This is a genomic window from Rhodobacter lacus (assembly GCF_042683065.1).
Classification (GTDB): domain Bacteria; phylum Pseudomonadota; class Alphaproteobacteria; order Rhodobacterales; family Rhodobacteraceae; genus Rhodobacter; species Rhodobacter lacus.
Genome location: NZ_JBHUIX010000001.1, coordinates 1 through 55,385 on the forward strand (window position 1 = coordinate 1; position 55,385 = coordinate 55,385).

The 55,385-nt window shown below is 65.2% G+C and carries 54 protein-coding genes and 1 pseudogene (1 of these 55 running past the window's edge); 10 read left to right on the top strand and 45 right to left on the bottom strand.

Features of this window, described 5'->3' with window-relative positions; genetic code table 11:
- Positions 1-530 precede the first annotated feature (530 nt).
- Together pssA and ACFSM0_RS00010 are read right to left on the bottom strand one after the other, a co-directional pair.
- Positions 531-1,268 (bottom strand): CDP-diacylglycerol--serine O-phosphatidyltransferase, encoded by a 738-nt coding sequence (gene pssA, locus ACFSM0_RS00005; protein WP_377385303.1) that lies wholly within the window; start codon positions 1,266-1,268, stop codon positions 531-533.
- Between the two features lie 37 nt (positions 1,269-1,305).
- Positions 1,306-2,187, bottom strand: coding sequence for a phosphatidylserine decarboxylase (locus ACFSM0_RS00010; protein ID WP_377385691.1), 882 nt, complete (start codon positions 2,185-2,187; stop codon positions 1,306-1,308).
- Between ACFSM0_RS00010 and ACFSM0_RS00015 the strand changes: the two genes are divergently transcribed.
- Together ACFSM0_RS00015 and bfr are read left to right on the top strand one after the other, a co-directional pair.
- The gene (locus ACFSM0_RS00015) at positions 2,183-2,428 is read left to right on the top strand and encodes a (2Fe-2S)-binding protein (RefSeq protein WP_377385306.1); all 246 of its coding nucleotides are present in this window, start codon (positions 2,183-2,185) and stop codon (positions 2,426-2,428) included. The genes ACFSM0_RS00010 and ACFSM0_RS00015 overlap by 5 nt on opposite strands.
- Positions 2,429-2,445: 17 nt before the next feature.
- On the top strand, positions 2,446-2,931 hold the full coding sequence (bfr, locus tag ACFSM0_RS00020) for a bacterioferritin (protein ID WP_377385309.1): 486 nt from the start codon (positions 2,446-2,448) through the stop codon (positions 2,929-2,931).
- 297 nt (positions 2,932-3,228) lie between these two features.
- Here bfr and ACFSM0_RS00025 read toward each other — a convergent pair whose 3' ends face one another.
- Entirely contained in the window at positions 3,229-3,438 is a 210-nt protein-coding gene (locus tag ACFSM0_RS00025) for a YgaP family membrane protein (protein ID WP_377385311.1), read from the bottom strand.
- Between the two features lie 139 nt (positions 3,439-3,577).
- Between ACFSM0_RS00025 and ACFSM0_RS00030 the strand changes: the two genes are divergently transcribed.
- Positions 3,578-6,010, top strand: coding sequence for a heavy metal translocating P-type ATPase (locus ACFSM0_RS00030; protein WP_377385314.1), 2,433 nt, complete (start codon positions 3,578-3,580; stop codon positions 6,008-6,010).
- A 126-nt stretch (positions 6,011-6,136) separates the two neighbouring features.
- On the top strand, positions 6,137-6,610 hold the full coding sequence (locus ACFSM0_RS00035; protein ID WP_377385316.1) for a transglycosylase SLT domain-containing protein: 474 nt from the start codon (positions 6,137-6,139) through the stop codon (positions 6,608-6,610).
- Positions 6,611-6,671: 61 nt separating this feature from the next.
- On the opposite strand, the gene ACFSM0_RS00040 is transcribed toward ACFSM0_RS00035, so the two are convergent.
- Together ACFSM0_RS00040 and ACFSM0_RS00045 are read right to left on the bottom strand one after the other, a co-directional pair.
- Positions 6,672-9,179, bottom strand: a complete 2,508-nt coding sequence (locus ACFSM0_RS00040; protein ID WP_377385319.1) for an ABC transporter permease — start codon at positions 9,177-9,179, stop codon at positions 6,672-6,674.
- Positions 9,176-9,859: an ABC transporter ATP-binding protein gene (locus ACFSM0_RS00045; RefSeq protein WP_377385322.1), complete on the bottom strand. Its 684-nt coding sequence runs from the start codon at positions 9,857-9,859 to the stop codon at positions 9,176-9,178. The genes ACFSM0_RS00040 and ACFSM0_RS00045 overlap by 4 nt, the downstream gene beginning before the upstream one ends.
- Before the next feature lie 73 nt (positions 9,860-9,932).
- On the opposite strand from ACFSM0_RS00045, the gene ACFSM0_RS00050 reads away from it, so the two are divergent.
- Positions 9,933-10,559, top strand: coding sequence for an arylesterase (locus ACFSM0_RS00050; RefSeq protein ID WP_377385693.1), 627 nt, complete (start codon positions 9,933-9,935; stop codon positions 10,557-10,559).
- Here the strand turns inward: ACFSM0_RS00050 and ACFSM0_RS00055 are convergent, their stop codons facing one another.
- The 3 genes from ACFSM0_RS00055 to hemC form a co-directional block, all read right to left on the bottom strand.
- Complete coding sequence (locus ACFSM0_RS00055) at positions 10,560-11,762, bottom strand: MFS transporter (RefSeq protein WP_377385325.1); 1,203 nt, start codon at positions 11,760-11,762, stop codon at positions 10,560-10,562. It lies immediately after the preceding gene.
- A gap of 43 nt (positions 11,763-11,805) precedes the next feature.
- Entirely contained in the window at positions 11,806-13,197 is a 1,392-nt protein-coding gene (locus tag ACFSM0_RS00060; protein WP_377385327.1) for an FAD-binding oxidoreductase, read from the bottom strand.
- Between the two features lie 79 nt (positions 13,198-13,276).
- On the bottom strand, positions 13,277-14,224 hold the full coding sequence (gene hemC / locus ACFSM0_RS00065) for a hydroxymethylbilane synthase (RefSeq protein ID WP_377385329.1): 948 nt from the start codon (positions 14,222-14,224) through the stop codon (positions 13,277-13,279).
- Positions 14,225-14,341: 117 nt separating this feature from the next.
- Between hemC and hemE the strand changes: the two genes are divergently transcribed.
- Positions 14,342-15,373, top strand: a complete 1,032-nt coding sequence (hemE, locus tag ACFSM0_RS00070; protein WP_377385332.1) for a uroporphyrinogen decarboxylase — start codon at positions 14,342-14,344, stop codon at positions 15,371-15,373.
- A gap of 72 nt (positions 15,374-15,445) precedes the next feature.
- Here the strand turns inward: hemE and ACFSM0_RS00075 are convergent, their stop codons facing one another.
- Positions 15,446-17,416, bottom strand: a complete 1,971-nt coding sequence (locus ACFSM0_RS00075) for a DEAD/DEAH box helicase (protein ID WP_377385335.1) — start codon at positions 17,414-17,416, stop codon at positions 15,446-15,448.
- A 218-nt stretch (positions 17,417-17,634) separates the two neighbouring features.
- Here ACFSM0_RS00075 and ACFSM0_RS00080 point away from each other — a divergent pair, with 218 nt between their 5' ends.
- On the top strand, positions 17,635-18,042 hold the full coding sequence (locus ACFSM0_RS00080; protein WP_377385338.1) for a hypothetical protein: 408 nt from the start codon (positions 17,635-17,637) through the stop codon (positions 18,040-18,042).
- Here the strand turns inward: ACFSM0_RS00080 and ACFSM0_RS00085 are convergent, their stop codons facing one another.
- Genes ACFSM0_RS00085 through clpS form a run of 3 tightly spaced genes read right to left on the bottom strand, consistent with a single transcriptional unit; the run spans position 18,043 to position 20,311 of the window.
- Positions 18,043-18,858 carry an SDR family NAD(P)-dependent oxidoreductase gene (locus tag ACFSM0_RS00085; RefSeq protein ID WP_377385341.1) on the bottom strand — a complete coding sequence of 272 codons (816 nt, stop codon included), beginning with the start codon at positions 18,856-18,858 and terminating at the stop codon, positions 18,043-18,045.
- A gap of 34 nt (positions 18,859-18,892) precedes the next feature.
- The gene (locus tag ACFSM0_RS00090; protein ID WP_377385344.1) at positions 18,893-19,960 is read right to left on the bottom strand and encodes a class I SAM-dependent methyltransferase; all 1,068 of its coding nucleotides are present in this window, start codon (positions 19,958-19,960) and stop codon (positions 18,893-18,895) included.
- Between the two features lie 24 nt (positions 19,961-19,984).
- Entirely contained in the window at positions 19,985-20,311 is a 327-nt protein-coding gene (gene clpS, locus ACFSM0_RS00095) for an ATP-dependent Clp protease adapter ClpS (protein ID WP_377385696.1), read from the bottom strand.
- 169 nt (positions 20,312-20,480) lie between these two features.
- Here clpS and ACFSM0_RS00100 point away from each other — a divergent pair, with 169 nt between their 5' ends.
- Together ACFSM0_RS00100 and ACFSM0_RS00105 are read left to right on the top strand one after the other, a co-directional pair.
- On the top strand, positions 20,481-21,176 hold the full coding sequence (locus ACFSM0_RS00100) for an HAD family hydrolase (RefSeq protein ID WP_377385347.1): 696 nt from the start codon (positions 20,481-20,483) through the stop codon (positions 21,174-21,176).
- A gap of 239 nt (positions 21,177-21,415) precedes the next feature.
- Positions 21,416-23,149 carry a D-alanyl-D-alanine carboxypeptidase family protein gene (locus ACFSM0_RS00105; RefSeq protein ID WP_377385350.1) on the top strand — a complete coding sequence of 578 codons (1,734 nt, stop codon included), beginning with the start codon at positions 21,416-21,418 and terminating at the stop codon, positions 23,147-23,149.
- A 69-nt stretch (positions 23,150-23,218) separates the two neighbouring features.
- On the opposite strand, the gene ccoS is transcribed toward ACFSM0_RS00105, so the two are convergent.
- From ccoS to ccoN, 8 genes are all read right to left on the bottom strand, one after another.
- Complete coding sequence (gene ccoS / locus ACFSM0_RS00110; RefSeq protein ID WP_377385353.1) at positions 23,219-23,377, bottom strand: cbb3-type cytochrome oxidase assembly protein CcoS; 159 nt, start codon at positions 23,375-23,377, stop codon at positions 23,219-23,221.
- A gap of 11 nt (positions 23,378-23,388) precedes the next feature.
- A complete protein-coding gene (locus ACFSM0_RS00115) occupies positions 23,389-25,635 on the bottom strand; it encodes a heavy metal translocating P-type ATPase (protein WP_377385356.1) in 2,247 nt (748 codons plus the stop codon).
- Between the two features lie 6 nt (positions 25,636-25,641).
- The gene (locus ACFSM0_RS00120) at positions 25,642-26,097 is read right to left on the bottom strand and encodes a FixH family protein (protein WP_377385359.1); all 456 of its coding nucleotides are present in this window, start codon (positions 26,095-26,097) and stop codon (positions 25,642-25,644) included.
- A 1-nt stretch (position 26,098) separates the two neighbouring features.
- Positions 26,099-27,598 carry a cytochrome c oxidase accessory protein CcoG gene (ccoG, locus tag ACFSM0_RS00125; RefSeq protein WP_377385362.1) on the bottom strand — a complete coding sequence of 500 codons (1,500 nt, stop codon included), beginning with the start codon at positions 27,596-27,598 and terminating at the stop codon, positions 26,099-26,101.
- 242 nt (positions 27,599-27,840) lie between these two features.
- Positions 27,841-28,734: a cytochrome-c oxidase, cbb3-type subunit III gene (gene ccoP, locus ACFSM0_RS00130; protein ID WP_377385365.1), complete on the bottom strand. Its 894-nt coding sequence runs from the start codon at positions 28,732-28,734 to the stop codon at positions 27,841-27,843.
- A 12-nt stretch (positions 28,735-28,746) separates the two neighbouring features.
- Complete coding sequence (locus ACFSM0_RS00135) at positions 28,747-28,962, bottom strand: cbb3-type cytochrome oxidase subunit 3 (RefSeq protein WP_377385368.1); 216 nt, start codon at positions 28,960-28,962, stop codon at positions 28,747-28,749.
- A gap of 11 nt (positions 28,963-28,973) precedes the next feature.
- Positions 28,974-29,702: a cytochrome-c oxidase, cbb3-type subunit II gene (gene ccoO, locus ACFSM0_RS00140; RefSeq protein WP_097070337.1), complete on the bottom strand. Its 729-nt coding sequence runs from the start codon at positions 29,700-29,702 to the stop codon at positions 28,974-28,976.
- A 12-nt stretch (positions 29,703-29,714) separates the two neighbouring features.
- On the bottom strand, positions 29,715-31,313 hold the full coding sequence (gene ccoN, locus ACFSM0_RS00145; protein WP_377385372.1) for a cytochrome-c oxidase, cbb3-type subunit I: 1,599 nt from the start codon (positions 31,311-31,313) through the stop codon (positions 29,715-29,717).
- Between the two features lie 259 nt (positions 31,314-31,572).
- On the opposite strand from ccoN, the gene ACFSM0_RS00150 reads away from it, so the two are divergent.
- On the top strand, positions 31,573-32,412 hold the full coding sequence (locus ACFSM0_RS00150) for a universal stress protein (RefSeq protein ID WP_377385375.1): 840 nt from the start codon (positions 31,573-31,575) through the stop codon (positions 32,410-32,412).
- Positions 32,413-32,540: 128 nt separating this feature from the next.
- Here ACFSM0_RS00150 and ACFSM0_RS00155 read toward each other — a convergent pair whose 3' ends face one another.
- The 25 genes and pseudogenes from ACFSM0_RS00155 to ACFSM0_RS00275 all read right to left on the bottom strand — a co-directional run.
- Positions 32,541-34,166: a ribonuclease J gene (locus ACFSM0_RS00155; RefSeq protein ID WP_377385699.1), complete on the bottom strand. Its 1,626-nt coding sequence runs from the start codon at positions 34,164-34,166 to the stop codon at positions 32,541-32,543.
- Positions 34,167-34,213: 47 nt separating this feature from the next.
- Entirely contained in the window at positions 34,214-34,996 is a 783-nt protein-coding gene (locus ACFSM0_RS00160) for a type III pantothenate kinase (protein WP_377385378.1), read from the bottom strand.
- A 9-nt stretch (positions 34,997-35,005) separates the two neighbouring features.
- Positions 35,006-35,764 carry a biotin--[acetyl-CoA-carboxylase] ligase gene (locus ACFSM0_RS00165; RefSeq protein WP_377385381.1) on the bottom strand — a complete coding sequence of 253 codons (759 nt, stop codon included), beginning with the start codon at positions 35,762-35,764 and terminating at the stop codon, positions 35,006-35,008.
- A 4-nt stretch (positions 35,765-35,768) separates the two neighbouring features.
- The gene (gene nuoN / locus ACFSM0_RS00170; RefSeq protein WP_377385384.1) at positions 35,769-37,208 is read right to left on the bottom strand and encodes an NADH-quinone oxidoreductase subunit NuoN; all 1,440 of its coding nucleotides are present in this window, start codon (positions 37,206-37,208) and stop codon (positions 35,769-35,771) included.
- Between the two features lie 12 nt (positions 37,209-37,220).
- Complete coding sequence (locus tag ACFSM0_RS00175) at positions 37,221-38,753, bottom strand: NADH-quinone oxidoreductase subunit M (protein WP_377385387.1); 1,533 nt, start codon at positions 38,751-38,753, stop codon at positions 37,221-37,223.
- The gene (nuoL, locus tag ACFSM0_RS00180) at positions 38,753-40,954 is read right to left on the bottom strand and encodes an NADH-quinone oxidoreductase subunit L (protein WP_377385390.1); all 2,202 of its coding nucleotides are present in this window, start codon (positions 40,952-40,954) and stop codon (positions 38,753-38,755) included. The genes ACFSM0_RS00175 and nuoL overlap by 1 nt, the downstream gene beginning before the upstream one ends.
- Before the next feature lie 6 nt (positions 40,955-40,960).
- Positions 40,961-41,269 (bottom strand): NADH-quinone oxidoreductase subunit NuoK, encoded by a 309-nt coding sequence (gene nuoK, locus ACFSM0_RS00185; protein ID WP_377385393.1) that lies wholly within the window; start codon positions 41,267-41,269, stop codon positions 40,961-40,963.
- A gap of 43 nt (positions 41,270-41,312) precedes the next feature.
- Positions 41,313-41,921: an NADH-quinone oxidoreductase subunit J gene (locus tag ACFSM0_RS00190; protein WP_377385396.1), complete on the bottom strand. Its 609-nt coding sequence runs from the start codon at positions 41,919-41,921 to the stop codon at positions 41,313-41,315.
- Positions 41,918-42,328, bottom strand: a complete 411-nt coding sequence (locus tag ACFSM0_RS00195; protein WP_377385399.1) for a carboxymuconolactone decarboxylase family protein — start codon at positions 42,326-42,328, stop codon at positions 41,918-41,920. Before ACFSM0_RS00195 ends, ACFSM0_RS00190 begins: the two co-directional genes overlap by 4 nt.
- The gene (nuoI, locus tag ACFSM0_RS00200; RefSeq protein ID WP_097070347.1) at positions 42,325-42,816 is read right to left on the bottom strand and encodes an NADH-quinone oxidoreductase subunit NuoI; all 492 of its coding nucleotides are present in this window, start codon (positions 42,814-42,816) and stop codon (positions 42,325-42,327) included. Before nuoI ends, ACFSM0_RS00195 begins: the two co-directional genes overlap by 4 nt.
- Positions 42,816-43,082 carry a hypothetical protein gene (locus ACFSM0_RS00205; protein WP_377385403.1) on the bottom strand — a complete coding sequence of 89 codons (267 nt, stop codon included), beginning with the start codon at positions 43,080-43,082 and terminating at the stop codon, positions 42,816-42,818. The genes nuoI and ACFSM0_RS00205 overlap by 1 nt, the downstream gene beginning before the upstream one ends.
- A gap of 1 nt (position 43,083) precedes the next feature.
- The gene (nuoH, locus tag ACFSM0_RS00210; RefSeq protein ID WP_377385406.1) at positions 43,084-44,121 is read right to left on the bottom strand and encodes an NADH-quinone oxidoreductase subunit NuoH; all 1,038 of its coding nucleotides are present in this window, start codon (positions 44,119-44,121) and stop codon (positions 43,084-43,086) included.
- Between the two features lie 32 nt (positions 44,122-44,153).
- Positions 44,154-44,552, bottom strand: coding sequence for a hypothetical protein (locus tag ACFSM0_RS00215; RefSeq protein WP_377385408.1), 399 nt, complete (start codon positions 44,550-44,552; stop codon positions 44,154-44,156).
- Between the two features lie 6 nt (positions 44,553-44,558).
- Positions 44,559-46,559, bottom strand: coding sequence for an NADH-quinone oxidoreductase subunit NuoG (gene nuoG, locus ACFSM0_RS00220; RefSeq protein ID WP_377385411.1), 2,001 nt, complete (start codon positions 46,557-46,559; stop codon positions 44,559-44,561).
- 64 nt (positions 46,560-46,623) lie between these two features.
- Positions 46,624-46,908 (bottom strand): hypothetical protein, encoded by a 285-nt coding sequence (locus tag ACFSM0_RS00225; protein WP_377385414.1) that lies wholly within the window; start codon positions 46,906-46,908, stop codon positions 46,624-46,626.
- A complete protein-coding gene (locus ACFSM0_RS00230) occupies positions 46,908-47,372 on the bottom strand; it encodes a hypothetical protein (protein ID WP_377385416.1) in 465 nt (154 codons plus the stop codon). The genes ACFSM0_RS00225 and ACFSM0_RS00230 overlap by 1 nt, the downstream gene beginning before the upstream one ends.
- A 6-nt stretch (positions 47,373-47,378) precedes the next feature.
- Complete coding sequence (gene nuoF, locus ACFSM0_RS00235) at positions 47,379-48,674, bottom strand: NADH-quinone oxidoreductase subunit NuoF (RefSeq protein ID WP_377385419.1); 1,296 nt, start codon at positions 48,672-48,674, stop codon at positions 47,379-47,381.
- A 179-nt stretch (positions 48,675-48,853) separates the two neighbouring features.
- Positions 48,854-49,441 carry a hypothetical protein gene (locus ACFSM0_RS00240; RefSeq protein ID WP_377385422.1) on the bottom strand — a complete coding sequence of 196 codons (588 nt, stop codon included), beginning with the start codon at positions 49,439-49,441 and terminating at the stop codon, positions 48,854-48,856.
- A gap of 616 nt (positions 49,442-50,057) precedes the next feature.
- Positions 50,058-51,050: pseudogene (gene nuoE / locus ACFSM0_RS17735) on the bottom strand (NADH-quinone oxidoreductase subunit NuoE); the annotation flags it as partial.
- Positions 51,050-52,291: an NADH-quinone oxidoreductase subunit D gene (locus ACFSM0_RS00250; RefSeq protein ID WP_377385427.1), complete on the bottom strand. Its 1,242-nt coding sequence runs from the start codon at positions 52,289-52,291 to the stop codon at positions 51,050-51,052. The gene ACFSM0_RS00250 and the pseudogene nuoE, both read right to left, overlap by 1 nt.
- Positions 52,292-52,334: 43 nt before the next feature.
- Positions 52,335-52,934 carry an NADH-quinone oxidoreductase subunit C gene (locus ACFSM0_RS00255; protein WP_377385430.1) on the bottom strand — a complete coding sequence of 200 codons (600 nt, stop codon included), beginning with the start codon at positions 52,932-52,934 and terminating at the stop codon, positions 52,335-52,337.
- Between the two features lie 12 nt (positions 52,935-52,946).
- Positions 52,947-53,480 (bottom strand): NuoB/complex I 20 kDa subunit family protein, encoded by a 534-nt coding sequence (locus ACFSM0_RS00260; protein WP_076485612.1) that lies wholly within the window; start codon positions 53,478-53,480, stop codon positions 52,947-52,949.
- Positions 53,471-53,851: an NADH-quinone oxidoreductase subunit A gene (locus ACFSM0_RS00265; protein ID WP_377385433.1), complete on the bottom strand. Its 381-nt coding sequence runs from the start codon at positions 53,849-53,851 to the stop codon at positions 53,471-53,473. The genes ACFSM0_RS00260 and ACFSM0_RS00265 overlap by 10 nt, the downstream gene beginning before the upstream one ends.
- A gap of 268 nt (positions 53,852-54,119) precedes the next feature.
- Positions 54,120-54,902: a crotonase/enoyl-CoA hydratase family protein gene (locus tag ACFSM0_RS00270; RefSeq protein WP_377385436.1), complete on the bottom strand. Its 783-nt coding sequence runs from the start codon at positions 54,900-54,902 to the stop codon at positions 54,120-54,122.
- On the bottom strand, positions 54,899-55,385 hold the 3' portion of the coding sequence (locus ACFSM0_RS00275; RefSeq protein ID WP_377385439.1) for a hydroxymethylglutaryl-CoA lyase. Its footprint extends 374 nt past the window's final position; 487 of the gene's 861 nt are visible here — the last part of the coding sequence; its start codon lies off the right edge, out of view; its stop codon occupies positions 54,899-54,901. The genes ACFSM0_RS00270 and ACFSM0_RS00275 overlap by 4 nt, the downstream gene beginning before the upstream one ends.

The following is a 55,385-nucleotide window of genomic DNA, read 5'->3' on the forward strand; positions in this document are numbered from 1 at the left end:
TCCGCAGTCGCATTTCGCGCCCAAACCGCCCACATATCTCTTCAGATATCCATCAATGTCAAAGAGCAGGAGGCAAAAACAAACCAGAAGCGCCATTCTTACTATGGCGTTTCAGGCCGTTTAACCTCAGTCATTCGTCCCGCTTCGCTTTGCTGTCTTTCGTCAGCGCCGGTCCGCGTCCCGCTGCGGTGTGTGCCGCTTCGGTGAGGGGTGTTCTACGCATCTCGATCGGGGGCCGCAAGAGGGATTTTTGCGAAATCGTCATTTTTCTTCGTTAGGCTTCGTTTTTCCTGAGGAAAACTTGGGCAACCTGAGAACGCGCCGGGGCTGAAACACGACCGGGGGCTGTGTTCGATCGCCCTTTCGAGGAGGATTGCGCGCCGAATCTGGGTGCGTCGCCTTGATTCTGCCGACTCGCGCGGGCCGCGATTCCGTCTTTCGTCCGGCGCTCTTCGCCCGAGGCACGAAAAAACCGGGATGGATCGCTCCACCCCGGCTCAATACCGGCTCCAACCTGCCCGCGCAGCGCCTCAGCGCAGGATTCGCCCGCGCATCCGCCAGACCCCCGGCAGCAACACGGCAATATAGATCAGATCGACCACGATCAGGAACAGCCAGAGCTTGGTCAGCAAAAGCCCGACGCCGATCACCGTTCCCATCAGCGTCGCCACCACCCCCAGCCCCTTGAGCTTGAGAGACTTGGGCGAGAAGGTGCGCAGCCGCGAGATCATCAAAAGCCCCACGACCCCGAGCCAGAGCGCCGCCAGCATTGGCGCCGCACTTGCATCCACCCAGCCCTCAAAACTCAAAAACACCGGCAACAGCGCCAACAGCGCCCCTGCCGGGGCCGGAACGCCGGTAAAATGGGTCGTGCTCCCGCCCTCCTCGCCGCGCATCACATTGAAACGCGCAAGCCTGAGGCAGGCCGCCGCGGCATAGACAAGCACGAAGACCCAGCCGAGCGCATTGCCCTCCCCCATCGCGAACCGATAGACGAGCACCCCGGGGGCAACGCCGAAACAGAGAAAATCGGACAGGCTGTCAAGCTCGGCGCCAAATTCGGAGGTGGCCTTGAGACGGCGCGCGATCAGCCCGTCAAGGCCATCAATGGCCGCCGAAAAGAGCAGCAGCAGCACCGCCGTCTCGAACTTGCCCACCATGGCGAAGCGGATCGAGGTGAGCCCGAGGCACATGCCCGACAAGGTCACCAGATTGGGCAAAAGCATCAGGAACGGCATGCGCTCGCGGTCTTGCGGCTCTAGGCTCATCTTCTCTCCCGGATCCTCGGTCATGTCTTGCCGTCACTCAGTTGGCACAGCCCTCGCGCGGGCCCTCACGGCTGACGAGATCGGCAATCACCGTCTCCCCGGCAATCATCGTCTGCCCGATCGAGACCATCGGGTCCACCCCTTCGGGCAGATAGATGTCGAGCCGCGAGCCAAACCGGATGAGCCCGAACCGCTCGCCGGTTTTCAGCACCGCCCCCTCCTGCACGAAAGACACGATCCGCCGCGCCACAAGCCCGGCAATCTGCACCACGCCGTAGCGCAGCCCGTCGGCGGTTTCGACCGCGATGCCGTTGCGCTCGTTATCGCTTGAGGCCTTGTCGAGCGAGGCGTTCAGGAACAGCCCCTCGTGATAGGCGATCTTGGTGATCCGCCCCGCCATCGGCAAACGGTTCACGTGGCAGTTGAACACCGACATGAAAACCGAAACCCGGGTGAGCGGCTGATCGCCAAGGCCCAGCTCCGCGGGCGGCACGGCGGGCTCAAGGAGCGAGACGATCCCGTCGGCGGGCGAGACCATCAGCCCCGGACGCGCGGGCGTAACCCGCACCGGATCGCGGAAGAAGTAATAGACCCAGATCGTCAGCCCGGTGCCGATCCAGCCGAGCGGCGCCCAGATCAAAAACAGCACCACGGCAATTGCCGCGCCGATGCCGACAAATTTGGCCCCCTCGGGATGCATCGGCTTGATGAAGGTGGAAAGCATGGAAACGGACATCGCGAGCCTTTCTCTTTGGTCTTTCCGTCGGCGCCTTCCTAGCGCAACTCGACGCCGAAGGAAACGGGGGCGCGCGTGCTGTGCCGGGGTGCGACAGCGCGCCCCGCATCTCCGAGCAAAAGACTCGGATTGACATATCTGACAATTTTGCTCACCATCCGCGCCAAAGGAGGCCGCGATGATCGTCTGTCACTGCCAGCTTATCACCGACCGAGACATCCATGCCGCCATCGACTGGATGCGCGCATCGGATCGTTTTGCACTCATCACGCCCGGCAAGATTTACCGCGCCCTTGGCAAGCGGGCCGATTGTGGCGCCTGCATGCCGCTTTTCCTTGCCACGATGCAAAAGAATGCCAATCTGTCGGTTCCGGCAGAGCTGGCGGATGTGCCCGCCGAGCTTTGCAATCTGCGAATGCGATGAACCAGAGAGGATAAGGCATGAAAGGCGACGCGAAAGTTATTGACTATCTTAACGCAGCTTTGCGCTCCGAGCTGACGGCGATTTCGCAATACTGGGTGCATTTCCGGCTTCAGGAGGACTGGGGCCTGATGAAAATGGCCAAAAAGAGCCGGGCGGAATCGATCGAGGAGATGGGGCATGCCGACAAGCTGATCGCGCGGATCCTGTTTCTTGAGGGGCATCCGAATCTGCAAAAGCTCGATCCGTTGCGGATTGGCGAGGGCCCGCGCGAAACGCTGGAATGCGATCTCGCCGGGGAGCACGACGCGCTCACGCTTTATCGCGAAGCGCGCGATTACTGCGCCGAAGTCGGGGATGTGGTGTCAAAGAACATCTTTGAAGAGCTGATCACCGACGAAGAAGGGCATGTGGATTTTCTCGAAACCCAGATTGGCCTTTACGACCGGCTCGGCCCCTCGGGCTTTGCGCTGCTCAATGCCGCGCCGATGGACGAGGCGGACTGACGCGCCTGAAATATTTCGCTTCGCTTGCGCGAAGCGACCCGCCGGGGGGCGTTGCCCCCCGGACCCCCCAGGATATTTGCAGCAAGATGAAAGGGAAAACGTGCCCCTGCCGGGGGCGGACAGGCCGATCCATTTCCGGCCATGTCAGGCAGGGCCGCACCGCTGCGGCGTGGGGCGGTGGCAATGTGTTGACGAAGAGGCCGGGCGCAAGCGCCCCGGCGGGGCGATTTTCCGCGTGCGGAGCCCTTGAGACCTGCGGGAGACAAAGCCCCCCGCCTGCGCCGCTTCGCCCCAAGGTCACTTCGCTTCGAAGGCGCAGCCGGTCTTGACGCCAAGTTTGCCCAGCACCATCGCCGCCGGGCAGAAGCCGGTGAAGGCCGATTGGATGAGGTTCACCCCGATGAACACCGTAAACCACAGAAAATAAACGGAAACGGTCCAGGTCAGGATCACGCTGACAAGCACCATGATGCCGGCAAAGACGAGAACGGCACGGTCGAGAGTCATGGGAAGCTCCGGTTGTTGCAAGAAAGACGATCAGATCCTTCCCAGCTAGCATTCCCGCGCATCAAATTCAAGTTCGGGAATATTTGAGGCGCTTGACCTTCCCGAAACCCGCCGCAAGTGATGAGGAAAGGAGACCGGCATGGCCAGCACCAAGTTCATCGTCGAAGGAATGCACTGCGGTGCCTGCACCGGACGGGTGGAACGCGCGCTCGCAGCCGAGCCGGGGGTTCAGACCGCAAGCGCCAATCTGGTGGCGCGCTCCGTGCGGGTCGAATTTGAGGCTCCGGCAACGGCCGGCTCTCTCGCAGAGGCGCTCGAAAAGGCAGGCTATCCCGCCGCACAGACCGAAACGCGGCTCGAGATCGACGGGATGAGTTGCGCAAGCTGCTCGGGCCGGGTCGAGCGGGCGCTTGCCGCTACGCCGGGCGTGCTCTCTGCGGCCGTGAACCTCGCCACCCGCACCGCGACCATCCAGTATGCCCAGGGCGCCATCGCCCCCTCGGAGCTTGCTCAGGTGGTCAGCGCCGCGGGCTATCCGGCGCGCGTTTCGAGCCCCGAGGCGCCCGCAGAGCCGATGACCACGCGCCAGATCACCGAGGCCCGCAGCTTGCGCAACCGCTTTCTGCTGGCGGCAATGCTGACCGCGCCGGTCTTTTTCCTCGCCATGGGGCCGCATCTTTACCCGCCGCTCCATCACAGCCTCGCCCGGACATTGGGCGAAGACCGCATCCAGGAAATCCAGTTCCTGTTCACCACGCTCGTTTTGCTCTTTCCCGGGCGGATGTTCTTCCGCCTCGGCCTGCCCGCCCTCGCCCGGCTCGCGCCCGAGATGAACTCTCTCGTCGCGCTTGGCGCCGGGGCGGCCTATCTCTACTCCAGCATGGTGGTGCTGACGCCGCGCCTGCTGCCGCCCGGCAGTTTTGATGTTTATTTCGAGGCGGCGGCGGTGATCGTGACGCTGATCTTGCTCGGGCGCTGGCTCGAAGCCCGCGCCAAGGGGCAGGCAGGGGCGGCGATCTCGCGCCTCATCGGGCTGCGCCCCGCCACCGCGCGGGTGCTGCGCGACGGCACGGTGATCGAGCTGCCCATTGAAGAACTCGCCCCCGGCGATCTGGTCGAGCTGGCCCCCGGCGCGCGCATCGCGGTGGATGGCGTCGTCACCGAAGGCACCGGTTTCGTCGATGAAAGCATGCTCACCGGCGAGCCCATCCCGGCGGAAAAGGCCCCGGGCAGCGCCGTCACCGGCGGCACCGTGAACGGCACCTCTGCGCTGACTTTCCGCGTCACCGCCACCGGCACCGATACCGTGCTGGCCCGCATCATCGCGCTGGTCGAAGAGGCGCAGGGACAAAAACTGCCGGTGCAGGCGCTGGTCGACAAGGTCACCCGCGTCTTTGTGCCCGCGGTGATGGCCCTTTCCACCCTCACCTTTCTGGTCTGGTTCAGCCTCGGGCAGGGCCTTTCCGCTGCGCTCGTGGCCGCGATCTCGGTGATGATCATCGCCTGCCCCTGCGCGATGGGCCTTGCCACACCGGTCTCGATTCTCGTCGGCACCGGGCGCGGCGCGGAACTGGGCCTGTTGTTCCGCCGCGGCGACGCGCTGCAGCGCCTCGCCGAGGTCGAGACCGTCGCCTTTGACAAGACCGGCACGCTCACCGAGGGCCGCCCGGCCCTGACCGCAATCTTCCGCGCGACAGACAAGACGGAAGACGAGATCCTCCGGCTTGCCGCAGGCGCCGAGGCGCGCTCCGAGCACCCGCTGGCCCATGCCGTCGTTGCCGCCGCCGAGGCGCGCGGGCTCCCCCCCGCCCGCGCCCGCAAGGTAAGCGCCACGCCGGGGCGCGGCCTTTCTGCCGAGGTCGAGGGACACCAGATCCTGCTGGGCAATGCCGCGGCACTGACTGAGGCGGGGATCGACACCACAGCCCTGAACAAAGCCACGGAAGCCTTTGCACAGGCAGGCAAAACCCCGGTCCTTGTGGCGCTTGAAAGCGTGCCCGTCGCGGTGCTGGCGCTCGAAGATCCGCCCAAGGCCCATGCCGCCGACGCCGTCACATCGCTCAAAAACCAAAGCCTTTCCGTGGCGATGATCTCGGGCGATGCGCAGGCCACGGCAGAGGCCGTCGCACGCGGCCTCGGGATTGACCACGTGACCGCGGGCGTGCTGCCTGCGGGCAAGGTCGCGGCGATTGCGGCGCTCAAAGCGCGTGGCGCCACCGCCTTTGTGGGCGATGGCATCAATGACGCACCCGCGCTTGCCGCCGCCGATGTTGGCCTGGCGCTCGGCTCGGGCACCGATGTGGCGATCGAGGCCGCCGAAGTGGTGATCACCGGTGCCGATCCGCGCGGCGCGGCGCGCGCCGTGGCGCTTTCGCGCGCGGTGATGCGCAACATCCGCCAGAACCTGTTCTGGGCCTTCGCCTACAATACCGCGCTGATCCCGGTGGCGATGGGCGTGCTCGTGCCCTTCGGCGGGCCCGGCCTTTCGCCGATGCTGGCGGCGGGGGCGATGTCGCTCTCTTCGGTCTTTGTGGTCACAAATGCGCTGCGGCTGCGCCGCGCCGCGGGCTGAACCGCCATCGGCAAAGCTCCGCCCATCGCGCCCGCGTGAACGAAAATCCTTTTGCCGCAGCCCTCACGGCTCTGTATCAGGGGTGAAACGAGCCCGTGAAGTCCAGAACCGATGCCCGGAGGCAAAATGCTTTCTCGCCGTTCCCTTCTGCTCGGCGCCGCCGCGCTGACCGGCCTTTCGGCCTGCGGAAATGCCAGAATGTCCTCGAAGAGCCCGCCCGATGTGGCGGGTCTGCACGCCGGGGAAACCCCCGAACTGCGCCACCAGATCAACACCTGGGCCGATCATTATGAGGTGCCCCGCACCCTCGTGCACCGGATTGTGCAGCGCGAGAGCGGCTACAACCCCGGCGCCCGCAATGGCCCCTATTACGGGCTGATGCAGATCCTGCCGCAAACCGCACGCGGCATGGGGTTCTCGGGCGAGCCCACCCAGTTGCTCAAAGCCGACATGAACCTGCGTTACGGCGTCAAATATCTGCGCGGCGCCTGGCTTTGTGCCGATGGCGACGAGGCGGCTGCGGTGATGTGGTATGCGCGCGGCTATTATTACGAAGCAAAGCGGCGCGGCATTCTCGATGATGTCGGGATGCGTGCCTGAGACGGAAACGATCCCTCATGAGCCACCTGCCCCGCCGGCCCTCCGGCGGGGCTTTTTGCTGTCATTCGGCGGCCCGCAGCACCCGCGCCGGACGCGCGGCCAGAGGGCCGAGCGCGAAGAGCGTGCCCGCCAGCAACACCGCGACGATCCCCCCGGCCACCACCAACAGAGCGGCCAAAGGATCAAAGCGGAACGTGCTCTCCATCACCTGCGTGAGCACCGCCCAACCGGCAAGCGAGCCAACCGCAACCGCAATCGCCCCGGCCGCCGCCCCCAACAGGACCGCGCGCAGCGCGAAAGAGCGCAGGATCAGCCCGCGCGTGGCGCCAAGCACTTTCAAAAGTGCCGCTTCACGCGCGCGCGCATCTTCCCCGGCGGCGGCGGCCCCCAACAGCACGGCAAAGCCCGTGAGCAACGTGACAGAGGCCGCGACCGATACCGCCGTGGCAATCGCGCCGAGCGCCTCGCTCACCCGCGCCAGCGCCTCGCGCACCGGCACCGCCGTCACCGTGGGAAACTCTTTCGCCATCAGCCGCAACAGCCCCGCCTCTGCCGCCGCGGGCGCATAGACTGTGGCCAGGTCGTTATGCGGCGCCCCCGAGATCGCCGCCGGATCGAAGGTCAGCACAAAGCCGATCCCCATGGTCGAAAAATCGACATCGCGAAACGAGGTGATGGTCGCGATGATGTCGCGCCCGAGAATGTTCACGGTGAGCCTGTCGCCCAGCTTCAGGCCAAGTTCCTTGCCCTCTTCGGCGGAAACCGAGACCAGCGGCGGCCCGGCGTAATCCTGCGGCCACCATTCCCCTTCGGTGAGCGGCTCGCGCGGGGTCTCGGCAAAGGTCACGCCGCGGTCGCCGCGCAAAACCCAATGCTCGCCCGCCACCTTGCGCGCCTCCACGCCGTTGATCTCGGTGACAATGCCGCGCAGCATCGGCACGGTATCAACCCGGCTCACCCCCTCCTGCGCCATCAACCGGGTGACAAGCGCGTCCCGTTCGGGGGGCGGAATGTCGAGCAGGAAAAACGCGGGCGCCTCACGCGGGAGTTCTTGCGCGATCGCGCCGCGCAACCCGCTTTGCACCTGCGCCACGGCGGAGAGCACCGAGAGCCCGAGCCCGAGCGCAAGGATCACCGCTGTCGCCTCCGAGCGCGGCGCGCCAATGGCGGCAAGCGCGGCATGAAGCGCGGGCCTGCGCGTGGAGAGCGGCGCAAGCCGCCGCGCGAGCTTGCGGATCGCCACCGCCGCCCCGGCAAGGAGCACCAGCGCCCCCGCCACGCCCCCCAGCGTTGAAAGCGTCAGCACCGGCAGGCCGGAGAACAGCACCGCCGCGAGCAAAAGCGCCCCGGTCAGCCCCGCAATGAGCGCCAGCGTGCCTTTGGGCGGCAGGCCGCGCCGCGCGGTTTCGCTTTCGCGGTAAAGCGTTGCGGCGCGCAATTCACTCAGCCGGGCAAGCGGCCAAAGCGCAAAGATCGCGGCGGTAAGCGCGCCATAAAGCGCCGCCTCGATCAGCGGGCGCAGCGCCAGCCCGACCTTGATCGGCACCGGCATCACCGCCGAAATGAGCCCGGAGAACGCAAGGATCGCCCCCGCCCCCAGCACAAGCCCCGCGATCACGCCCAAAAGCGTCAATGCCGCAAGCTGGATCAGAAACACCGCCCGGATCGTGCCCCCCGAGGCGCCAAGGGCGCGCAGCGTGGCGATGGTCGCGGATTTGCGGGCGATCCAGGCCTGCACCGTGGCAAAGATGCCGACGCCGCCCACCGCAAGCCCGGCAAGCCCCACCAGCACGAGGAACGAGCCGAGCCGGTCGGTGAACCGCTCGACGGAGGGCGCGGCGTGGGTCTCGTCGGCCCATTTCATCCCCGCCCCCTGAAAGCGCGTGAGCGCCGCGGCTTTGAGGGCGGCAATGTTCTCGCCTTCGGGCAGCAGCACACGGTATTTCGTCTCGTAAAGTGTTCCCGGTGCGAGAAGCGGCGTGCCCTCCAGCGCCGAGAGCGCCACGACCGAGCGCGCGCCAAATGACATGCCCGCACGCGCCGCATCGGGCTCGCGCAGGAGCCGCGCCATCAAAACGAAGGTTTCGCCCCCGATCTTGAACCGGTCCCCGACCCTCAGCCCAAGCCGGTCGGCCAGCACCGGGTCCAGAAAAGCACCGGGCGTGCCCCCCTGCCCCGCCAGCGCATCCCCCCCGACCGGCGGATCGAGCACGGCCTGCCCCAAGAGCGGCCAGGCCCCGTCCACGGCCTTCAGTTGCGTCAGCGCGGTCTCGGCGCCATCCGCCGTGCTCGCCATCGAGCGCATCTCGACCAGCTCGGAAAACTGCGCCGCGTGCTCCGCGATCCAGCCGCGCTCTTCGGCGGTGGCGCGGCGATAGGTGAACTCCAGCTCGGCCTGACCGCCGAGCATTACCGCCCCTTCGGAGGCAAGACCCGCCTTGATCGCCTCGCGCACCTCGCCCACCGCGGCAATCGCGGCAACACCCAGTATCAGGCACAGAAGAAAGATCCGAAACCCCTTGAGCCCGCCGCGCAGCTCCGCCCGCGCGATCCGCAGTGCAAGCCTCATGCGAGCGCCCCCTCGGCCAGCACGCCATCGGCCAGATGCACCAGCCGTGCGCAGCGCGCGGCAAGGTCGGCGGCATGGGTCACAAGCACAAGCGTTGCCCCGGTCTGCGCCTGCAGGTCGAACAACAGCTCGATGATCGCGGCGCCGTTTTTCGCATCAAGGTTGCCGGTCGGCTCATCGGCGAGCAAAATCGCCGGGCGCGGTGCCACGGCGCGCGCCAAGGCCACGCGTTGCTGCTCGCCGCCCGACATTTCGGCGGGGTAATGGCCATGGCGATGCCCAAGCCCGACCCGATCCAGCTCGGCCTTCGCGCGCGCCTGCGCATCCGCCACGCCGGCAATTTCGAGCGGCAGGGCAACATTTTCGAGCGCGGTCATCGTCGGAACAAGGTGGAAAGACTGGAACACGATGCCCATATTCCCCCTGCGGAAGCGCGCCAGATCATCTTCGCTCATCGCGGTGAGATCCCGCCCCAGCGCCGTAACCTGCCCCCCGGTGGCGCGCTCGAGCCCGCCCATCAGCATCAGGAGCGATGACTTGCCAGAGCCCGATGGCCCCACCAGCCCCACGCTTTCGCCCTTCACGATGTCGAGCGTGATGCCACGCAAGATCTCGACCGGGCCCGCGTTTCCTGCGAGCGTCAAACGTGCATCCTTGAGGGAGAGAACCGTGTCGGTCATGAAAACCTGCCTGTCAGTCGTTTCAAAGGGATATGGGGTCTTGCGCGCCCCGGGCAAGGTTTTGGCCGCCGGGATGGTGACGTTTTCTCTCACGCTTTCGGGGGCGAGCGCCGGGCCGGTGACCCTGCTGGCCGTGGGCGACAGCCTGACCCAGGGCTACGGGCTCCCCCCCGGTGAGGGCCTTGTGCCGCAACTGGAGCAGTGGCTCACCACCCATGGCGCCGAGGTGACGGTGATCAATGCCGGGGTCTCGGGCGATACGACCTCGGGCGCGCGGGCGCGCCTTGGCTGGTCGCTCACGCCAGAGGTGGACGCGGTGATCATCGCGCTTGGCGGCAATGACATGCTGCGCGGCCAGCCGCCCGAACAGGCGCGCGCAAACCTTGATGCGATGCTTGCCGAAGTGACGGCAAAGGGGCTGCCGGTGGCGCTCGTGGGCCTGACGGCGCCGGGCAATTACGGGGCGGACTATCAGACGAAATTCAACGCGATCTGGCCCGAGCTCGGGGCAAAATACGATGCCGTCGTCGTTGACAACCTGCTCGGCCCGATTGCCGCAAAAAGCCCCGAAGAGCGTGCCCGCGCGGGGCTGATGCAGGCCGACGGCATTCACCCCTCGGCCGAAGGGGTGACGCTTGTGGTCGAGGCGCTTGGCCCGAAGGTGCTGGAATTGCTCGCGCAGGTGCCCCCCGCGCGGTGATCAGCGGCGCCGGTCCAGCGCGACAAGGAGCCCCGCGCCCACAAGGCTGAGCCCGGCACCAAGGAAGGCCGCGAGGCCATAGCCCGACAGGGCCGCGCCAATGGCGAAAACCGCCGCCGAGACACCGTCGCCCGCGAGCTTTTGCAGCGCCATGAGCGAGGCGCCCGCGCCGGGCCGTTCTGCCATCAACTCCTGCAAATAGGCCATCGGCTGGGTCAGCACGATCGCGCCACCGATCGCCCCCGAGAGCGTGAGCGCCCAGACCGCGGGGCTTTCGGCGAGGATCGGAATGCCGGCAAGGTGGATGGCGTAAAGCACCGCGCCGAAGAAGATCAGCCAGGTCTGGCGGATGCGGCCAATCACGAAGGGCAGCGCCAGCATGAAGGGCACCTCAAGCCCCGCCATGATGCCTGCATAAAGCGCCGTGTCAGAGGGGCCGCGAAACGGGATCGCCGCGAAGACAAGGCCGACCACGACCATGTAGAGCATCACCGCGCCATTGATCGCGCCGAGGGCAAGCACCCGCACCAGCACCGTGGGCTGCGAGATCTCGCGCAGCGCGGCGCGGAAGCTCAGCCCCGAGGGCGCATCGGCCCAGGCTGTTGCCCCGTCGCGCGGCCAGAACCGCCAGGTCAGCGCCAGCATCAGCACCGCAAGGACAAGGCACACCGGATAAACCACGGTAAGCGGCGTGCCGGTGCGAAACACCACCGACCAGATCGGCAGCACCACGACCCAGGGGAGCGCAAAGAGCGCGCGCAGCGTGGAGAGCACCGCCGGGCGTTCCTCGGGCGGGCAGGTCGAGGCGGCAAGCCGCGCGAGCGCGAACACCTGACCGAAGATCGCCCCCGAGATCGGGAGGAGCAGCGCATGTGCCAGCACGAAAACCGGCGTGGTCGGGAACAGCGTCACAAGCGCGGTGCCAAAGGTGAGCGCACCAATCGCCATCAGCGCGATTTGGCGGCGGTTCGCGCGTTGATCGGCGCGGATGCCAAAAATCACCGAGGCGGCGACCGCCACAACCGCCGCCATCACCAAAAGCCCCGAAAAGGCACGATCGGAAAGCCCGAACCGCGTGACGGCAAGCGAAGACACATAGGGCGCGAGCGTTGCCGCATGGGCCCCAAAGAGCACAAGAAGTGCTGCGGCAAGGCGCAGCGCAGGAAGCCGCATCAGCGGGCGGAAGGGCGTGAAAAGCGTCATGATGCCGCGATCCATGCGCCGCGGCAGCGCGAAGTTCAAGGGCTTACGGCAGCACTTTGCCGGGGTTCAAAATCCCCTTCGGGTCGAGCGCCGCCTTGATTGCGGCCATCATTTGCAGCGCTACCGGGTCTTTGTGCGCCGCCATCGTCGCGCGCTTGGAGATCCCCACCCCGTGTTCGGCCGAAAAACTGCCGCCCAAGGCCACCGCCTCTTCGGTCACGGCAGCGCGGATCGCCGCGCCAAGGCCCGGATCAGAGCGCGAAGGATAAGCGGTGTAATGCAGGTTGCCATCGCCCAGATGGCCGATCACCAGCTCCTCCGCCTCTGCATCAAGCGCGGCAAGGCGCGGCGTCATCCGGGTGAGAAAAGTCTCCAGCCGGTCCAGCGGCAGCGCAATATCGCAATCGACGATATCGGGCGTGGTGAAGGTGATCTCGGCCGCCAGTTCGCGCATTTGCCAGAGCTTGCTGCGCTGCGCCGCCGATTGCGCGATCACCGCATCCTTGAGCCGCCCCGCCGCAAGCGCGGCGCCCAACAGCGTTTCGAGCCGCGCCACCGGGCTCACGCTCGCCCCGGTATCGGTGGGGGTGGTGGTGGCGATCTCGACCAGCAGGTTGACCGCGGCGGGCGGGAACGGGCAGGCAAGCCCCGGGCGGGCGCGCGCCAACCGGTCCATGTAGCGCTCGGGCATGAATTCGAACGCTTCGACGGCACCGCCGGTCGCCACCTGGATCGCATTGAGCAGCGCCAAAGCATCGGCCAGCGTATCAAGGCCCACAAGCGCCGTGGCATAGGCGGTGGGCGCCGGGGTGAGCTTGAGCACCGCGGCGGTGATGATACCAAGCGTGCCCTCTGCGCCGATGATCAGATCCCGCAGGTCGTAGCCGGTATTGTCCTTGTGCAGCCCGGTAAGCCCGTTCCAGATCCGGCCATCGGCCAGCACCACCTCAAGCCCGAGGCAAAGCGCGCGCGCCGAACCATAGCGCACCACGTTCGAGCCACCGGCATTGGTGGACAAAAAGCCCCCCACCATCGCCGACCCCTTGGCGCCGAAAGTGAGCGGGAAGGCCAGCCCATGGCCTGCAGCCAGATCATGCAGCGTTTCCAGCACCACGCCCGCCTCGGCCACCACGGTGCGCGTGTCGGGGCTGATCTCGCGCACCCGGTTGAGCCGCGCAAGCGAGAGCATCAGCGCCCCCTCGGCAAAGGTGCCGCCATTGAGCCCGGTATTGCCCGCCACCGGCACCACCTTGGTGCCACTTTCATGGGCAAGGCGGAGCACTGCCGCCACCTCTTCGGTGCTGGCCGGGCGCACCACCGCAAGCGGCGTCCACCGGTAATGGCCGGTCCATTCCCGCCCAAACCCCGCCGCCTCGGCGCCGGTGAGCACATGGTCAGGGCCGAGGATCTCGGCAAGCTGGGCGATCAGGTCCATCACAGTTCCACATGATATGAAAGGGCCGGAAAGAAGTCTGTGCTTCTTCCCGGCCCGAGGTCCAGAAGGGCTCAGTGGCTCAGCATCGCCAGCTGAAGAAATCAGCCGGTGCCGCGGCGAGCATGCGCTTGGCGAGCTCTTCGCCCAGCCGTTCGCCATCGGTGGCGGGGCCGCGAATCGCATCGGCAATCGCTTCCGAACCATCGGGGCGCAGGATCTCGCCGCGCAGCCAGATCTCGTCGCCGTCGATGATCGACAGGCCCGCAATCGGCGTCTCGCAAGAGCCATCGAGCGTGCGCAGGAAGGCGCGTTCGCAGGCGAGCCGCAGCCCCGAGGGGCCATCCATCAAGGGCAAGAGCAGTTCGGCGCAACGTTCGTCAGCGATCCGGCGCTCGATGCCAATGCAGCCCTGCGCCACGGCGGGCAGCATCTCTTCGGGCTCGATCGAGGATTTCGCCACATCCGACATGCCAAGACGGTTCAGACCGGCGCGCGCAAGGAAGGTGGCATCGGCCACGCCGTCTTGCAGTTTTTTCATCCGGGTCTGCACGTTGCCGCGGAACTCGACCATCTTCAGATCGGGGCGGCGATAGGCGAGTTGCGCACGGCGGCGCAGCGACGAGGTGCCGACCACGGCGCCCTCGGGCAGGGCATCGAGCGAGTCGTATTTCAGCGACACGAAGGCGTCGCGGGTGTCTTCGCGCGGCAGGTAGCAGTTGAGGATCAGTCCCTCGGGCTGCACCGTCGGCATGTCCTTCATCGAATGCACGGCAATATCAATGCCGCCGGAGATCATCGCCTCTTCGATCTCTTTGGTGAAGAGGCCTTTGCCCCCCACCTCTTTCAAAGGCTTGTCGGCGGCGATCAGGGCCGCGTTGTCGCCCGAGGTCTTGATCACGACGATCTCGAAGGCGTCTTCGGGCAGATCATGCGCGGCCATGAGCCGCGAACGGGTCTCAAAGGCTTGCGCGAGCGCCAGAGGGCTGCCGCGGGTGCCGATCTTCAGCGGGGCTTTGGGCGAGGGCATCTGTTCCATACGCTTGGCATATCCGCGTCAGATTGCCCGCGCAAGCTTTACAAGTGTCAACAAGACTTGACATTCAGCCGCAGGGGACGATGAAAGAGAGCAAGTAAGGAGGCCTCCATGACCGACAAGACGATGCTGCGCGCCCTCAAGGGTGAAGTTCTTCCCACGCCCCCGGTTTGGCTGATGCGGCAGGCGGGCCGTTATCTGCCCGAATACCGGGCCACGCGCGCGCAGGCGGGCGACTTCCTTTCGCTGTGCTACACGCCCGATCTGGCGGCGGAAGTGACGCTGCAACCGATCCGCCGCTATGGCTTTGACGCCGCGATCCTGTTTGCCGATATCCTGCTTTTGCCGCAAGCGCTCGGGCTCGATCTGTGGTTTGAAACCGGCGAAGGGCCGCGCATGTCCACCGTCACTTCGATGGCGGGCGTGAAGGCGCTCAAGGGCAAGGATGACATCCACGACAAGCTCGCCCCGGTCTATGAGACCTGCCGCATCCTCGCGCGCGAGCTGCCGAAAGAAACCACCTTCATCGGCTTTGCCGGCATGCCCTGGACCGTCGCCACCTACATGATCGCGGGCCGCGGCTCGAAAGATCAGGCCGCCGCGCACAAGCTCAAGGACACCGACCGCGCCGCCTTCTCGGCGCTGATCGACGCCGTCACCGATGCAACGATCGAATATCTCTCCAAGCAGGTCGAAGCGGGCTGCGAAGTCGTCAAGCTCTTCGACAGCTGGGCCGGCTCGCTCAAAGGGCAGGATTTCGAAGATTTCGCGGTCGAACCGGCCAAGCGCATCACCGCAGAGCTGAAAGCGCGCTTCCCCGGCCTGCCGGTCATCGCCTTCCCGCGCGAAGCGGGCGAGGGCTATATCGGCTTTGCGAAAAAGACCGGCGCCGATTGCGTGGCGATCGACAATTCGGTCTCGCCCGAATGGGCCGCCGCGAATGTGCAAAAAGACGGCTGCGTGCAGGGCAACCTCGACCCGTCCTATATGGTGACGGGCGGGCAGGCGCTGGTCGAAGCCACGCAGAAGGTGGTGGCGGCGTTCAAGAACGGGCCGCATATCTTCAACCTCGGCCATGGCATCACCCCCGAGGCCGACCCGGAAAACGTCACGCTCCTGATGGAAACCATCCGCAAGGGCTAAGCTGCGGTCGGGGAGACCAAAGCAAAAGGGGGCCACGCGGCCCCCTTTTTATGTCGATTGTCAGGCCCTGTGTCAGGCCTTGCGCGGCTTTTTCGGTCCGGGCTTGCCGGGTTTCGGCCCGGGCCCCGGCTTCGCGCCATATTTCGCTTTCGGCTTGCCGTCCTTGGCGGCGGCACCATGGCCCCCCTCACGCGCCCAGGGCGCGGCCTTGCGGCCCTTGGGCGCCGCGCCATCGGGTTTGCGGGCCGGGCGCTCTGCCGGCTCGAACCGCGCCTCACCCTCGGCACGCTCCTCGCGCGGCGGCCCCTTGCGATGCGGCTTCGGCGCCGGTTTGTCGCCATAGCTGCGCGCCGCATAAGGCTTTTTCTCGTAGGGCTTGCGCTCGGCGCGCTCGCCCCCCTTGTTGCCCCAGCGCGCGGGCTTCGGCGCCGGGCGGTCGAGCCCCTCGGGCATGCCCGGCAGCGTCTCGACGGTGCATTTGCCTTCCATCACCCGGTCAGGACCGAGCCCCGCCTCGAACCGCGCGGCCATGCTTTCATGGATCTGCACGAAGGTCTCGTCCTGCATCACCCGGATCATGCCGATGTCGCGGCGGGTCAGATCCCCCGCGCGGCACAGCATCGGCAAAAGCCATTTCGGATCGACCCATTGGTCATGCCCCATCGAGAGCCGATACCAGCGCGCGGCACCAAATTCTTCGCGCGCCCGCGGCTTCGGCCCCTCGCCCACCGTCATCGGCACGATATCTTCGGGCGGGGTCCGCGCGGCGCGGAACTGGCGCAGCACCGCTGCCGCCAGTTGCTTGGCCGGAAACGCCGCCAGCAACCGCTCGACCGCGTCGAATTCCTCAGCCGTCACCGGCTCGGTGAGGCCGGGCTCGGTCAGCATCCGCTCTTCGTCCCGCGCGAGAATCGCCTCCGGCGTCGGCGCGGTATCCCAGGTCACGGCAACGCCCGCCTCGCGGATCAGCCGCTCGGCCTTGGCGCGAATATTCGCCGGCACGACAATCGCCGAAAGCCCCTTGCGCCCGGCGCGACCGGTGCGGCCCGACCGGTGCAAAAGCCCCTCGCGGTTCATCGGCAGATCGGCGTGGATCACCAGTTCAAGCCCCGGCAGGTCAATGCCGCGCGCAGCCACATCGGTGGCAATGCACACCCGCGCCCGCCCGTCGCGCATCATCTGCAGCGCGCGCGAGCGCTCATCCTGCGTCAGTTCCCCCGACAGCGCCACCACCGAAAAGCCGCGGTTGAGAAGCCGCCCGGTCAGATGCGCCACGGCCGCGCGCGTCGAGCAAAACACGATCGCCCGCTCCGCCTCATGGAAGCGCAACAGGTTCACGATCGCATTTTCCCGGTCGCTGCGGTCCACCAGAAGCGCGCGGTAGTCAATGTCGGCATGGCTTTCGCGCGCGGTGATGGTGGAAATCCGCTCCGCCTCGCGCTGGAACGTGCCCGCCAGCCGCTCGATCTCGCGCGGGACGGTGGCCGAAAACATCAGCGTGCGGCGGTTCTCGGGCGAGGATTCGAGAATGAATTCCAGATCTTCGCGGAAGCCAAGGTCAAGCATCTCATCGGCCTCGTCGAGCACCACCGCAGAGAGCGCGGCCAGATCAAGCGCACCGCGCCGGATATGGTCGCAAATCCGCCCCGGCGTGCCCACAACGATATGCGCGCCGCGTTCGAGCGCGCGGCGCTCGGCGCGGGCATCCATGCCGCCCACGGCGCCCGCGATCACCGCCCCCGCGCCCGCATAAAGCCAGCCCAGCTCGCGGCTCACCTGCATCGCAAGCTCGCGCGTCGGCGCCACGACCAGCGCACGCGGCAAATCGGGGTAAGGCGAAATCCCCGACTCGCCGATCAATTCGTCCGCCATCGCCAAGCCAAAAGCGACGGTCTTGCCCGACCCCGTCTGCGCCGAAACGAGCAGGTCGCGCCCCGCGATCTCGGGTTTCGTCACCGCCTCCTGCACCGGCGTGAGGGCTTCATAGCCTCGCGCGACCAGCGCCTGTGCGAGCGCTGCGGGAAGATGGGGAAACTCGGTCATGGGGGCGCTTTCATATGGCGGAAAGGGCGGCTTCTACGCTCCTTCCGCCTGAAAAGAAAGCCCAGAGTGCAAAGAGCCTGAAAATACTGCCCTTCGACTTTGTGCAAATATCCCGGGGGGTGAATTGCCCAAAGGGCAAGAGGGGGGCAGCGCCCCCCTGCCCGGGCTTGCCAAGCGCGGTCGCAACGGGAAAGATGCGCCCAACCACGGAGGCCCTCATGCGCATGCTCCCGCTTCTCACCCTGTTCGCCCTTGGCACTCTTGCCGGCTGCGGCACGCCGCAAGAGCGCTGCATCCAGCGCGAAACCCGCGAATTGCGCAACTTGCAATCGCTCCAGGCCGAAGTCGAGGGCAACCTCGCGCGCGGCTATGCCTATGAAGACTATGAGGTGCCGATGACCCGTTGGGAGGTCTGCGGCATGGACCGGATCAGCCGCGCCGATGGCACGGTGATCGAGAAATCGCGCATGTGCCTTGAGGATTACACCGTCACCCGCACCCGGCAGGTGCCGATCGACCCGGCCGCCGAAGCGCGCAAGCGCGACGGGCTCAGGGCCAAGATCCGCGCCCTCACCCCGGCCGCCAATTCCGCGGTGGCGGCCTGCAAGGCCAGCTATCCCGAGTGATCAATAGGCGGGCACGCAGACCGGATCGAGAAGGCCTCGCCCGCCGTCGACGGTGACGATCTGCCCGGTGACAAAGCCCGCGCCGGGCGAGGCCAGATATTGCACCGTGTCGACCAGCTCCGAGGCGGCGGCGATCCGGCCCAGCGGCGTGCCCTCGGCAATCGCGCCGCGCCACGGCGTGTTTTCCTTCAACGCCACTTGCAGCGAGGCGCTCATCAGCGAGGCAAAAGCCACGCCATTCACCCGGATCCGGTGCGGCGCCAACGCCACTGCCAGCGCCCGCGTCGCCTGATCCTGCGCCGCGCAGGCAATGGAATAATTGAGCAATTGCGGCTGGTTGCGGCAGCCCGCGAGGGTCGAGACATTGATGATCGAGCCAAGCTCCCCCTCGCTCCGCTCTTCCTTCTCGGCCTGCGCGATCATCCGCTTCGCGGTCATCTGCGCGAGCCGCAGGCTCGATTTCATGTTCTGGGCCAGCATCTCGTCAAGCCCGGTGTCGGAGGGGTCGAGCGGATCGGGCGTGGGCGCGAAAACCCGCGCGGCATTGACCAAAATGTCAATCCGTTCAAAGGCATCCACGGCAGCCGAAAGCAGATTGGCGGCGGTGAGCTTTTCACACAGGTTGCCGGTGAACAGCCGCACCGGGCCGTTTTCATCGCGCGCCGCATCGCCCCATTCGGCCTGCAGCCGCGCCTCGTCGATATCGGCGCAGATCACATGCGCGCCCCGGTCAAGGAAGTGGCGCGCGATGGCAAGGCCGATGCCGTTGGCGGCACCGGTGACGATTGTGGTCTTGCCGGAAATGGCGAGGGTCATGCAGGCTCCTTTGGCCGCTTCGGGGGAACCGATCTCAGCGCCGGCTGCGCACGACGCGGCGGGTTTTCACCGGTTCGGGCGCGGCGGCGGGCGGCTTGCCCGCATGGGCAATCGGCCGTTCGGCATGGAAGATACGGAAGGCGCCGTCGCGCCCGGTGGGCGGGGTGATCTCGGTCACTTCGTGGAAACGCTCGCGCAGCACCGCCTCATAGGGCAGATGCCGGTTCGCCACCATCCAGAGGCTGCCCGAAAGCGAGAGCATGCCCGCCGCCGCACGGATGAACGCGGCCCCAAGGGCGGGATCGGCGGCGCGGGTGGTGTGGAAAGGCGGGTTCATCACCACGCAAAGCGGCCGCGGATCGGCAGGGGTGAAACTGCGCGCATCGGCCCAGTGAAACACGGCCCGCGGATCGGTCACGTTCTGGCGCGCGCAGTCGAGCGCGGCGGCCTCCGCCTCAACGAGGTCGAGCCGCTCCACCCCCTGCCGCGCAAGGATCTGCGCGGAGAGCCAGCCCCAGCCGGCGCCAAGGTCAACCACACGGGCCGGCAGATGCTCGGGCAGGCACGCCGCCAGAAGCGCCGAGCCGCGGTCGATGCCCTCGGCGGAAAACACGCCGGGCAGCGTGGTAAAGCCCTCCGCCGGGGTGATCGGCGCTGCGGCCCATGCCGCAAGCGCCTTTGGCGCGGCGGCAAAGGCAAAGATCTTGCCATGCGCCTTGGAGATCGGGTCGGAGACGGCGATCTGTGCGCGCAAATCCTTGAGCAGGGAATCGATGCCGTCGGTCTTTTGCCCGTCCACAAAGATCGGCCCGCCCGGCGTCACAAGGGAACAGGCGGCGGCCAGAAGCGCGCGCGCCTCGGCCTTGGCGCGGGGCACAAACACCACCGCCGCCGCATAGCGCCCCTCGGGCGCGGGAGAGACCTCGAAACCGCGCGCCTTGAGCGCATCGTGATCGGGGCGGAACCCCTGAATGACATGGAGGCGCGCTTTGGGAAGCGCGGAAAGATCCGTGTCGGCAGTGGCACGGAAGGCGGCAATCCGCCCTTCAGGCGGCACAACAGCAAGCGCGTCAAACGCGAGCGACAGGCGGGACTGGCTCATTTTTGGCTCAGAGGGCGGACGCCCTCACTCCTTTTCCATCGTGCATTGCAACGGATGCTGATGGCGGCGGGCAAAATCCATCACCTGCGCCACCTTGGTCTCCGCGACCTCGAAGGAATAGACCCCCACCACCGCAAGCCCCTTCTTGTGCACCGTCAGCATGATCTCGAAGGCCTGGGCATGGCTCATGCCGAAAAACCGCTCAAGGATATGCACGACGAATTCCATCGGCGTGTAATCGTCGTTCAGAAGCAACACCTTGTACATCGGCGGGCGCTGCGTGCGGGTCTTGGTTTTGGTGGCGAGCCCGGCATCGCCCTCGTGGTCGCCATCATCTCCGGCGCTGGCCATAAGGGGGTGAAGCACGGGGTCCTCCGGGGGCAGGGAATCGTTGCGCATGAGGGGCAATATAGGAACATGGTGTCAGAAAAAAAGCCTTTGCGAAACAGTTGCCAAATCCGCCCCCTCGCGGCAGGCTGCCGCGGCACCGGCCAACGCCGCACACGCACTGGGGGAAAGCATGGCTCTGAGCACGATCGGGTTCGACGCCGATGACACGTTGTGGCACAACGAGCGCTTCTTTCACCTCACCCAGGCCCGGTTCGAGGCGTTGCTGAGCGCGCATGCGGAGCCCGCGCATCTGCATGAGCGGCTGCTGCAGGCCGAGCGGCGCAATGTTGGCGCCTATGGCTTTGGTGTGAAGGGCTTCACCCTTTCGATGATCGAGACCGCGATCGAGGTCAGCTCCGGCCGGGTGCCTGCCACGGTGATCGGCGAAATCCTTGCGGCGGGGCGCGAGATGCTCGCCCATCCGATCGAACTGATGCCCAAGGCGCGCGCCGCGGTGGAGGCGCTGTCGGGGCGGTTCCGGCTTGTTCTGGTGACAAAGGGCGATCTCCTTGATCAGGAACGCAAACTTGCACAATCGGGCCTCGGCGATCTGTTCGACGCGGTCGAGATCGTCTCCGACAAGACCGCCGAAACCTATACGCGGGTGTTTGCCCGCCACGGCACCGGGGCCGAAGAGGCGATGATGATCGGCAATTCGTTGAAATCCGATATTCTGCCAATGCTGGCCGCGGGCGGATGGGCGGTGCACGTGCCCCATGAGCTGACCTGGGCGCTCGAACATGCCCCCCGCCCGGAGGGCCATCCACGCTTTGCCGAACTCATGGATCTGGGCGGGCTTGAGTCCGTGATCACAAGAATAGGATGACCACGCCGAAAGCATGGCCGCGACCCCTCCCAAAGCCTGAGAGCGCCCAGGCCACCCCATCAGATGCGGCAAAACAGGGCTCACACCACTACATATTGTAGCAAGCCCCGATCCGTTGCTTTAGGGCCGCAGTCGAACCCTTTGAATCTTGATGGTTTTCACCGCGAAAAAGCCGTGTTACGTTAGCCGCAAGCTTCTGTTCAAAAGGAAGCATCCAGAGGCAAATCAAGGGCAGTTCCGTGACCAGGCTTTCGCGCTGGGTCCGTTCAGGGCTAGTAGCAATCCTACTCGTTGTGGCGCCGGTGGCGCTGTGGGCGGCGCCTTTCGCCGCCTATGTGATGGACGCACGCACCGGCGAGGTGCTCTATCAGCAAAATGCGGATACGCGGCTCCATCCCGCTTCGCTCACCAAGATGATGACGCTCTACATCACCTTTCAGGAAATCGAATCCGGCCGGCTCACCCTCGACACGATGGTGACCGTTTCCGCCAATGCCGCCGGTCAGGCCCCTTCGCGCCTCGGGCTGAAAAAGGGCCAAAAAATCGCGGTGCGCTACCTGATCCGCGGGGCCGCGATCAAATCCGCGAACGACGCTGCCGCGGCGCTTGGCGATTACATCGGCGGCAACGAGGCGAATTTTGCCGCCCGCATGACCGCGACCGCCAAGCAGCTCGGCATGAAGAACACCACCTTCAAGAACGCCAACGGGCTCACCCGCGCCGGGCACCTGTCGACCGCGCATGACATGGCGATCCTCGGGCGCCATGTGCTTTATGATTTCCCGCAATATTACAACCTGTTCTCGCGCCGCACCGCCGATGCGGGCGTGATGCGCGTGGCCAACACCAACCGCCGCTTCCTCGATGCATACGAAGGCGCCGACGGCATCAAGACGGGCTACACCGTGCCCGCCGGCTTCAACCTCGTCGCCTCGGCCAAGCGCGGCAACAAGCGGATCATCGCGGTGGTGTTCGGCGGCACCTCGACGGCCAGCCGCAACGCGAAAGTGGCCGAACTCCTGGATCTCGGCTTTGCCCGCGCCCCCGATCGCGCCCGCACCGAAAAACCCGAGCCGCCGATGCTGCTGGCCAATGCCGCCAACGACATTGCCGGGCCGCAGGTGGATGGGGCGCCAGACAGCCCCGAAGAGGGCGAAGAGGCGCGCGTGGCAGGCCTTGCCCGCAGCCCGCGCCCGCTCTCCCGCCCCGCCCCCGTGGCGCTGGCGGCCGCCCCGGCCGCCGTGCCGCAGGTTGATGCCGATGCGATCGCCGCCGCCGTGGCGCTGGCCGCTGCGGCCCCGCCCGCAGACGCTCCTGCCGCCCCGCCCGCCATCGCGCTCGCCGCCGAACCCGCCGCCGAACCCGCTGTCTCGGTGCGCCCGGCTCAGGGCACCACGCGCCCCAGCGCAAAACCCGCCGCAAAACCCGCTGCGCCCGAGGTTCAGCTGGCCGTGGCCACGCCGGAGGAAGATCTGGCCGGGCCGGAAACGCCGATTGCGCTGTCCCAACTCACCGCGCCGCAACCCGAGACGCTGGCGATGATGGACGAAGGCGTGATCGAGCAGGGCGATGCCGATGCCGGCGCGCCGATCTTCATCCAGACGGCGACGCCGCAACCCGAGACGCTGGCAATGGATCGGCGTCATCGCAACGACACGGTGATCCTCGCCGCACTCGGCCCCCCCGCCCCCGCGCCGCAAGCGCGCCGCGAAGTGGTGGCCCGCGCCTCGAGCGCCGGCGGGCGCCAATACGGCATCAGCCTTGGCAAATATAACTCGCAATATGCCGCCGAACAGGCGCTTTTGAAAACGGCCCTGATGGAAAGCACCGCGCTCGGCGAGGGGCTGCGCAAGGTCGCCGCGCGCCCCACCGGGCATGAGGCGCTGTTTGTGGGCCTCACCCGCGCCGATGCAGACCTTGCCTGTGCCCGTCTGGCCGCGCGCGCGGTCACCTGCTCGGTGATCGGGCCGTAACGCGCCGCTCCTTTCAAAACGCAAAGGCCCGGGCGCTTTGCCCGGGCCTTTGCGTTATGCGCCCCCGGTTCAGAGCTTCGGATGGTCGTCGTATTTGCTGGAAAGGATGCGCTCGGCATCCCCCTTCGGGTCGTCATATTGCCGGTTCCTGAGCGCCCAGACAAAGGCAACAAGGCCAAAGCCGCCCAGAAACAGCGAGATCGGGATGAGATAGGTCAGCACCGACATGGGCGGTCTCCTTAGCGCAGCCTGAGTGAATTGAGCGACACGGTGATCGAGGATGCAGACATCGCCAAAGCCGCCATCAACGGCGTGGCAAAACCGACCAATGCCAGCGGCACGGCGATGACGTTGTAGAGCGCCGAGACCGCGAAGTTCTGCTTGATGCGGGCCCGCGCCTGCACGGCGATGCGCAGCGCATCGCCCACGGGCGAAAGATCCTGGCCAAGGAGCACGATGTCAGAGGCGGTGCGCGCGGCATCGAGCGCGGAGGCCGGCGAGATCGAGACATGGGCGGCGGCAAGTGCTGCGGTGTCGTTGAGACCGTCGCCCACCATCAGCACCCGCGCCCCCTGCCCCATCCGCTCGGCCACGAGCGCCGCTTTCTCCGCCGGCAGCGTGGCAGAGCGCCACTCGCGAATGCCAAGCCGGGCGGCAAGCGCGGCGACCGCCGCCTCGACATCGCCCGAAACAAGAAGCACCTCCTTGCCCTGCGCCTGCAGGAGTGCCACAGCTTCGGCAGCGCCGGGGCGCAGATGGTCGGAAAAGCGGAAGGTGACGGGCGCGGCCTCTCCCACCCGCAGATGCGTCGCCGTGGTCTCGGCGGGCGGCGCGCCCACCCAGTCCGACCGGCCCAGCCGCAGCACGCGCGCGCCAAGCCGCCCCTCCACGCCAAACCCCGGCACCTCGCGCAGATCGTCGAGCCGCGCGGGCACGATCCCCTGTGCCAGAGCCGCGCCGTGGAGCGCCTTTGCCAGCGGATGCGCCGACGCCGCCGCCAGAGCCGCGGCGATCGAAAGCATTTCGGTGTCAAAATCCGCAAGGTTCTCGGGCACCGGCGCGCCCATCGTCAGCGTGCCGGTCTTGTCAAAAACAACCGTGTCCACCTCGGCAAGCCGCTCAAGCGCGGTGCCGTCCTTGATCAGCAGCCCCTTGCGGAAGAGCTTGCCGCTCGCCGCCGTCACCACCGCGGGCACGGCAAGGCCAAGCGCGCAGGGGCAGGTGATGATCAGCACCGAAGCGGCAATATTGACGGCAAGGCGCAGATCCCCCCCGCTCGCCCAGAGCCAGAAGCCGAAGGCCGAGAACGAGAGCAAATGCACGAGCGGCGAATAGAGCCGCGCGGCGCGTTCGGCCAAGGTCGTGTAGCGGGTCTTTGCGCTCTCGGCCATGGCGACAAGGTCGGCCATGCGGTGGAGCGAGCTGTCTTTGCCCGCCGCCGTCACGCGCAGGGTGAGCGGGCCGGTGAGGTTCACCTCGCCCGCCGAGAGCATCGTGCCGGGGCCCACATAAACGGGGAGCGTCTCGCCGGTCAAAAGCGAGCGGTCGGTCTCGGAACTGCCCTCGATCACCTCGCCGTCGGCCGGGATGCGCCCGCCCGGACGCAGCCGGATCAGGTCTCCGGGGCGCAGATCGGCCACCGGCACCACCTGTTCCACCCCGCCCCGCCAGAGCGTTGCGCGCGGCACTTCCAGCGCGGCAAGCTCTTCGGCGGCAGAGCGCGCCACGGCGCGGGTGCGGTAATCGAGATAGCGCCCGACAAGCAGGAAGAAGGCGAGCATCACCGCCGCGTCGAAATAGGCGTGATGGCCATGGTGCATGGTCTCGAAGATCGAGATGCCGGAGGCCAGCACGAGCGCCAGCGAGATCGGCACATCCATATTGAGCCGGCCATGGCGCAGCGCGCCCCAGGCGGAGGCAAAGAACGGCTTGCCGGCAAAAACCACGGTGGGCAGCGCAATCGCCGCCGAGATCCAGTGGAACATGTCGCGCGTGGCGGCCTCTGCCCCCGACCAGACGGCGATCGACAGAAGCATGATGTTCATCATCGCGAAGCCCGCGACACCGATGCGCATCAAAAGGTCCCGCCCCCGCTTGTCGGTCTCGGTGGCCGAGAGCATGCCGGGGTCAAGCTCATAGGCTTCATAGCCGATGCGGTCGAGCCGGGCGATCAGGTCTTCCGCCGCCACCCCCGCCTCGGCATCGACCGAAACCCGCTTGAGCGTCAGGTTCACCCGCGCCGAGCGCACGCCGGGGGTGGCCTCCATCTCGCGCTCGACATCGGTGATGCAAACGGCGCAATGCGCGGTGGGCAACGAGAGCATGATCCGCGCGCCCTTGATATCGCCCGATCTGGCGAGGTCTTCTGCCGAGGGCGCCGCAAGGCAGGCCGGGCAGGCAGAGGCAGAAACATGGTCTTCGCCCGCATCCGCGGCGAGATCATAGTCGGGCGCTTGGCGCGCGGGCGCGAGGGGGTAAACAGTCATCTGGGCTCAGCCCTCGACGAAGAAATCGAGCCTCTGGCGGAAGAGCGTGCCATCGGCGGCTTTTGCGGTGAGATGGATCAGCCAGGCGCCGGGCGCGAGCACCATCGGCGCGGCAAAAACGCCATCGGTCAGCGTCATCTCTGGGGTCTGGTCGTCGGCCGACATGGTGGTGCGGCCGACGAGAATATCAAGATCCGCGACCGGGGCAGGCGCGCCCGCCCGGTCACGGATGGCGATGGTGAGAACGCCGTTTTCATAGCGCGGCGCGACCGTCCAGCCGAGCCGCTCCTGCGCGTCGCGGTCGATATCGAAGGTCTGCGAGGCAACGTAGGAATTGGCCACCTCAAGGCCGGGGAAGGTTTTGATGGCATTATAAGCCATCGTCACGTTGACCGCGATGATCAGGCCGAAAAAGCCCACGAACATCGCCAGAACCTTGCGCCCGGTCAGAGGTTTTGCCATCTTACTTGCCCTTGCCGTTGAACACCGTATTGGCCGAGTCCTGAACGGGCTCGTCTTCGCCAACCTGCTCGACCCAGATCTTGATGTCGGTGCGGTTGGCTGCGGCCAGTTTCGATCCGGGGCCAGCATCAAGATAAAGACGCTGGTTGTAAAGCTGATCCGCCGGAACGGTGACGGTGTCGCTTGCCTGCCCCTCCAGCGTCAGTTTCAACGCCTGGGTTTCCTCGTAATCATCGGTGGTGGCCGAGATCCGGTATTCAACCGTTTCGCCATGCTTGTTGCGGATCCGCATCGTGTAAATGTTGCGGATCGTGCCATCGGGCTGAAGCACATAGAGCGGATCGCGGTTCGGCGTGACGTTGAAATCCAGCGGCGAGCGCATCACCAGCGCGACCACGAGTGCAACGCCGATGCCCCCCCAGAGGGTGAAATACAGCAGCGTGCGCGGACGCAGCACATGCTTCCAGATATTCGTCACCTTGTTGCCGGCGCGCTCGTTCGCCTCGTCTTTGAGCGCCATGTAGCCGACAAGGCCGCGCGGCTTGCCGATCTTGTCCATGATCTCGTTGCAGGCGTCGATGCAGAGCCCGCAGGTGATGCATTCCAGCTGCTGGCCGTTGCGGATGTCGATCCCCATCGGGCAAACGTTGAAACAGGCCATGCAATCAATGCAATCGCCCTGCCCTTCGGCCACCTGCCCCTTGTGCAGCTTGCCACGCGGTTCGCCGCGCCATTCGCGGTAAGCGATGGTGATCGTGTCTTCGTCCATCATCGCCGCCTGAATCCGCGGCCACGGGCAGGCATAAATGCACATCTGCTCGCGCGCGAAGCCGCCAAAGGCAAAGGTGGTGGCGGTGGCGACAGCGATCGTGGTGTAGGCCACCGGCGAGGCCGTGCCGGCAAAGAGGTCACGCACCAGCGTGGGCGCATCGGTGAAATAGAACACCCAGGCGCCGCCGGTGGCGAGCCCGATCAAGAGCCAGAGCCCCCATTTGGTGAGCCGCTTGCGGATCTTTTCGGCATTCCAGGGCTGGCGGTGCAGCCGGATGCGGTTGTTGCGGTCGCCCTCGACCCAACGCTCGACGAGAATGTAAAGATCGGTCCAGACCGTCTGCGGGCAGGCATAGCCGCACCACACGCGCCCCAGCGCCGAGGTGAAGAGAAAGAGGCCGAGCCCCGCCATGATCAGCAGGCCCGCGACGAAGTAAAACTCATGCGGCCAGATTTCGAGACCGAAAAAGAAGAAACGGCGATTCGCGAGATCGAGAAGCACCGCCTGATCGGGCAGCGCCGGGCCACGGTTGTAGCGGATCAGCGGCAGCACGTAGTAGATGCCGAGCATCAGCGCCATCAGGATCCATTTCAGAGAACGGAATTTACCGGAAATACGCTTCGGAAAAACGGGTTCGCGCGCGGCGTAAAGCGGCGCGTCGTCGGTCGGTTCGGTGGAGCTCACGGGTTTATCTCCGTTGGCATGTCGCGTGCATCCGGGCCGCTGCATCGGCTCCGGGAGGATGCCTCGATACGCAATTTCGATATGTGCATGCAAAGACAGATTTGCGATACACCAATGCGCCGGGGCTGTCATCGTGCCGCGCCTGAGTGCCACATGGGACCAAATGTCGCAAGGGCAGAGAGGTGGAGGGCAAGCGTAAACACCGACGCCCCAAGAAACGCGCGAACAGGACGGGGCGTCGGTGCACATCAGGGCAGCCCGAAGGCTGCCCTGACTATCTGGAGCGTTTATTCCCCACCGCCGAGGCTGTGGACATAAGAGGCCACGGCGCGGATCTGCACTTCGGTCAGGCGCGAGGTGCCTTCGGTCGAGCCATAGCTCCACGAGGGCATCACGCCCGCGCGGCCATGCTGGATCGTCTTGGTGATCGTTGCCTCATCGCCGCCATAGAGCCAGATCGCGTCGGTGAGGTTCGGCGCGCCGGTCTCATGCATGCCCTTGGCATCCTCGCCGTGGCAGGCGGTGCAGTTGTCGGCAAAGACCTCCGCCCCCACCGAGGCCTTCTCGGCATCGGCTTGCTGACCCGAGATCTGCAGCACGTATTGCACCACGTCGGCGATCTGCTCGGGTTCGAGGATCTCGTCGTCGAGATGCGCGGGCATCGCCGCCGCCGGGTTGGTGTCGGGGTCATGCGGGTCACGGATGCCGTGCTGCACGTCGAGATAGATCTGCTCGATCGTGCCGCCATGCAGCCAGTCACCGTCGATCAGGCTCGGGAAGCCGGTGTTGCCGCCCGCCCCCGCCCCGTGGCACTGCGCACACCAGGTGCGGAACACCGCGCCACCGGCGTTGGTGGTGTAGGTCACCAGCTCCGGGTCCTTGGCGATCTCGGTGAGATCGGTCGCCACCAGCTTGTCTTCGACCGCCTTGTTCATCGCCGCGAACTTGTCGATCTCGGCTTGCACATCGGCGCGCGTCGAAGAGCCCAGAATCCCCGGCGTTGCCCCCGAGGCGAAGATCGGCCAGGCCGGCATCGCGATCGAATAGGCCACACCCCAGATGATGCAGGCGTAGAAGGTCCACAGCCACCAGCGCGGCAGCGGGGTATTGAGTTCTTCGATGCCATCCCACTGGTGACCCGTGGTCTGCACCTCTTTTTTGGTCGTCGGTTTTTTGCTCATCTCCACGCCTCCTTACCGCGTGGCGCCGTCGTCCGGGCGCGGCGCCGCTTTGCGGTCCGCGCCGGGATCGGCGGGTTTGTCTTCATGCCGGAAAGGGATGTTCGCGGTATCGGCGTGAGTGCCCCGCGCGCCGGGGCGGAACGCCCAGACCACGGCCCCGATGAAGACGAGCAGCATCGCTGCCGCCGCCCAGCTATCGGCGAATTCACGCAAGATATGATAGTCCATCCCCGCTCTCCTCAGCGACTGGCCACGGGTTGGAAGGTCGAGAAGTCGACCATGGTCCCCAGAACCTGCAAATAGGCGATCAGCGCATCCATTTCGGTGAGGCCGGGCTGGCCGTCGAAATTGCGGATGTTCACTTTTTCGCCGTAGTGCTCGACGAGCGACTCGCTGTCTTCGTCCGGGTTCGCCTGCGCGACGAAATCGGCTTTCGCGGTCGCGATCATCTCCGAGGTATAGGGCACCCCCACGAGAGCGTCCGTGCTCAGACGGTCCTCGATGTAGGTGTTATCGAGCGGCACATGCGACAGGTAGCTGTAGCTCGGCATCACCGATTCCGGCACCACCGATTGCGGGTTCGTCAGGTGTTCGACATGCCACGCATCCGAATAGCGGCCGCCCACGCGGGCGAGGTCAGGCCCCGTCCGCTTCGAGCCCCACTGGAACGGGTGGTCGTACATCGATTCCGCCGCAAGCGAATAGTGACCGTAGCGTTCCACCTCGTCGCGCATCGGCCGGATCATCTGCGAGTGGCAGACATAGCAGCCCTCGCGGATGTAGATATCGCGGCCGGTGAGTTCGAGCGGGGTGTAGGGACGCATCCCGTCCACCTTCTCGATCGTGTTTTCAAGGTAGAACAAGGGCGCGATCTCGACGATCCCGCCGATGGTGACGACGAGGAAGGAGAAGATCAGCAGCAGCGTCGCGTTCTTTTCCAGAACGTGGTGTTTGTCCAGAATTGCCATCTGCGTCTCTCCTTATTCCGCCGGAACCGCAATCGAAGCGGAAGTGGTCTTCGGTTGCTTCGCCACGGTGGCCCAGAGGTTGTAGGCCATGATGATGCCGCCGGTGAGGTAGAGCACCCCGCCCAGACCACGCACCACGAACATCGGATGCATCGCCGCGACGGTGTCGGCAAAGGCGTTCACGAGGAAGCCCTGGCTGTCCACTTCACGCCACATCAGGCCCTGCATGATCCCCGACACCCACATCGAGGCGGCGTAGAGCACGATCCCGATGGTGGCGAGCCAGAAGTGCCAGCTCACGAGTTTCAGCGAGTAGAGGCCAGACCGGCCCCAGAGCCGCGGCGTCAGGAAGTAGAGCGTGCCGAAGGTGATCATGCCGTTCCAGCCGAGCGCACCGGAGTGCACGTGGCCAATGGTCCAGTCGGTGTAGTGCGAGAGCGAGTTCACCGCCTTGATCGACATCATCGGGCCCTCAAACGTCGACATGCCGTAAAAGCCGATGGAAACCACCATCATGCGGATCACCGGATCGGTGCGGAGCTTGTCCCACGCGCCCGAGAGCGTCATCAGACCGTTGATCATGCCCCCCCAGGACGGCATCCACAGGATCACCGACATCACCATGCCGAGCGTCGAGGCCCAGTCAGGCAGCGCGGTATAGTGCAGGTGGTGCGGACCGGCCCAGATGTAGAGGAAGATCAGCGCCCAGAAGTGCACGATCGAGAGCTTGTAGGAATAGACGGGGCGTTCCGCTTGCTTGGGCACGAAATAATACATCATGCCAAGGAAGCCCGCGGTCAGGAAGAAGCCCACCGCGTTGTGGCCATACCACCATTGCGTCATCGCATCCTGCACGCCCGACATCACCGCGACCGATTTCGAGCCGAAGATCGAGACCGGAATGGCGAGGTTGTTGACGATGTGCAGCATCGCGATGGTGACGATGAAGGAGAGGTAGAACCAGTTCGCCACGTAGATGTGGGGCTCTTTGCGCTTGAAGATCGTGCCGAGGAAGGCGAGCAGGTAGGCCACCCAGACAACGGTGATCCACAGGTCGATATGCCAGTTCATCTCGGCGTATTCCTTGCCCTGCGAGCCGCCAAGCAGGTAGGACGAAGCCGCCATCACGATGATCAACTGCCAGCCCCAGAACACGAACCAGCCGAGCGCCGAGCCCCCAAAGAGCCGCGCCGCCGAGGTGCGTTGCACCACGTAGAAGGCCGAAGCGATCAGCGCGTTGCCCCCAAAGGCGAAAATCACCGCCGAGGTGTGCAGCGGCCGCATCCGGCCGAAGTTGAACATCCCGTTACCGAGTTCGATATTCAGTTGCGGAAAGGCGAGCTGGAAGGCGATGATCACGGCGACGAGGAAACCGACCACACCCCAGAAGGTCGTGGCGATGACACCCGCGCGGATCACGCTGTCGACATACTCGTTTTGCGAGGGCTTCGGGTCCCCCATGGTGCGAAGCACCCAAATGAACGCGATCGCGGCCGCGAGCATGGCCTCGATCATGTTCACCATATACGGCAGGTCCCGCGCCTGGCTGGCGGCGTATGCCGCCACCGCCGCCGCGAGACCAAGCGCGATCAGCTTGATATAATCCCACATATTGTGCGTCCCTTTGTCTTGTTTTTCCGCCGTCCCATCCGAGTCGGTCAGGGCGGCAGTGTCTCGACTTGTCTGTTGTGTTTTTAGGGTATGACACCCGCCTTGATCTCAATCAAACTCTTGACAAGAGGGTGCGTTGTTTCGCCGCATCATGACACCCCGCCCACCACAACTATCCGTGAGCATTGATCCGCGTCAATGCGCAAACCCATTCGAATCGCTAGGTATTACTGAGATTCCGAGATTCAGGGGGCACAAAATGGCCTATAAGACGGTTTTGACGATTGTGACGGAAGTCTCACAGACACAGGGACAGATTGACTCGGCGGTGGCGGTTGCCCGCGCCGAGGATGCGCACCTTGAAGTGCTCTGTCTGGGCGTCGATCGCACCCAGACTGGCTACTACTATGCCGGAGCAACGGCGTTTGTGCAGCAAGAAGTTCTCGACCGCGCGCAAGAAGAGGCGCGGGAGACTGAAAAGGCGGTCAATGACCGGCTTTCCCGCGAGGATATCCGCTGGAGCACCGAGGCCGTGGTGGCGCAAATCGGCGCGATTGCCACGGTGGTGGGGCTCAGGGCCCGCTTTGCCGATCTGGTGGTGATGAGCCATCCCTATGGCTCGGGGCGCGGTCAGGAGCTTGAGGCCGCGGTCGAGGCCGCGCTCTTCGAGGGGCAAGCGCCGGTCTTGATCGTGCCGGACGGGCAGCGCGTGAACCTGACCCCGCGGCGCGTGGTGGTGGCGTGGAACCAGTCTGACGAGGCGATGAACGCGATCCGCGAGGCGCTGCCGCTTCTGCAACGCGCGCAACTCGTGGATATCACCGTGATCGACCCGCCCGCACATGGGCCGGAACGCTCCGATCCGGGCGGGCAACTTTCGCAATGGCTCGCGCGGCACGGGGTGAAGGTCGAGGTTTCGGTGCTGGCGAAAACGCTGCCGCGGGTCTCCGACGTGATCAACCGCCATGTGCGCGACAGCTCGGCGCAGATGGTGGTGATGGGCGCCTATGGGCACTCGCGCTTCCGCGAGGCGATCCTGGGCGGCGCCACGCGCAACATGCTGGAGCAGGCCGAAGTGCCGATCCTGATGGCGCATTGAGCGCCTGACGCCCGCAAGGCGCACCGGGCGGGGGGATGCCCCCCGCCGGTCTGGCGTGATGCGGATCAGGGCAGCTTCAGCGCGCGGCGCGCCGGGGTCATGGGCTTCGGCAGCGCCGAAGCGCCCCCTTATTCTGCCATCAAGCGGCTGACGACGACCGTGACCTCGGGCTTTTTGCCGATTTCTTCCATCGCCACCTGACGCGCGATCCGGCGCAGGGCCTCGTCGAGCTTGTCGTCATTGCGGATCACCTTGTCAGGCGCGCTCTCAAGGAAGGCAGAAAGCTCATCCTCGACGATCCGCATCAGATCGCCGCCCGACTTGCCCCGCTCCGGCAGCCCCATCAGCTCGACCCAGGCATCGCCCAAGGGCGCATCATCTTCGTCCACGATCACCGTGATCAGCACATGCCCGTTCAGCGCCATGCGGATCCGGTCCCGCACCACGCCATCCAGCGCGCCAATCAGCACGGACCCGTCCAGATAAACCCGCCCGGTCTCGATATATTCCACCACTTTCGGCGCGGCGCCCGTCAGGTCGATCATCGTGCCATTCGTCGCCACTTCGGTCGCGATCCCTTTGGAAGCGGCAATCTTTGCATGTTCGCGCAGATGCCGGTGCTCACCATGCATCGGAATGAGGATCTGCGGCCGCAGCAGGTCATGCACCGCGTCGAGGTCGGGCCGGTTCGCATGGCCCGAAACGTGATAGAGCCCGCCGTGGTCATCGACCACATCCACCCCCATTTCGGAGAGCGCGTTCATGATGCGAATGACCGAGCGCTCATTGCCCGGGATCGTTTTCGAGGAGAAGAGGAACGTATCCCCCTCCTTCATCTCAAAGCCCAGATATTTGCCACGGCTGAGCTGCGCAGTGGCGGCGCGCCGCTCGCCCTGACTGCCGGTGACGATCAGCATCAGCTTGTCGCGCCCCACCTCAACCGCGTCTTCGGGGCTCAACGTGCCCGGAAACCCCTTGAGAACATTTGTTTCTTCGGCAACTTGCACCATCTTGCGCATGGCGCGCCCCAGCAGGCAGACCGAGCGGCCCGCAGCCCGCCCGGCCTCTGCCAGCGTTTTCAGACGTGCCACGTTGGAGGCGAAGGTGGTGGCGACAACCATCCCCTTTTGCGCCGCGATCAGATCCTTGAGCGGGCTCACCAGCGTCGATTCCGAGCGCCCCGGCGTATGCGAGAACACGTTCGTCGAATCACAGCACAGCACCTTCACCCCGGTGCCCTCATGCGCGATCTCATGCCATTCGAGCGGGTCGAAGGGCTCGCCCACCACCGGATTGCCATCAAGCTTGAAATCGCCCGTATGCACCACACGCCCCGCGGGCGTGTCGATCACCAGCGAGGAGCTTTCCGGGATCGAATGGCTGACGGGAACGAACTGCACCCGGAACGGCCCCACCTCCACCGCCTTCGGGCGCGGCTCGACGATGCGGATCATATCCGAGGGGAGCCCCGCCTCTTCCATCTTCAACTGCGCCAGATGCGCGGTGAAGCGGCGGGCATAAACGGGGGCCTTCAGCTTCGGCCACAGATGCGCCATCGCGCCGATGTGGTCCTCATGCCCGTGGGTGAGGAAGATCGCGTCGATCCGGTTCACATTGGCCTCAAGCCAGGCGGCATCGGCCATGATCAGATCGACCCCGGGAGAGCCCTCCATATCCGGGAAGGTCACACCCAGATCAATGACGATCAGCCGTTCCTTCCCCTCCGGCCCATAGCCGTAGACATAGGTGTTCATGCCGATCTCGCCGGCACCCCCCAGAGGAAGATAGATCAGTCTGTCGCTCACGCCCCAAGCCCCTTGTTATAATCGAAGATGAGCCGCAACCCATGCATGGTCAGGTCATCCTCGACCTTGTCGAACAGATCGAACCCCAGATCGAAGAGCGGCGCAAGCCCGCCCGTCGCAATCACCTTCATCGGGCGGTCACGCTCCATGCGAATTTGGCGCACAATCCCCTCGACAAGGCCGATATAGCCCCAATACACCCCCGATTGTATGCAGGCCACCGTATTCGTGCCGATCACCCCTTGCGGCTTCGTGACGTCCACATGCGGCAATGCGGCCGCTGCCATATGCAGCGCCTCGAGGCTGAGGTTCACGCCCGGCGCGATCACGCCGCCAATATAGGCGCCGTCACCATCCACCACATCGAAGGTGGTGGCGGTGCCGAAATCCACCACGATCAGGTCGCCGCCATGGCGGTCGAACCCCGCGACCGTGTTCACCAGCCGGTCCGGGCCGACGGTCGTGCCCTCGTCAACACGCGGCGCGACCGGCAGCTCGCAATCGGGCTTGCCGACAACAAGCGGGCGGCAATCGAAATAGCGGTTGCAAAGCACACGCAGGTTAAACACAACGCGCGGCGCGGTGGAGGAGATGATCGCCTCGCGGATCTGCCCGCCCACGCCAAGGCCCTTGAGCGCCATCAGCGTCGAGAGCCAGACGAAATATTCATCGGCGGTGCGGCGGTGATCGGTGGCGATGCGCCATGTGGCGCGGAAAGCGCTGCCGTCCCAGACCGAAAAGACCGTGTTGGTATTCCCGCAGTCGATGCACAGAAGCATGTCGCCCCCTCAAAAGAAGATATCCGCCGCCGAAATGGCGTGACGCGTGGCCCCGGTGTTGAGGATCAAGGCGCCGGTCTCGTCGATCGTCTCGAAAATGCCGTCCCGGCTCTCGGTTCCGGTGCGGGCGGTGATCCTTTGCCCGATCCTTGCGGCGCGGGCAAGCCATGCCGCGCGAATGGGGGCGAACCCCTCGCGGTCAAACACCGCCGCATGACGGGCGAAGGCGCAGGCAAGCGGCGGCAGAAAGGCGAGCGGCGCGACGCTGAGCCCGGTTTCCCCGGCAAGCGAGACGGCGCGCATGGCGTGCGGCTCAAGCGCCCCGACCGGGGGGGCGGCGGCGAGGTTCACGCCGATACCGATGGCAAGATGACCAACCGCGCCCCCCGCAGAGACGCTCTCAAGCAAGATCCCCGCGACCTTGCCGCCGTTCAGGAGCACATCATTGGGCCATTTGATCGAAAGCACCGGGCCGGGGCCCGCGACCCTGCGCAACGCCTCTTCGAGCGCGAGCGCCGCCACGAAGGAATAAAGCGCCGCCGTGGGGGGCGATACGGCGGGGCGAAACACGCAAGTGGCGGCAAAATTGCCCTCGGGCGCGATCCAGTCGCGCCCCCGCCTGCCCCGCCCCGCGGTTTGCTTATGGGCAAAAACCCAGGCCGGGCCGCTCAGATGCGGCGCGAGCCTTGCGGCTTCGGACATTGTTGAATCGGTTTGCCCGAGGACGTGGCGTGCCACCCCCTCGGGCCAGTCTGCATCCGCCGACATGGTCTCAGTGAACGAGCGCGGCTGCCGCGGCCTGCGCCGCACCATCGAGCCCGAAAAGGCTGATCGACCCCGCCACCATCACGACCGCAGACCCGACGAGCAAGATCCATTGCACCGCGGGCATGCGGGCATCGAGCGGATCGGTCTCAGAGCCGAAATACATGAAGTAGACAAGGCGCAGGTAGTAGAAGGCGCCGATCACCGAGGCGACCACCGCCGCCACGGCCACCCAGAGATAGCCGCCATCGACCGCAGCCTTGAGCACCGAGAACTTGGCCCAGAAGCCAAGCATCGGCGGCACCCCCGCGAGCGAAAAGAGCAGCACCATCAGCGCGAGCGCTTTCAGCGGCTCGGCCTTGGAAAGCAGGTTGAGCGCCGAGATCTCGGTCACCGGGGCGCCGTCGCGCTCCATCGCGAGGATGAAGGCGAAGGTGCCGACGTTCATCACGGTGTAGATCGTCATGTAGATCAGCATCGCCTGCACACCCTCGGCGGTGCCCGCCATCAGGCCCAGGAGCGCAAAGCCCATATGCGAGATCGAGGAATAGGCCATCAGCCGCTTGATGTTGCGCTGACCGATCCCGGCAATCGCGCCCAGATACATCGAGAGCAGCGCGAGCGCGCCCAGCACCTGCCCCCATTCGCCCGGCACCTGACCAAAGGCGTCATGCACAACGCGCGCAATCAGCCCCATCGCGGCGAGTTTCGGCGCGGTGGCGAAGAAGGCGGTGACCGGGGTGGGCGAGCCCTCGTAAACGTCGGGCGTCCACATGTGGAAGGGCACGGCCGAGACCTTGAAGGCGAGCCCCGCAAGCAGGAACACAAGCCCGAACAAAAGCCCGATCGGCAGGTGGCCCTGTTCGACGACGGTGATGATGCCCGCGAAAGAGGTGGTGCCGGCAAAGCCGTACACAAGCGAGGCGCCATAAAGCAGAAGCCCCGAAGAGAGCGAGCCGAGCACGAAGTATTTCAGACCCGCCTCCGAGGAGCGCGCGGAATCGCGGCGCAGCGCCGCCACCACATAGAGCGCGAGCGATTGCAGCTCGAGCCCGATGTAGAGCGACATCAGATCGCCCGCCGAAACCATCATCATCATGCCGGTGACGGCCAGCACGATCAGCACCGGGAATTCGAAGCGCAAGAGCCCGCGCCGGTTCAGGTAATCGGCGCTCATCGCCAGCACCGCCGCCGCCGAGACAAGGATGATCACCTTGGCAAAGCGCGCGAAGCCGTCATTGATGAAGAGCCCGCCAAAGGCGGTATCGGCGCCGCCGCCCGCCACGCCGATGGTGAGGCCCAAAAGCAGCATCACCCCCACCGTGACCCAGAGGATCGGCATCGCCACCTTGTCCTTGCCGGTCCAGACCCCGGCCAAGAGCGCCGCCATCGCGTAGAGCGCGAGCAGGAACTCGGGCAGAACGAGAGAGAAATCGTTGGAAGTCATCTCAGTTTCTCCTCAATTGCCCGCAAGCGCCGCGGCTGCGTTCAGCTCGGCATGGTAGTTTTGCACCAGATTGGCGACAGACGGCCCGATCAGCCCGGTCACAAGGCTCGGATAGATCCCGAGGAGCAATGTCATCGCAACGAGCGGCGCGAAGATCGCTTTTTCGCGCAGGCTCATGTCGGTGATCGTCTTCAGGCTTTCCTTGATCAGCTCGCCCAGCACCACGCGGCGATAAAGCCAGAGCGCATAGGCCGCCGAGAGGATCACGCCCGAGGTGGCAAACAAGGCCACCCAGGTGTTGACCTGGAAGATGCCGATCAGCGTCAGGAACTCGCCGATGAAGCCCGAGGTGCCCGGCAGCCCGACGTTGGCCATGGTGAAGAACATGAAGACGAGCGCATAGGCCGGCATCCGGTTCACGAGGCCGCCGTAAGCGTCGATCTCGCGGGTGTGCATGCGGTCATAGATCACGCCAACGCAGAGGAAGAGCGCCCCGGAGATAAAGCCGTGGCTCAGCATCTGGAAGATCGCGCCATCCACGCCCTGCTGGTTCGCGGTGAAGATCCCCATCGTCACATAGCCCATGTGGGCAACGGAGGAATAGGCGATCAGCTTCTTCATGTCTGCCTGCGCCAGAGCGACAAGCGAGGTGTAGATGATGGCGATGGCCGAGAGGGTGAAGACAAAGCCCGTCATCACCTCCGAGCCGATCGGGAACATCGGCAGCGAGAAGCGCAGGAAGCCGTAGCCGCCCATTTTCAAAAGCACCGCCGCCAGCACGACCGAGCCCGCGGTGGGCGCCTGCACGTGGGCATCGGGCAGCCAGGTGTGCACCGGCCACATCGGCATTTTCACCGCGAAGGAGGCGAAGAAGGCGAGGAACAGGAGCGTTTGAACACCGCCCGGCAGCAGGTAGCGCAGATAGGGCAGATCGTCATGCGGGAACTGGAAGGCCATCAGCTGCACGATGTCGGTGGTGCCCGCCATCATGTACATCGCCACCATCGCCACCAGCATCAGCACCGAGCCGAGGAAGGTGTAGAGGAAGAACTTGAAGCTGGCGTAGATCCGGTCCTTGCCGCCCCAGATACCGATGATCAGGAACATCGGGATGAGGCCCGCCTCGAAGAAGAGGTAGAAGAGCACAAGATCGAGCGCCACGAAAACGCCGATCATCAGCGTTTCGAGCACCAGAAACGCGATCATGTATTCCTTGACGCGGCTTTCCACATGCCAGGCCGAGGCGATGGTGAGCGGCATCAGGAAGGTGGTGAGCAGCACGAAGAGGATCGAGATCCCGTCCACCCCGAGCTTGTAATGCAGCCCCATGATCCAGTCGCGGTCCTCGACGAACTGCATCCCCGTATCATTGGCATCAAAGCCCGCGAGCAGGAAGAGCGAGACGAGGAAGGTCACCGAAGTGGCGGTGAGGGCGAGCCATTTCGCGTTGCGATCCGCCGCCTCGGAGCCCGAGCGGGAGACAACGGCGAGAATGAGCGCCGCGGCAAGCGGCATGAAGGTGATGATCGAAAGGAGGTTTTCCATCAGTTCATCCCCCCGGCGGTTTGCATCACCCAGGCCATGAGCGCGACGATGCCGAGCACCATGGCGAGCGCGTAGTGGAACAGGTAGCCCGATTGCACGCGGGCCGCGACGCGGGTGAAGAACGGGATCCAGCCGAGCGCGAGCCCGTTGATCGCACCGTCGATCACCGCACCGTCACCGCCTTTCCACAACATCCGGCCAAGCGCCTTGGCAGGGTTCACGAAAATCATGTCGTAAAGCTCGTCGAAGTACCATTTGTTGAGCACGAACCGATAGAGCACCGGAACGGCATTGGCGGTGCGGGCCGGCAAGCTCGGCGCCGCGATGTAGTAGAGCCACGCCAGCGCAAAGCCCGCGACCATGGCGATGAAGGGCGAAACCTTGACCCAGGCGGGCACGCCATGGGCTTCGTGCATCACATGGTTCGTGGGCGCCATGAAGATCGCCCCCTGCGGCGCCACGGCAACGACATTGCGCGCCTGCGCGTCGTGATCTGCCTCGGCGATCTCGGCGCTCTCCGCTTCCGTCCCGTGCTCGGCCATGGTCCCCGCCATCGCGGCTTCCTGGTTTTCCATTGCCGCGGAGGGCTCCACCATTGCATGGTCAACCGCTTCCGCCCCGTGCTCGGCCACCTGCTCGGTGCCGTGCGCGGTCGCATGCGCGGCCACCGGCAGGTTGAAGAAGGCATTCACCTTCTCGCCGAAGAAGGAGGGGTAGAACACCATTCCCGCGAGCACCGCCCCCACCGCGAGCGCGCCAAGCGGCACCAGCATCACGGGCGGGCTTTCATGGGCATGGTCATGGGCGTGATGATCGCCGCGCGCCTTGCCGTAGAAGGTCAGGAAAATGAGCCGCCAGGAGTAGAACGAGGTCATCCCCGCCGCGATCACGAGCGCCCAGAAGGCAAAGCCCGAGCCGGAGGCAAAGGCGCTCTCGATGATAGCGTCTTTCGAGAGATAGCCGGCAAAGCCGAGCGGCACATCGAAAAGCGTCACAAAGGGCACGCCCACACCGGTGATGGCGAAGGTGCCGATCATCATGATCCAGAAGGTGAAGGGAATTTTCTTCCGCAGGCCGCCATAGTTGCGCATGTCCTGCTCGTGGTGCATCGCATGGATCACCGAGCCCGCGCCGAGAAACAGCATCGCCTTGAAGAACGCATGCGTCAGCAGGTGGAACATCGCCGCGGAGTAAACGCCAACCCCTGCCGCCACGAACATGTAGCCCAGCTGCGAGCAGGTCGAATAGGCGATCACGCGCTTGATGTCGTTTTGCACAAGCCCCACGGTCGCGGCAAAGAAGGCCGTGGCCGCGCCAACGTAGACCACCATCATCTTGGCTTCGGGCGCATATTCGAAAATCGGCGACATCCGGCAGACGAGGAACACCCCCGCCGTCACCATCGTCGCGGCGTGGATCAGGGCCGAAACCGGGGTCGGGCCTTCCATCGCATCCGGCAGCCAGGTGTGCAGGAAAAGCTGCGCCGATTTGCCCATCGCGCCGATGAAGAGCAGGATCGCGATCAGGTTCGCGGCGTTGAAATCGGCCCAGAGGAAGTGGAGTTGCGTTTGCGCAAGCTCCGGCCCCGCCGCAAAGACCGTGTCCATCGAGATGCTGTCGGTCAGGAAGAAAAGCCCGAAGATGCCAAGCGAGAAGCCGAAGTCCCCGATCCGGTTGACGACAAAGGCCTTGATCGCCGCGGCATTGGCCGAGGGTTTCTTGTAGTAAAAGCCGATCAGCAGGTAAGAGGCGAGACCCACACCCTCCCAGCCGAAGAACATCTGCACGAGGTTGTCGGCCGTCACCAGCATCAGCATGGCGAAGGTGAAGAAGGAGAGATAGGCGAAGAACCGGGCCTTGTAGCTCTCATGGTGGCCCCAGTTGTCGTCATGCGCCATGTAACCCCAGGAATAGAGGTGCACGAAGGCGGAGACGGTGGTGACCACGATCAGCATGATCGCTGTGAGCCGGTCAAGCCGGATCGCCCAGGCGGTGTCGAGCGTGCCGGACTGGATCCAGTCGAGCAGGTGAACGTGCTGGGTCTCTGCGCCGAGGGTGAGGAACACCCACCAGCTCATGAGGCAGGAGAGGAACAGCAGGCCGGTGGTCACCAGCATCGCGCCCTTCTCGCCGATGAAGCGCCAGCCGAAGCCGCCGAGCAGCGCACCCAGAAGGGGGGCCAGAAGAATGATCGTGGTCATCGGTCCTTATCCCTTCATCACGTTGACATCTTCGACCGCGATCGAGCCACGGTTGCGGAAGAAGACCACAAGGATCGCAAGGCCGATTGCCGCCTCGGCGGCGGCCACGGTCAGCACGAACATCGTGAACACCTGCCCCACCAGATCCCCCAGATGGGTCGAGAAGGCGACGAAGTTGATGTTCACGGCGAGCAGCATGAGTTCGATCGACATCAGGATGACGATCACGTTCTTGCGGTTGACGAAGATGCCGAAGATGCCGGTGACGAACAGGATCGCCGCCACGCTCAGGTAATGTTCCAATCCGATCGTCATCGCTTTCCCTCCGGGCCCGACCCCGTTTTCGCTTGTTCTTGTCTCACAGCCCCTGCCCCGGTTTGACGTCGATCATCTCCAGCGCCTGCGCCGGGTCACGGTGCATCTGCGCGATCACGTTCTGACGCTTGACATCGGTGCGATGGCGCAGCGTGAGCAAGATCGCCCCGATCATCGCCACCAGCAGCACCAGCCCTGCGCCCTGGAAGAGGAAGAGGTATTGGTCATAAAGGATCATGCCGAGCGCACGGCTGTTTTCCACATCCGTGGCAATCGGCGCGGCATGAAGCGCATCGGCCTTGCCGGCGGTCTGCCAGGCGGCCAAGCCGGTGCCGAGTTCGGCGAGCATCACCACCGCGATCAGCGCGCCGAAGGGCGCGTAGCGCACCATCTGCCCGCGCAACGCGGCAAAATCGACATCGAGCATCATCACCACGAAGAGGAACAGCACCGCCACCGCGCCGACATAGACGATGATCAGCAGCATGGCGACGAACTCGGCCCCCATCAGCACGAACAGGCCCGCCGCCGAGAGGAAGGTGAGGATCAGCCAGAGCACCGAATGCACGGGGTTCTTCGAGAGAACCACCATGAGCCCGGCCACCACCGCCACCACGGCGAAGAGGTAGAAGGCGAATACGAACACCGTCATGTGTTTTCTCCCGATTTCTCGTCGAAGACCTCGCGCGCGAGCTCCAGCGCCTTGGTCATGGCGGGCACGCCGCCGAACATGCTCATCTGGAAGATCACCTCTGCGATCTCCCGCTCGGTCGCGCCCGCCTCCAGCGCGTGGCGGATGGTCAGCCGCATCGGCGCCTCCGCCTGCGCGCCGAGCGTCACCTGCCCGGCCAGCGTGACCAGAAGCCGGGTGCGGGCGTCGAGCCCATCCCGGTTGAAGGTCTTGCCAAACCACATTTCCAGCATCTCGGCCGGCATGGTCGGAAAGAGCTTCTCGAACGCCTTGGGATTGAAGCTCTCCAAAGCCGGGTTGAACAGCCGGGCCATTTCCGCCCCCTGATCAAGCATCGCACTGAAAAGCTTCTGAAAATCCGCGGTCATCTGTAGGGCGCATCCATCTCGATGTTGCGGGCGATCTCGGCCTCCCAGCGCGCGCCGTTCTCAAGGAGCTTCGCCTTGTCGTAGAACAGCTCCTCGCGCGTCTCGGTGGCATATTCGAAGTTCGGCCCCTCGACGATGGCATCGACCGGGCAGGCCTCCTGGCAGTAGCCGCAGTAGATGCATTTCGTCATGTCGATGTCATAGCGCGTGGTGCGGCGCGAGCCATCCTCGCGCGGCTCGGCATCAATGGTGATCGCCTGCGCGGGGCAGATCGCCTCGCACAATTTGCACGCGATGCAGCGTTCCTCGCCATTGGGGTAGCGCCGCAGCGCATGCTCGCCGCGGAACCGGGGCGAAAGCGGCCCTTTTTCATGGGGATAGTTCAGCGTGGGCTTGGGCGCCACGAAGTAGCGCATCCCCAGCGCGAACCCTTTGATGAAGTCCCACAGGACGAAATATTTCGCCGCGCGAACGTAATCGAAAGCCATCAGTCTTTCCCTGCAGGTTTGCCCGAGCCGCCCGACACGGCCCATTTCTTGCGGTCGGACGCCAGTTCCAGATCGCCCACGCCGAATTCTCCCTGCGCCTCGAGCGACGCCACTGCGCGCAGCATGGGGGGGGAATGCGACAGGAAGGAGGTGACGTTCTTGCCGTCAATTTCGAGCGTGTAGCCCTCGATGATCGTCGGCACCAACCGCACCTTTCGGCCGTCCAGCGTCAACGTCAGTGTTTCGCGTGTCGGATCGTGAATCACGTTACCCCCCAATCACCCAGCGCGCCCAGAAGCCGCCGAAAAGTTCGAATTTTGCAAGGAAGGCCACGATCACGACCCAGCCGAGCGAGAGCGGCAGGAACACTTTCCAGCCGATCCGCATCAGTTGGTCATAGCGGTAGCGCGGCACAATCGCCTTCACCATGGCGAAGGCGAAGAACACCAGCACCATCTTGCCAAACATCCACAGCGCACCATCGGGAATGCCGGGGATGGGCGAGAGCCAGCCGCCGAAGAACAGCACCGAGGTCAGCGCACACATCAGCCACATGGCGATATATTCGCCCGCCATGAAGAGCAGATAGGGGGTGGAGCTGTATTCCACCATGAAGCCCGCAACGAGTTCGGATTCCGCTTCCGGCAGGTCAAACGGCGGGCGGTTGGTTTCTGCCAGCGCCGAGATGAAGAACATGAACACCATCGGCAGATGCGGGATCCAGTACCAGTTCAGAAGGCCAAAGGAGCCGCGCTGCGCCTCGACAATGGCCGACAGGTTCATCGAGCCGGTCGAGAGGATCACGCCGATGATGATCAGGCCCATCGAGACCTCATAAGAGATCATCTGCGCGGCCGAGCGCAGCGAGCCGAGGAACGGGTATTTCGAGTTCGAGGCCCAGCCGCCCATGATCACGCCGTAAACCTCAAGCGAGGAGGCGGCGAAGACGAAGAGCACGGCGACGTTGATATCCGCCATCACCCAGCCTTCGTTGAACGGGATCACCACCCAGGCCAGCAGCGCAAGCACGAGGCTCAGCATCGGCGCAAGGAAATAGACGAACTTGTCCGAGCCCGCCGGAACCACGATCTCCTTGAAGACGTATTTCGCGGCGTCGGCCACCGATTGCAGCAGACCGAAGGCGCCCACCACGTTCGGACCGCGGCGCAACTGCACGGCGGCCCAGATCTTGCGGTCCCCCCAGACGAGGAGCAGCAGCCCGATCATCACGAAAGCGATGATCGCGAGGCCCTGCAAGACCATCAGCAAGGCCGTCCCCAGCGATGTTGCGAAAAACTCAGCCATGTTGTCCCTCAGCCCGTCTTGCTCTCATCGTTTCAAACCGTCGGAATGCCGCGTTCGCGGCAATCGGCGACCGTCACTTCCGCATCTATCGTCCGCAGCCCTTCGGGCAGTGCGGAGGAAATCAGATAGATGGCATCGGCCCGCAGCCCGGCGCCATCGCGTGTCACATTGGTGCGCACATGGCGCGCAAAACCGTAGCCGCGGATCAGCGCATATTGCGCGGCGGCACAGGTGGCATAGGCCGTGACCTGCGCGCGGTTGTGACTGCCCGCAATCGCCACGTCGAAGCCCACGAGATCATTGTCGAGAAGCCGCGTCTCGACGCCGCCATAGGTGATCTCGGCCCCCGCCCCGGCGCCCGCAGGCGCGCAAGCGCCCAGCCCGGCCAGAAGGCCGGGAACAAGCGCCGCAAGGGTGAGGAAGGAGCGCATCCGCCGTTACTCCGCCGCCACCGCGGGCGCCCGGCGCGCCTTGGCCTGCGCCGAACATTCCGCCATCACCACCGAGGCGCGCGCGATCGGGTTGGTGAAGTAGTAATCCCCAAGCGCCAGCCGGAACGTGGCCTTGCCCATCTCGCGCCGCTCGATCGGTTGCCACTCATTGGCGATCACCTGATCGACCTGCCCCAGATGCGGCACGGCGGCGAGCATGGCGCGGCGCAGCCCGGCAAGGCTGTCCCAGCCCTGCGTGGCGCCCAGTTCCGCCGAAAGCGCACGCAGGATCGCCCAGTTCTCTTTCGCCTCGCCCGGCGCGAAAGTCGCGCGGAAGGCCAGCTGGGGCCGCCCTTCGGTGTTGACGAAAAGCCCGTGTTCCTCGGTGTAGGCCGCCCCCGGCAGAATGATGTCGGCGCGGCTCGCGCCACGGTCGCCGTGGCTGCCCTGATAGATCACGAACGGGCCGCCCTCGGCGGCGGGCGCAATCTCCACCTCGTCGGCGCCCATGTTGTAAATCACCTCGACGCCGTCCTCGAGCGCGGCCAGAAGCCCGCCGTTGGTCACCGCGCCCACATCCATCGCGCCCACGCGCCCGGCCGCGGTGTGCAACATCAGCATCCGGCCCGAAAGCGCCATGGCATGCGCGATCACCGCATCGCCATCGGCCTCGGAGACCGCGCCCTGCCCGACGATCACGATTGCCCCTTCCGAGGCATGCAGATGCGCCAGCGCGGCGCGATCGGTGCCGACATGCTCGTAATCATAGGTCAGATCCACCGCCGGGCCGACCACACGCACCAGCGCCCCATGCGCCCAGGCCTTGCGGATGCGCGCGTTGAGCACCGGCGCCTCAGTGCGCGGATCGGTGCCGATCAGGATGATTTCCTGCGCCGTGTCGATCTCGTCAATCGCCACATTGCCGACATAGCCCGAGCGGTTGCCAATCGGCAGCCGCGCGCCATCGGTGCGGCATTCGACCTTGCCGCCCTGCCCTTCGATCAGGGTCTTCAGGCTGAAAGCGGCTTCGGTCGAGGCAAGATCGCCCACAAGGCCAAGGATTTTCTTGCCCTTCATGGCGCGGGCGGCGGCGGCAAGCGCCTCGCCCCAGCCCGCCTTGCGCAGCTTGCCATTCTCGCGAATGTAAGGCGTATCAAGGCGTTGGCGGCGCAAGCCGTCCCAGATGAAGCGGCCCTTGTCGGAGAGCCATTCCTCGTTCACGCCATCATGGTTGCGCGGCACGATCCGCTTCACTTCACGGCCCTTGGCGTCAATGCGGATGTTGGAGCCGAGCGCATCCATCACGTCGATGCTCTCGGTCTTCGTCAGCTCCCACGGGCGCGCGGTGAAAGCATAGGGCTTTGAGGTCAGCGCGCCGACCGGGCACAGGTCGATGATATTGCCCTGAAGGTTGCTGTCGAGCGTCATGTTCAGATAGCTGGTGATCTCGCTGTCGGCGCCGCGGCCGGTCTGGCCCATCTGGCTGATCCCCGCCACCTCGGAGGTGAAGCGCACGCAGCGCGTGCAGGAGATGCAGCGCGTCATGCAGGTGGCGACGAGCGGGCCGAGGTTGAGGTTTTCGGAGGCGCGCTTGGGCTCGCGGTAGCGCGAGAAATCGGCGCCATAGGCCACCGCCTGATCTTGCAGGTCACATTCCCCGCCCTGATCGCAGATCGGGCAGTCAAGCGGGTGGTTGATGAGCAAAAACTCCATCACCCCCTCGCGCGCCTTTTTCACCATCGGCGAATTGGTCTTGATCACGCTCGGCTCGCCATTGGGGCCGGGGCGCAAGTCCTTGATCTGCATCGCGCAGCTTGCGGTCGGCTTGGGCGGGCCGCCCACCACCTCAACAAGGCACATACGGCAGTTGCCGGCGATCGAGAGCCGTTCGTGGTAGCAAAACCGCGGCACTTCGATCCCGGCCTGCTCGCAGGCCTGAATCAGCGTCAGGCTGGGATCGACCTCGACCTCGATACCGTCGATGATGATCTTGCGCGTGTTCGACATGGTCTCGTCCGTCACTTGGCTCGGGCGCAGCACGGGGCTGCGCGGTGAATGCTGGCTTGGGGGCTCATGCACAGCCCCCCGGGAAGACCCATTGGCCCTCCCTGAAATTGTCTTCCGGCCCGGAGGCCACGGCGCCACGGCACAGCGCCTGTGCGGCGCGTTTTGCCTCTGCCCCCTCGTCATAGCCAAAGGGGGGGGCCGTCCGGCGCACCAGAAGCGCGTTTTGCGGCCCAAAGCTGCCGGTGTAGCCCGGCACGGCGGCAAGCGTCGCCTTGGGCGCCGGGGCCGGGGCCGGAGCGGTGCAGGCCGCAAGCGGTGCGATCAGCATAAGCGTCGGAGACAGCCGCATCAGTTGCCCCCCCGCGCATCAATCACCGGGCAAGCGGCCTCGATGCGGTAAAAATACGACTCGATCTCGGTCACATCGGCGGCGCGCAGCTTGAGATCCCGGCTTGAGGGGCAAACCGCCTCGATCGCCGAGATGACCCCCTTTTTCAGCTCCAGCGTATCGCGCTCGGTCACGCCCTCAAGCGTCACTTCGAAATAGGCGGTGAGCCCGTCCCAGTGGAGGCAGCCTGCGTTGTCCACCGCGCCCGGAGGGCAGTCCACCCCCCCGGTCATGATGCGGTTGAAATAGGTCACCTGCGCCCCGGTTGCGCCTTCCATCATGCGGATATGGCGCGAGAGCGCAGGATCATGCCCCTCATTGGCAAGGCTTTTCGGATGCGGCCCGGCCAGCGCAGGGCAAAGCCCGAGCGCCAGCGCAACCGCGCCGCCCCCGATCTTGCCAAAGCTGCCCCAAACCGCCGCCATCTCAGATCACTCCGCCGCCATCGCGCCCATGCGCCCGGTTTTCCGCGCCTTGATCCGGTCCTCGATCTCTTCGCGGTAATGGCGGATGAGGCCCTGGATCGGCCAGGCCGCCGCATCGCCAAGCGCACAGATCGTGTGGCCCTCGACCTGCTTGGTCACGTCAAAGAGCATGTCGATTTCCTCGATCTCGGCCTCGCCGCGCACCAGTCGGTCCATCACCCGCATCATCCACGAGGTGCCCTCGCGGCAGGGGGTGCATTGCCCGCAGCTCTCATGCTTGAAGAATTTCGACAGCCGCCAGATCGCCTTGATCACATCGGTCTGCTGATCCATCACGATCAGGCAGGCGGTGCCGAAGGACGACTTCAGATCGCGCATGCCGTCATAATCCATGATCGCATCTTCGCACAGATGCGCCGGGATCACCGGGCAAGAGGCGCCCCCGGGGATCACCGCCTTCAAGTTGGACCAGCCGCCGCGCACGCCGCCGCCATGTTTCTCGATCAGCTCCTTCATCGAGATCGACATGCTCTCTTCGATCACGCAGGGCGTGTTGACATGCCCCGACATGGCGAACAGCTTCACGCCGGTGTTGTTGGGGCGCCCGAAGGAGGCATACCAATCCGCGCCACGGCGCAGGATCGTCGGCACCACGGCGATGGATTCGACGTTGTTCACCGTGGTCGGGCAACCATAAAGCCCCGAACCCGCCGGGAACGGCGGTTTCATCCGCGGCATGCCCTTCTTGCCTTCGAGGCTCTCCAGCAGCGCCGTCTCTTCGCCGCAGATATAGGCGCCCGCACCGTGATGCAGGTAAACGTTGAAATCATAGCCCGATTTGCAGGCGTTCTTGCCGATCAGCCCGGCGTCGTAGCATTCGTCAATGGCGCGCTGCAGCGCTTCCTTCTCGCGCACATATTCGCCGCGAATGTAGATATAGGCCGCGCAGGCGCCCATCGCGAAGCCCGCGATCAACGCGCCTTCAATCAGCGTATGCGGATCGTGGCGCATCACCTCGCGGTCCTTGCAGGTGCCCGGCTCGGATTCATCGGCGTTGATCACCAGATAGGCGGGGCGACCGTCGGATTGCTTGGGCATGAAGGACCATTTCAGCCCGGTCGGAAAGCCCGCGCCGCCGCGGCCCCGCAGCCCCGAGGCCTTGACCTGCTCGATGATCCAGTCCCGACCATTGGCCAAAATCGCCGCCGTGCCATCCCAGTGCCCGCGCGCCATCGCGCCCTTCAGAGAGCGGTCGTGCATCCCGTAGATGTTGGTGAAGATCCGGTCCTGATCTTTCAGCATGTCTGTTCCCTCGGTTAGCGCACAGGCCGGACCCCGGCCTGCGCTGCACCGGCGCACCGATGCAAATGTCTCTCTTCGGGCCGGAGCCGATCCGACCGGGATCGGGCCGAAGCCCGGGTTCCTTGCCCCGCCGCCTCAAAAGCGGCGGCGGGTGTTATGCGGCGCCGGGGCTCCGGCGCTTAGCGCTTGCGGCCGCGGCGCTTGCCGCCCGGGCCCGCCGGCGCGGGTTTGGGCGCCGCGGCAGAGGCCGCGGGCTCTGCCCCGACCAGCTCCACCGGGCGCGCCTCGACCGGCTTGGCGGCCACCACGGGCGCCGCAGGTTTTGCGGCCGGTTTCGGTTCCGGTTTCACGGCGACCGGGGCGGGTTCCGGTTTGGGCGCGGGTTTCGCGGCCACGGGCGCGGCCGGTTTCGGCGCGGGCGCCGGGGCGGGTTTGGCCGCGATCGGAGCGGGGGCGGGCTGCGGCGCCGGAGCGGTTTTCACCGCGGCACTCGGGGCAGCCGCCGGCTTCGCGGCAGCGGTCGGGGCCACCGGCGAGGTGCTGCGCAGCGCGCGCGCCTCTTCGGGGCTGAGAACTTTCGGTTCGGGCAGGCAGCCCATCACGTAGCAGGCGGTGCGCGCCAAAATCAGCGCACAGACCACACCGGCCACAAAGGCCACACCGATCCCGGTCGAGCCGAGCAGCCACAGCGCAAGAAACGCAGCAGCTCCGAGGATTCCTCCCAATTTGCGGGCTTTCGTCTGGCATTCAGCGTCGTTCATCGACATTTTGCCTTTCCTTTCCCTCATCCCGGACCGGGAAAGCGCTCCTCACGCGGCGCCCGGTCCCTGGTGTTGATCTGATCTCTTTCGTCTTTCGTCAGTCCAGTCTTTCCACTCAGTAATCGTTGGTCTTCGCACGTTCGAGGAAGCGCTCAAGCCCCTCCTCAACAATGATTTTTGCCTGCGCCACCCATTTGTCGCGGCTGACGCGACCGCGGAACCCTTTCAGGTTCGTATCCATCCACGCCACTTCCTCCGCGCCCCATTGGGCGATCTGATCGAAGTGGAACACGCCAAGGTCATGGCAGATCCGCTCGAGCACCGGGCCGATCCCCTCCATCTTCTGCAGATCATCGGCCTTGCCGTCGCGGGGCGCATCCAGCCCCTGCGGCGGCACACCCTCGCCCGCCTCAACCTCGACCACAACCGGGCCACGTGCCTTGCGCGCGGGCGCGGCCTCTGCCGCGGGAGACGCTTCGGGGGCGGCAGCTTCGGGCGCCGATGCCGCGGGCGCGGCTTCGGCCTCAAGCGCGGTTCCGGTCTGCGCGGCCACCAGCGCCTTGCTGATCTTCTCGGCTTCCGCCGCCTCTGCCGCGGCCTTTTCGGCAAAGGCTTTTTCGGCAGCCGCTTTTTCCGCTGCCGCTTGCACGGCGGCAGCCTTCTCGGCAGCGGCTTGCTCAGCGGCGGCTTTCTCGGCTTGCGCTTTTTCCGCGGCGGCCTTCTCGGCAGCGGCCTTTTCCGCAGCGGCTTTCTCGGCTTGCGCCGTCTCGGCGGCAGCCTTTTCCGCAGCCGCTTTCTCGGCTTTCGCTTTCTCTGTCGCGGCCTTTTCGGCGGCGGCTTTCTCTTCTGCACGTTGCGCCGCGGTCATCGGACGGGTGCCCATCATGCCGATCGGGCCAAGGCGCCCGCCGGATTGCCACGGCGCGCGGAGCGCCACCTCGGTGCCGTCGATCCGCTTCACGCCATCGCCAACCACAAGCGCGAGCGCCACCGAGCCGTTTGCACTTTCCTTGCCGCCCGCCGTCTCCGCGCAGGAGGTCAGCCCGGACGCGGGTTCGGACGAGAACCGCCCCACTTGCGAGCCCGGCTGCGGCGCTTCGCCCGCGGCGAGCCTGTCGATCAGTTTTTCGAGGCTTTCCTCGGTCAGATCCTCAAAGTAATCCTTGCCGATCTGTGCCATCGGCGCGTTGGCGCAGGCCCCGAGGCACTCGACCTCTTCCCAGGAGAGCTTGCCATCCGCCGAAAGCGCGAAGGGCTCCGCGGCAATCTTGCGTTTGCAAACCGCAATCAGGTCTTCGGCGCCGCAGATCATGCACGAGGTGGTGCCGCAGACCTGGATATGCGCGACCGAGCCCACCGGGGCGAGCTGGAACATGAAATAGAAGGTCGCCACTTCCAGCGCGCGGATATAGGGCAGGCCCAGCATGTCGGCGACGTGTTCGATCGCCGGTTTCGTCAGCCAGCCTTCCTGCTCTTGCGCCCGGAACAGAAGCGGAATGATCGCCGAGGCCTGACGGCCCTCGGGGTATTTCGTCATCTGCGCTTCGGCCCAGGCGCGGTTCGCGGGCGTGAAGGCGAAAGACGCGGGTTGTTCATGATGCAAGCGGCGCAGCATTAGCGGTCGACCTCCCCGAACACGATATCCATCGTGCCGATGATGGCCGAAACGTCGGCCAGTTGGTGCCCTTTCGAGACCGCATCCATCGAATGCAGATGCGCATAGCCCGGGGCGCGGATCTTGGCCCGGTAGGGCTTGTTGGTGCCATCGGAGACAAGATAGACGCCGAACTCGCCCTTGGGCGCCTCCACGGCGGCATAAACCTCGCCCGCGGGCACCTTGAAGCCCTCGGTATAAAGCTTGAAGTGGTGGATCAGCGCTTCCATCGAGGTCTTCATCTCGCCCCGTTTCGGCGGCGTCATCTTGCCGCGCGCGAGAATATCCCCCTGCCCTTCGGGCGCGCGGAGCTTTTCCACCGCCTGCAGGATGATCTTGGTCGACTCGCGCATCTCGGCCATCCGCACAAGATACCGGTCATAACAGTCGCCGTTTTTGCCCACGGCCACTTTGAAATCAAATTCGTCGTAGCATTCATAGGGTTGCGAGCGCCGCAGATCCCACGCCAGCCCCGAGCCACGCACCATCACCCCGGAATAGCCCCATTGGGTGATTTCTTTCTCGGTGATGATGCAGATATCGGCGTTGCGCTGCTTGAAGATCCGGTTTTCGGTCAGCAGCCCCTCGATATCATCGAGCTTTTGCGGGAATTCATGCGCCCATTCCTCGATGTCGTCGATCAGCTTGGACGGCAGATCCTGATGCACCCCCCCGGGGCGGAAATAGTTCGCGTGCAGACGCGCGCCACAAGCCCGCTCATAGAAGATCATCAGCTTTTCGCGTTCCTCAAACCCCCAGACCGGCGGGGTGAGCGCGCCCACGTCCATCGCCTGCGTGGTGACGTTGAGAAGGTGGTTCAGAACCCGCCCGATCTCCGAAAACAGCACCCGGATAAGCGAGGCGCGGCGCGGCACGACGGTGCCGGTCAGGCGCTCGATCGCCATGCACCAGGCATGCTCCTGGTTCATCGGCGCCACATAATCGAGCCGGTCGAAATAGGGCGTGTTTTGCAGATAGGTGCGGCTTTCCATCAGCTTTTCGGTGCCGCGATGCAAAAGGCCGATATGCGGGTCGGCCCGTTCGACGATCTCGCCGTCAAGCTCCAGCACCATCCGCAACACCCCGTGCGCCGCAGGGTGCTGCGGGCCGAAGTTGATGTTGAAGTTGCGGATGCGCTGCTCGCCGGTCAGCACGTCATGCGAACCGTCGTCGTAGGTATTCTGCCGGATGTCGCCGTCCATGCTCCTCACCTTTCTCCGTCACCGCCCGGGCTGTTGCCGCGGCTCAGCCCTGTTTCTCGTCACCGGGAAGCACATAATGCGCGCCTTCCCAGGGGCTCAGGAAATCGAATTGCCGGTATTCCTGCGTCAGTTTTACCGGCTCGTAGACCACCCGCTTGAGCATCTCGTCATAGCGCAGCTCGACATAGCCGGTGGTGGGGAAATCTTTCCGCAGCGGATGGCCGCGGAAGCCGTAATCGGTCAAAAGACGGCGCAGATCCGGGTGGCCCGAGAACAGGATCCCGAACATGTCGAAGATCTCGCGTTCATACCAGTTCGCCACCGGGAAGGCATCCACGATCGAGGGGCACATCTCATCCTCGCGCACCGCCGCTTTCACGCGGATGCGCTGGTTGCGCCACATCGACAGGAAATGCCACACCACCTCAAACCGCGCCGGGCGCTCGGGCCAGTCCACCGCGGTGATGTCGATCAGCGTCGAGAACCGGCAGGTCGGGTCGTCGCGCAAAAATTCGACAAACCGCAAGATCCCCGCCGGGGTCACGGTCACGGTCAGCTCGCCATGCGCCACCACGCTCGACACGACATCATCGCCGCGCCGGTGTTCGATATGCGCCGCGAGTTCTTGCAGCTGTTCGCTCATTCTCCGTCCTCCTCAGCGCACCAGCGTGCCGGTGCGGCGGATCTTGCGCTGCAACTGCAGGATACCATACATCAACGCCTCTGCCGAGGGCGGGCAGCCGGGAACGTAAATATCGACCGGCACGATCCGGTCGCAGCCGCGCACCACCGAATAGCTGTAGTGGTAATAGCCGCCGCCATTGGCGCAGGAGCCCATCGAGATCACGTAACGCGGCTCGGGCATCTGGTCGTAAACCTTGCGCAGCGCAGGCGCCATCTTGTTGGTCAGCGTGCCGGCCACGATCATCACGTCAGATTGCCGCGGCGAGGCGCGCGGCGCAAAGCCGTAGCGCTCCACGTCATAGCGCGGCATCGCGGTATGCATCATCTCGACGGCGCAGCAGGCCAGACCAAAGGTCATCCAGTGCAGCGAGCCATTGCGCGCCCAGTTGATGATGTCTTCGGCGGTGGTGAGCAGGAAGCCCTTGTCCTGCAGGTCGCGGTTGAGCGCCGCGGCGGCCACGTCCATATCGGCTGCGGCCGTGTTCGGCCCGGTCATCACGCCCATTCCAGCGCCCCCTTCTTCCATTCATAGGCGAAGCCCACGGTGAGCACCCCCAGAAACACCATCATCGACCAGAAAGCCGTCATCGAAATTTCCCCGAACGACACCGCCCAGGGGAACAGGAAGGCCACCTCAAGATCGAAGATGATGAACAGGATCGACACGAGGTAGAAGCGCACGTCGAACTTCATCCGCGCGTCGTCGAAGGCATTGAAACCGCATTCATAGGCCGAGACCTTTTCCGGATCGGGGTTGCGCACCGCGATCACCGCCGCCGCGCCGATCAGAACGAGGCCGAGCGCAATCGCCATGGCCAACAGAACGAGGATGGGAAGATATTCGCGCAACATGGAAGGCAGGGTCACGTCGTGCATCAATTGGCTCCCTCTGAGCGCGGCAAGCGCGCGGGTTCTGGCTCAGCGAGGAATAGCCTTCCCCCATATGCCGGTCAACCGAGCGAAGCCCGATTTCGGGGCGAAAAGCATAATTTGTATACCGATGCACACTGTTTTTGGTGTGGACCGCTTTCGCGGCATCCCGTTGCCGCAATGCGGCATCGTGTCTCGCCCCCGTGTCCTTACGGCAGGTGCACAGAATCACCCGCAACGTAAAAATGCATGTCTTCTAAAGACCTTCTCTCGATTAGAGCGCCCAGGGCGGAGGCTTTCGGTCAAAGAAAGCGGCGATTCCTGCACCTGCTTCGTCGCTTTCCCACCTTTGCACGAGCGCAGAGATTGTTGCCTCCTGAAGCGCTGAGTCGGCCCCTTTCGAGAGCATATGCACGAGCGCTTTGGCATCGGCGACGGCGCCGGGGGCACAGGTCAGATAGGGGGCAATTTCCGCCTCGATCGCACCGTCCAGCGCCTCTGGCGCAACCACGCGCGCGATCAGATCAAGCGCCACCGCTTCCTCGGCCCCGAAGAGCCGCGACGACATGAACACCCGCCGCGCCTTGGCCGCGCCCATCCGCGCGATGACATAGGGCGAGATGGTCGCCGGGGTCAGGCCAAGCCTGGTCTCGGTGAGCCCGAACCGCGCGTCGGGCACGGCAATCGCGACATCACACACCGAAATCATGCCGACCCCGCCGCCGAAGGCATTGCCCTGCACACGGCCGATCACCGGTTTCGGGCAGGTGTCGAGCGCGGCGAGCATTTCGGCCAAAGCGCGCGCAGAGGCGGCGCGCTCTTCCGGGCGCGCCGTCATATTCGCCTGCATCCAGCGCAGATCGCCCCCGGCGCAAAAGCTCTTGCCCTCGGCCGCCAGCACCACCACCCGCACCGTCTTGTCTTGCCCGAGATGACGGATCACCTGCGTGATCTCGGAAATCATCTGCGCATCGAGCGCATTGTGCTTTTCTGTCCGCGCAAGCCAAAGCGTCACCACGCCCCGCGCATCGCGGTTGAGCCGGATCGTCTCGGTCATTCTCCTCCCCCTTTTATCGCCTGCGCACGCGCCGCGGCCCTGGCCAGCTTGTCCCGGTCGAGCCCGGTTGCATAGCCCAGCCGCTCCAGATGCGCGGCCACCCGTTCCGTTGCCACATTGCCCGCGGCGCCGGGCGCATAGGGGCAGCCTCCGAGCCCGCCCGCAGCCGCATCAAAGATACGCAGCCCGCGCGCGAGGCTCACCTCGATATTGTCGAGCGCCCGCCCCTCGGTGTCATGAAAATGCCCGGCAAGCCGGCTGGGCGCGATTTCCTCAAGCACCGCGGCGAGCATCGCATCCGTGCGCTCGGGGCGGGCCCGGCCGATGGTATCGCCAAGGCTCAGCTCGTGGCAGCCCATGGCGCTGAGCGCCGCCACCACCCGCGCCACCTGCGCGGGCGCCGTCGGGCCATCAAACGGGCAGTCTGTCACCATGGAGACATAGCCGCGCACTTTAATATTTGCGACATTTGCAGCCTGCATC

Excerpts from the sequence above, each read along its gene's own strand:
- ACFSM0_RS00120 (WP_377385359.1), bottom strand. The coding sequence starts at position 26,097 with ATGGCAAAACCTCTGACCGGGCGCAAGGTTCTGGCGATGTTCGTGGGC.
- bfr (WP_377385309.1), top strand. The coding sequence starts at position 2,446 with ATGAAAGGCGACGCGAAAGTTATTGACTATCTTAACGCAGCTTTGCGC.
- ACFSM0_RS00100 (WP_377385347.1), top strand. The coding sequence starts at position 20,481 with ATGGCTCTGAGCACGATCGGGTTCGACGCCGATGACACGTTGTGGCAC.
- ACFSM0_RS00115 (WP_377385356.1), bottom strand. The coding sequence starts at position 25,635 with ATGACTGTTTACCCCCTCGCGCCCGCGCGCCAAGCGCCCGACTATGAT.
- nuoF (WP_377385419.1), bottom strand. The coding sequence starts at position 48,674 with ATGCTGAAAGATCAGGACCGGATCTTCACCAACATCTACGGGATGCAC.
- ACFSM0_RS00240 (WP_377385422.1), bottom strand. The coding sequence starts at position 49,441 with ATGTCGATGAACGACGCTGAATGCCAGACGAAAGCCCGCAAATTGGGA.
- nuoN (WP_377385384.1), bottom strand. The coding sequence starts at position 37,208 with ATGACTTCCAACGATTTCTCTCTCGTTCTGCCCGAGTTCCTGCTCGCG.
- ACFSM0_RS00150 (WP_377385375.1), top strand. The coding sequence starts at position 31,573 with ATGGCCTATAAGACGGTTTTGACGATTGTGACGGAAGTCTCACAGACA.
- ACFSM0_RS00040 (WP_377385319.1), bottom strand. The coding sequence starts at position 9,179 with ATGAGGCTTGCACTGCGGATCGCGCGGGCGGAGCTGCGCGGCGGGCTC.
- ACFSM0_RS00030 (WP_377385314.1), top strand. The coding sequence starts at position 3,578 with ATGGCCAGCACCAAGTTCATCGTCGAAGGAATGCACTGCGGTGCCTGC.
- ACFSM0_RS00215 (WP_377385408.1), bottom strand. The coding sequence starts at position 44,552 with ATGCGCTCCTTCCTCACCCTTGCGGCGCTTGTTCCCGGCCTTCTGGCC.
- ACFSM0_RS00160 (WP_377385378.1), bottom strand. The coding sequence starts at position 34,996 with ATGCTTCTGTGCATCGACTGCGGGAATACCAACACGGTCTTTTCGGTC.
- ACFSM0_RS00080 (WP_377385338.1), top strand. The coding sequence starts at position 17,635 with ATGCGCATGCTCCCGCTTCTCACCCTGTTCGCCCTTGGCACTCTTGCC.
- clpS (WP_377385696.1), bottom strand. The coding sequence starts at position 20,311 with ATGGCCAGCGCCGGAGATGATGGCGACCACGAGGGCGATGCCGGGCTC.
- ACFSM0_RS00175 (WP_377385387.1), bottom strand. The coding sequence starts at position 38,753 with ATGGAAAACCTCCTTTCGATCATCACCTTCATGCCGCTTGCCGCGGCG.
- ACFSM0_RS00155 (WP_377385699.1), bottom strand. The coding sequence starts at position 34,166 with ATGAACACCTATGTCTACGGCTATGGGCCGGAGGGGAAGGAACGGCTG.
- nuoH (WP_377385406.1), bottom strand. The coding sequence starts at position 44,121 with ATGGCTGAGTTTTTCGCAACATCGCTGGGGACGGCCTTGCTGATGGTC.
- ACFSM0_RS00190 (WP_377385396.1), bottom strand. The coding sequence starts at position 41,921 with ATGACGGTGTTCGTATTCGCCTTCTACCTCTTCGCCGTGGTGGCGGTG.
- ACFSM0_RS00165 (WP_377385381.1), bottom strand. The coding sequence starts at position 35,764 with ATGTCGGCGGATGCAGACTGGCCCGAGGGGGTGGCACGCCACGTCCTC.
- ACFSM0_RS00075 (WP_377385335.1), bottom strand. The coding sequence starts at position 17,416 with ATGACCGAGTTTCCCCATCTTCCCGCAGCGCTCGCACAGGCGCTGGTC.
- ACFSM0_RS00260 (WP_076485612.1), bottom strand. The coding sequence starts at position 53,480 with ATGGGCGTGATGACCGGGCCGAACACGGCCGCAGCCGATATGGACGTG.
- ACFSM0_RS00035 (WP_377385316.1), top strand. The coding sequence starts at position 6,137 with ATGCTTTCTCGCCGTTCCCTTCTGCTCGGCGCCGCCGCGCTGACCGGC.
- ccoS (WP_377385353.1), bottom strand. The coding sequence starts at position 23,377 with ATGTCGGTGCTGACCTATCTCATCCCGATCTCGCTGTTTCTGGGCGGC.
- ACFSM0_RS00050 (WP_377385693.1), top strand. The coding sequence starts at position 9,933 with ATGGTGACGTTTTCTCTCACGCTTTCGGGGGCGAGCGCCGGGCCGGTG.
- ACFSM0_RS00085 (WP_377385341.1), bottom strand. The coding sequence starts at position 18,858 with ATGACCCTCGCCATTTCCGGCAAGACCACAATCGTCACCGGTGCCGCC.
- ACFSM0_RS00060 (WP_377385327.1), bottom strand. The coding sequence starts at position 13,197 with ATGGACCTGATCGCCCAGCTTGCCGAGATCCTCGGCCCTGACCATGTG.
- ACFSM0_RS00270 (WP_377385436.1), bottom strand. The coding sequence starts at position 54,902 with ATGACCGAGACGATCCGGCTCAACCGCGATGCGCGGGGCGTGGTGACG.
- ACFSM0_RS00055 (WP_377385325.1), bottom strand. The coding sequence starts at position 11,762 with ATGACGCTTTTCACGCCCTTCCGCCCGCTGATGCGGCTTCCTGCGCTG.
- nuoG (WP_377385411.1), bottom strand. The coding sequence starts at position 46,559 with ATGTCGAACACGCGCAAGATCATCATCGACGGTATCGAGGTCGAGGTC.
- pssA (WP_377385303.1), bottom strand. The coding sequence starts at position 1,268 with ATGAGCCTAGAGCCGCAAGACCGCGAGCGCATGCCGTTCCTGATGCTT.
- ACFSM0_RS00225 (WP_377385414.1), bottom strand. The coding sequence starts at position 46,908 with ATGCGGCTGTCTCCGACGCTTATGCTGATCGCACCGCTTGCGGCCTGC.
- ccoP (WP_377385365.1), bottom strand. The coding sequence starts at position 28,734 with ATGAGCAAAAAACCGACGACCAAAAAAGAGGTGCAGACCACGGGTCAC.
- ACFSM0_RS00090 (WP_377385344.1), bottom strand. The coding sequence starts at position 19,960 with ATGAGCCAGTCCCGCCTGTCGCTCGCGTTTGACGCGCTTGCTGTTGTG.
- ACFSM0_RS00255 (WP_377385430.1), bottom strand. The coding sequence starts at position 52,934 with ATGAGCGAACAGCTGCAAGAACTCGCGGCGCATATCGAACACCGGCGC.
- ACFSM0_RS00265 (WP_377385433.1), bottom strand. The coding sequence starts at position 53,851 with ATGCACGACGTGACCCTGCCTTCCATGTTGCGCGAATATCTTCCCATC.
- ACFSM0_RS00195 (WP_377385399.1), bottom strand. The coding sequence starts at position 42,328 with ATGACCGCGGATTTTCAGAAGCTTTTCAGTGCGATGCTTGATCAGGGG.
- ccoN (WP_377385372.1), bottom strand. The coding sequence starts at position 31,313 with ATGTGGGATTATATCAAGCTGATCGCGCTTGGTCTCGCGGCGGCGGTG.
- ACFSM0_RS00250 (WP_377385427.1), bottom strand. The coding sequence starts at position 52,291 with ATGGACGGCGACATCCGGCAGAATACCTACGACGACGGTTCGCATGAC.
- nuoL (WP_377385390.1), bottom strand. The coding sequence starts at position 40,954 with ATGACCACGATCATTCTTCTGGCCCCCCTTCTGGGTGCGCTGCTCGGC.
- hemE (WP_377385332.1), top strand. The coding sequence starts at position 14,342 with ATGACCGACAAGACGATGCTGCGCGCCCTCAAGGGTGAAGTTCTTCCC.
- ACFSM0_RS00025 (WP_377385311.1), bottom strand. The coding sequence starts at position 3,438 with ATGACTCTCGACCGTGCCGTTCTCGTCTTTGCCGGCATCATGGTGCTT.
- ACFSM0_RS00230 (WP_377385416.1), bottom strand. The coding sequence starts at position 47,372 with ATGGCGGCGGTTTGGGGCAGCTTTGGCAAGATCGGGGGCGGCGCGGTT.
- nuoK (WP_377385393.1), bottom strand. The coding sequence starts at position 41,269 with ATGACGATCGGATTGGAACATTACCTGAGCGTGGCGGCGATCCTGTTC.
- ccoG (WP_377385362.1), bottom strand. The coding sequence starts at position 27,598 with ATGCAGCGGCCCGGATGCACGCGACATGCCAACGGAGATAAACCCGTG.
- hemC (WP_377385329.1), bottom strand. The coding sequence starts at position 14,224 with ATGCCCTCGCCCAAAGCCCCGCTGAAGATCGGCACCCGCGGCAGCCCT.
- ACFSM0_RS00045 (WP_377385322.1), bottom strand. The coding sequence starts at position 9,859 with ATGACCGACACGGTTCTCTCCCTCAAGGATGCACGTTTGACGCTCGCA.
- nuoI (WP_097070347.1), bottom strand. The coding sequence starts at position 42,816 with ATGGCTTTCGATTACGTTCGCGCGGCGAAATATTTCGTCCTGTGGGAC.
- ACFSM0_RS00015 (WP_377385306.1), top strand. The coding sequence starts at position 2,183 with ATGATCGTCTGTCACTGCCAGCTTATCACCGACCGAGACATCCATGCC.
- ccoO (WP_097070337.1), bottom strand. The coding sequence starts at position 29,702 with ATGGCAATTCTGGACAAACACCACGTTCTGGAAAAGAACGCGACGCTG.
- ACFSM0_RS00135 (WP_377385368.1), bottom strand. The coding sequence starts at position 28,962 with ATGGACTATCATATCTTGCGTGAATTCGCCGATAGCTGGGCGGCGGCA.